This window comes from Actinacidiphila rubida (genome assembly GCF_900110255.1).
In the GTDB taxonomy this organism is placed as follows: domain Bacteria; phylum Actinomycetota; class Actinomycetes; order Streptomycetales; family Streptomycetaceae; genus Actinacidiphila; species Actinacidiphila rubida.
In genome coordinates this window covers 1-57516 of the sequence record NZ_FODD01000047.1, presented here as the reverse complement: position 1 = coordinate 57516, position 57516 = coordinate 1, and the positions used below count along the sequence as shown (strand labels likewise).

At 72.3% G+C, this 57516-nt stretch carries 53 protein-coding genes, 1 tRNA gene and 2 pseudogenes; 36 read left to right on the top strand and 20 right to left on the bottom strand.

Features of this window, described 5'->3' with window-relative positions; all coding sequences use genetic code 11:
• Complete coding sequence (locus BMW99_RS33345; RefSeq protein ID WP_069464907.1) at positions 1–2046, bottom strand: putative Ig domain-containing protein; 2046 nt, start codon at positions 2044–2046, stop codon at positions 1–3.
• A gap of 291 nt (positions 2047–2337) precedes the next feature.
• On the opposite strand from BMW99_RS33345, the gene BMW99_RS33340 reads away from it, so the two are divergent.
• Positions 2338–3153, top strand: a complete 816-nt coding sequence (locus tag BMW99_RS33340; protein WP_069464906.1) for a TrmB family transcriptional regulator — start codon at positions 2338–2340, stop codon at positions 3151–3153.
• A gap of 82 nt (positions 3154–3235) precedes the next feature.
• Positions 3236–4123, top strand: a complete 888-nt coding sequence (locus BMW99_RS33335) for a DMT family transporter (RefSeq protein WP_075018102.1) — start codon at positions 3236–3238, stop codon at positions 4121–4123.
• A 98-nt stretch (positions 4124–4221) separates the two neighbouring features.
• Here the strand turns inward: BMW99_RS33335 and BMW99_RS33330 are convergent, their stop codons facing one another.
• Positions 4222–5364, bottom strand: a complete 1143-nt coding sequence (locus tag BMW99_RS33330) for a winged helix DNA-binding domain-containing protein (protein ID WP_075018101.1) — start codon at positions 5362–5364, stop codon at positions 4222–4224.
• A 3-nt stretch (positions 5365–5367) separates the two neighbouring features.
• On the bottom strand, positions 5368–6237 hold the full coding sequence (locus tag BMW99_RS33325; RefSeq protein WP_079176266.1) for an enoyl-CoA hydratase/isomerase family protein: 870 nt from the start codon (positions 6235–6237) through the stop codon (positions 5368–5370).
• Positions 6238–6518: 281 nt separating this feature from the next.
• On the opposite strand from BMW99_RS33325, the gene BMW99_RS33320 reads away from it, so the two are divergent.
• Positions 6519–6989: an ATP-binding protein gene (locus tag BMW99_RS33320; protein WP_069462543.1), complete on the top strand. Its 471-nt coding sequence runs from the start codon at positions 6519–6521 to the stop codon at positions 6987–6989.
• 90 nt (positions 6990–7079) lie between these two features.
• Here BMW99_RS33320 and idi read toward each other — a convergent pair whose 3' ends face one another.
• Complete coding sequence (idi, locus tag BMW99_RS33315) at positions 7080–7694, bottom strand: isopentenyl-diphosphate Delta-isomerase (RefSeq protein WP_069462540.1); 615 nt, start codon at positions 7692–7694, stop codon at positions 7080–7082.
• A 588-nt stretch (positions 7695–8282) separates the two neighbouring features.
• On the opposite strand from idi, the gene BMW99_RS33310 reads away from it, so the two are divergent.
• From BMW99_RS33310 to BMW99_RS33235, 16 genes are all read left to right on the top strand, one after another.
• Positions 8283–10214, top strand: coding sequence for a DUF5941 domain-containing protein (locus tag BMW99_RS33310; protein WP_069462539.1), 1932 nt, complete (start codon positions 8283–8285; stop codon positions 10212–10214).
• Complete coding sequence (locus BMW99_RS33305) at positions 10211–10984, top strand: phosphocholine cytidylyltransferase family protein (protein WP_069462538.1); 774 nt, start codon at positions 10211–10213, stop codon at positions 10982–10984. The genes BMW99_RS33310 and BMW99_RS33305 overlap by 4 nt, the downstream gene beginning before the upstream one ends.
• Positions 10972–12033: an iron-containing alcohol dehydrogenase family protein gene (locus BMW99_RS33300; RefSeq protein ID WP_069462537.1), complete on the top strand. Its 1062-nt coding sequence runs from the start codon at positions 10972–10974 to the stop codon at positions 12031–12033. Before BMW99_RS33305 ends, BMW99_RS33300 begins: the two co-directional genes overlap by 13 nt.
• Entirely contained in the window at positions 12011–12790 is a 780-nt protein-coding gene (locus tag BMW99_RS33295) for a CDP-alcohol phosphatidyltransferase family protein (protein WP_075018100.1), read from the top strand. Before BMW99_RS33300 ends, BMW99_RS33295 begins: the two co-directional genes overlap by 23 nt.
• 44 nt (positions 12791–12834) lie before the next feature.
• Positions 12835–13689, top strand: coding sequence for a glycosyltransferase family 2 protein (locus BMW99_RS33290; protein WP_176735423.1), 855 nt, complete (start codon positions 12835–12837; stop codon positions 13687–13689).
• 82 nt (positions 13690–13771) lie between these two features.
• Positions 13772–14701 (top strand): ABC transporter permease, encoded by a 930-nt coding sequence (locus tag BMW99_RS33285; RefSeq protein WP_069462535.1) that lies wholly within the window; start codon positions 13772–13774, stop codon positions 14699–14701.
• On the top strand, positions 14688–15497 hold the full coding sequence (locus tag BMW99_RS33280; protein ID WP_069462534.1) for an ABC transporter ATP-binding protein: 810 nt from the start codon (positions 14688–14690) through the stop codon (positions 15495–15497). Before BMW99_RS33285 ends, BMW99_RS33280 begins: the two co-directional genes overlap by 14 nt.
• 341 nt (positions 15498–15838) lie before the next feature.
• Positions 15839–16729: a squalene synthase HpnC gene (gene hpnC, locus BMW99_RS33275; protein WP_176735422.1), complete on the top strand. Its 891-nt coding sequence runs from the start codon at positions 15839–15841 to the stop codon at positions 16727–16729.
• An 8-nt stretch (positions 16730–16737) separates the two neighbouring features.
• The gene (gene hpnD / locus BMW99_RS33270; RefSeq protein ID WP_069462533.1) at positions 16738–17670 is read left to right on the top strand and encodes a presqualene diphosphate synthase HpnD; all 933 of its coding nucleotides are present in this window, start codon (positions 16738–16740) and stop codon (positions 17668–17670) included.
• Between the two features lie 130 nt (positions 17671–17800).
• Complete coding sequence (gene hpnE, locus BMW99_RS33265; RefSeq protein WP_069462532.1) at positions 17801–19240, top strand: hydroxysqualene dehydroxylase HpnE; 1440 nt, start codon at positions 17801–17803, stop codon at positions 19238–19240.
• Positions 19237–20307, top strand: a complete 1071-nt coding sequence (locus BMW99_RS33260; protein ID WP_069462531.1) for a polyprenyl synthetase family protein — start codon at positions 19237–19239, stop codon at positions 20305–20307. The genes hpnE and BMW99_RS33260 overlap by 4 nt, the downstream gene beginning before the upstream one ends.
• A 99-nt stretch (positions 20308–20406) precedes the next feature.
• Positions 20407–22422 (top strand): squalene--hopene cyclase, encoded by a 2016-nt coding sequence (shc, locus tag BMW99_RS33255; RefSeq protein ID WP_069462530.1) that lies wholly within the window; start codon positions 20407–20409, stop codon positions 22420–22422.
• A gap of 3 nt (positions 22423–22425) precedes the next feature.
• A complete protein-coding gene (locus BMW99_RS33250) occupies positions 22426–23040 on the top strand; it encodes a phosphorylase family protein (protein WP_069462529.1) in 615 nt (204 codons plus the stop codon).
• A 5-nt stretch (positions 23041–23045) separates the two neighbouring features.
• Positions 23046–24074, top strand: coding sequence for an adenosyl-hopene transferase HpnH (gene hpnH / locus BMW99_RS33245; protein WP_069462528.1), 1029 nt, complete (start codon positions 23046–23048; stop codon positions 24072–24074).
• 195 nt (positions 24075–24269) lie between these two features.
• Positions 24270–26258: a 1-deoxy-D-xylulose-5-phosphate synthase gene (dxs, locus tag BMW99_RS33240; RefSeq protein WP_075018099.1), complete on the top strand. Its 1989-nt coding sequence runs from the start codon at positions 24270–24272 to the stop codon at positions 26256–26258.
• Entirely contained in the window at positions 26245–27744 is a 1500-nt protein-coding gene (locus tag BMW99_RS33235) for an aspartate aminotransferase family protein (protein WP_079138532.1), read from the top strand. Before dxs ends, BMW99_RS33235 begins: the two co-directional genes overlap by 14 nt.
• 160 nt (positions 27745–27904) lie before the next feature.
• Here the strand turns inward: BMW99_RS33235 and BMW99_RS33230 are convergent, their stop codons facing one another.
• Positions 27905–28720, bottom strand: a complete 816-nt coding sequence (locus BMW99_RS33230; protein ID WP_069464317.1) for a tyrosine-protein phosphatase — start codon at positions 28718–28720, stop codon at positions 27905–27907.
• 192 nt (positions 28721–28912) lie between these two features.
• Here BMW99_RS33230 and BMW99_RS33225 point away from each other — a divergent pair, with 192 nt between their 5' ends.
• Positions 28913–31123, top strand: a complete 2211-nt coding sequence (locus BMW99_RS33225) for an alpha-galactosidase (protein WP_069464312.1) — start codon at positions 28913–28915, stop codon at positions 31121–31123.
• 79 nt (positions 31124–31202) lie between these two features.
• Complete coding sequence (locus BMW99_RS33220; RefSeq protein ID WP_069464311.1) at positions 31203–32009, top strand: SGNH/GDSL hydrolase family protein; 807 nt, start codon at positions 31203–31205, stop codon at positions 32007–32009.
• Between the two features lie 40 nt (positions 32010–32049).
• On the opposite strand, the gene BMW99_RS33215 is transcribed toward BMW99_RS33220, so the two are convergent.
• Positions 32050–32565, bottom strand: a complete 516-nt coding sequence (locus BMW99_RS33215; protein WP_069464310.1) for an ATP-binding protein — start codon at positions 32563–32565, stop codon at positions 32050–32052.
• Between the two features lie 137 nt (positions 32566–32702).
• Here BMW99_RS33215 and BMW99_RS33210 point away from each other — a divergent pair, with 137 nt between their 5' ends.
• From BMW99_RS33210 to BMW99_RS33195, 4 genes are all read left to right on the top strand, one after another.
• Positions 32703–33572, top strand: a complete 870-nt coding sequence (locus BMW99_RS33210) for a helix-turn-helix domain-containing protein (RefSeq protein WP_069464309.1) — start codon at positions 32703–32705, stop codon at positions 33570–33572.
• 105 nt (positions 33573–33677) lie between these two features.
• Positions 33678–33890 (top strand): DUF397 domain-containing protein, encoded by a 213-nt coding sequence (locus BMW99_RS33205; protein ID WP_069464316.1) that lies wholly within the window; start codon positions 33678–33680, stop codon positions 33888–33890.
• A 97-nt stretch (positions 33891–33987) separates the two neighbouring features.
• Positions 33988–34800 (top strand): SAM-dependent methyltransferase, encoded by an 813-nt coding sequence (locus BMW99_RS33200; protein ID WP_069464308.1) that lies wholly within the window; start codon positions 33988–33990, stop codon positions 34798–34800.
• Positions 34797–35612, top strand: a complete 816-nt coding sequence (locus BMW99_RS33195; RefSeq protein WP_075018098.1) for an SAM-dependent methyltransferase — start codon at positions 34797–34799, stop codon at positions 35610–35612. The genes BMW99_RS33200 and BMW99_RS33195 overlap by 4 nt, the downstream gene beginning before the upstream one ends.
• A gap of 43 nt (positions 35613–35655) precedes the next feature.
• Here BMW99_RS33195 and BMW99_RS33190 read toward each other — a convergent pair whose 3' ends face one another.
• A complete protein-coding gene (locus BMW99_RS33190; RefSeq protein ID WP_245791728.1) occupies positions 35656–36183 on the bottom strand; it encodes a GNAT family N-acetyltransferase in 528 nt (175 codons plus the stop codon).
• Positions 36180–37208, bottom strand: coding sequence for a saccharopine dehydrogenase family protein (locus tag BMW99_RS33185; protein WP_069464307.1), 1029 nt, complete (start codon positions 37206–37208; stop codon positions 36180–36182). The genes BMW99_RS33190 and BMW99_RS33185 overlap by 4 nt, the downstream gene beginning before the upstream one ends.
• A 103-nt stretch (positions 37209–37311) precedes the next feature.
• Here BMW99_RS33185 and BMW99_RS33180 point away from each other — a divergent pair, with 103 nt between their 5' ends.
• From BMW99_RS33180 to BMW99_RS33160, 5 genes are all read left to right on the top strand, one after another.
• Positions 37312–37575 carry a DUF5302 domain-containing protein gene (locus BMW99_RS33180; protein ID WP_176735530.1) on the top strand — a complete coding sequence of 88 codons (264 nt, stop codon included), beginning with the start codon at positions 37312–37314 and terminating at the stop codon, positions 37573–37575.
• A 135-nt stretch (positions 37576–37710) separates the two neighbouring features.
• Positions 37711–39732 (top strand): M3 family metallopeptidase, encoded by a 2022-nt coding sequence (locus tag BMW99_RS33175; protein WP_075018097.1) that lies wholly within the window; start codon positions 37711–37713, stop codon positions 39730–39732.
• Between the two features lie 267 nt (positions 39733–39999).
• Entirely contained in the window at positions 40000–40902 is a 903-nt protein-coding gene (locus BMW99_RS33170; RefSeq protein WP_069464570.1) for a GNAT family N-acetyltransferase, read from the top strand.
• A 115-nt stretch (positions 40903–41017) separates the two neighbouring features.
• Positions 41018–42265, top strand: coding sequence for an MBL fold metallo-hydrolase (locus BMW99_RS33165; protein WP_069464571.1), 1248 nt, complete (start codon positions 41018–41020; stop codon positions 42263–42265).
• A 376-nt stretch (positions 42266–42641) separates the two neighbouring features.
• Positions 42642–43214, top strand: a complete 573-nt coding sequence (locus BMW99_RS33160) for a hypothetical protein (protein ID WP_069464572.1) — start codon at positions 42642–42644, stop codon at positions 43212–43214.
• Positions 43215–43322: 108 nt separating this feature from the next.
• Here the strand turns inward: BMW99_RS33160 and BMW99_RS33155 are convergent, their stop codons facing one another.
• Both BMW99_RS33155 and BMW99_RS42380 read right to left on the bottom strand, forming a co-directional pair.
• A complete protein-coding gene (locus BMW99_RS33155; protein WP_245791727.1) occupies positions 43323–43613 on the bottom strand; it encodes a hypothetical protein in 291 nt (96 codons plus the stop codon).
• A 77-nt stretch (positions 43614–43690) separates the two neighbouring features.
• Positions 43691–44005, bottom strand: a pseudogene (locus BMW99_RS42380) (transposase); the annotation flags it as partial.
• A gap of 295 nt (positions 44006–44300) precedes the next feature.
• On the opposite strand from BMW99_RS42380, the gene BMW99_RS33145 reads away from it, so the two are divergent.
• The 3 genes and pseudogenes from BMW99_RS33145 (at position 44301) to BMW99_RS33140 (ending at position 45313) form a co-directional block, all read left to right on the top strand.
• Positions 44301–44672, top strand: a complete 372-nt coding sequence (locus BMW99_RS33145) for a VOC family protein (RefSeq protein WP_069464574.1) — start codon at positions 44301–44303, stop codon at positions 44670–44672.
• Between the two features lie 104 nt (positions 44673–44776).
• Positions 44777–44971, top strand: a pseudogene (locus BMW99_RS43225) (IS701 family transposase); the annotation flags it as partial.
• A 6-nt stretch (positions 44972–44977) separates the two neighbouring features.
• A complete protein-coding gene (locus tag BMW99_RS33140; protein ID WP_069464575.1) occupies positions 44978–45313 on the top strand; it encodes a hypothetical protein in 336 nt (111 codons plus the stop codon).
• Between the two features lie 19 nt (positions 45314–45332).
• On the opposite strand, the gene BMW99_RS33135 is transcribed toward BMW99_RS33140, so the two are convergent.
• The 4 genes from BMW99_RS33135 to BMW99_RS33120 form a co-directional block, all read right to left on the bottom strand.
• Positions 45333–45881: a GNAT family N-acetyltransferase gene (locus BMW99_RS33135; RefSeq protein WP_069464576.1), complete on the bottom strand. Its 549-nt coding sequence runs from the start codon at positions 45879–45881 to the stop codon at positions 45333–45335.
• A gap of 61 nt (positions 45882–45942) precedes the next feature.
• On the bottom strand, positions 45943–46602 hold the full coding sequence (locus tag BMW99_RS33130; protein WP_069464577.1) for an MSMEG_1061 family FMN-dependent PPOX-type flavoprotein: 660 nt from the start codon (positions 46600–46602) through the stop codon (positions 45943–45945).
• Positions 46603–46708: 106 nt separating this feature from the next.
• Positions 46709–47347 carry a GNAT family N-acetyltransferase gene (locus BMW99_RS40430; RefSeq protein ID WP_069464578.1) on the bottom strand — a complete coding sequence of 213 codons (639 nt, stop codon included), beginning with the start codon at positions 47345–47347 and terminating at the stop codon, positions 46709–46711.
• Positions 47344–50310, bottom strand: a complete 2967-nt coding sequence (locus BMW99_RS33120) for a glycoside hydrolase family 2 TIM barrel-domain containing protein (RefSeq protein ID WP_069464579.1) — start codon at positions 50308–50310, stop codon at positions 47344–47346. The genes BMW99_RS40430 and BMW99_RS33120 overlap by 4 nt, the downstream gene beginning before the upstream one ends.
• A 442-nt stretch (positions 50311–50752) precedes the next feature.
• On the opposite strand from BMW99_RS33120, the gene BMW99_RS41595 reads away from it, so the two are divergent.
• Complete coding sequence (locus BMW99_RS41595; protein ID WP_069464580.1) at positions 50753–51598, top strand: hypothetical protein; 846 nt, start codon at positions 50753–50755, stop codon at positions 51596–51598.
• Positions 51599–51668: 70 nt separating this feature from the next.
• On the opposite strand, the gene BMW99_RS33110 is transcribed toward BMW99_RS41595, so the two are convergent.
• Together BMW99_RS33110 and BMW99_RS33105 are read right to left on the bottom strand one after the other, a co-directional pair.
• A complete protein-coding gene (locus BMW99_RS33110; protein WP_069464581.1) occupies positions 51669–52571 on the bottom strand; it encodes a transketolase family protein in 903 nt (300 codons plus the stop codon).
• 17 nt (positions 52572–52588) lie between these two features.
• Positions 52589–53365, bottom strand: coding sequence for a transketolase (locus BMW99_RS33105; protein WP_069464582.1), 777 nt, complete (start codon positions 53363–53365; stop codon positions 52589–52591).
• 55 nt (positions 53366–53420) lie between these two features.
• Between BMW99_RS33105 and soxR the strand changes: the two genes are divergently transcribed.
• Positions 53421–53885 (top strand): redox-sensitive transcriptional activator SoxR, encoded by a 465-nt coding sequence (soxR, locus tag BMW99_RS33100; RefSeq protein ID WP_069464583.1) that lies wholly within the window; start codon positions 53421–53423, stop codon positions 53883–53885.
• 24 nt (positions 53886–53909) lie between these two features.
• On the opposite strand, the gene BMW99_RS33095 is transcribed toward soxR, so the two are convergent.
• Positions 53910–54203: a YiaA/YiaB family inner membrane protein gene (locus tag BMW99_RS33095; protein ID WP_075018096.1), complete on the bottom strand. Its 294-nt coding sequence runs from the start codon at positions 54201–54203 to the stop codon at positions 53910–53912.
• Positions 54204–54378: 175 nt separating this feature from the next.
• Here BMW99_RS33095 and BMW99_RS33090 point away from each other — a divergent pair.
• Positions 54379–54452 (top strand) — tRNA-Pro (locus BMW99_RS33090).
• A 194-nt stretch (positions 54453–54646) separates the two neighbouring features.
• On the opposite strand, the gene BMW99_RS33085 is transcribed toward BMW99_RS33090, so the two are convergent.
• The 3 genes from BMW99_RS33085 to BMW99_RS33075 all read right to left on the bottom strand — a co-directional run.
• Complete coding sequence (locus BMW99_RS33085) at positions 54647–55873, bottom strand: site-specific integrase (protein WP_075018095.1); 1227 nt, start codon at positions 55871–55873, stop codon at positions 54647–54649.
• 1 nt (position 55874) lies between these two features.
• Entirely contained in the window at positions 55875–56081 is a 207-nt protein-coding gene (locus BMW99_RS33080) for a helix-turn-helix transcriptional regulator (RefSeq protein ID WP_075018103.1), read from the bottom strand.
• 1168 nt (positions 56082–57249) lie between these two features.
• A partial coding sequence (locus BMW99_RS33075) for an ATP-binding protein (protein ID WP_177226128.1) occupies positions 57250–57516 on the bottom strand: 267 nt, incomplete at its 5' end.

The following is a 57516-nucleotide window of genomic DNA, read 5'->3' as shown; positions in this document are numbered from 1 at the left end:
TCAGCTCACGTTGACCGCGGTGTCGTCGATGACGAACGAGGTCTGGAGGCTGGAGTCCTCGGTGCCGGTGAACTTCAGGGTCACCGTCTGGCCGGCGTAGGAGGACAGGTTCACCGACTTCTGGGCGTAGCCGGTGTTCTTGTTGAGGTTGGAGTAGGTGGCCAGCGTCGTCGAGCCGGCGGTCAGCGTCAGCTTGTCGTACGCGGTCGTGGTGGTGGTCTCGGCCGTGTCGATGTGCAGGTAGAAGGTGAGGGTGGCGGTGGTGCAGGACGCCGGCACGGTCACCGACTGGGACAGCGTGTCGGTGTGGGTGGTGCCGTAGCCGTTCAGCCACGCCTTCCACGAGCCGCTGTGGGCGGCCTCACCGGTGCTGTTGTCGATCACGCCGCTGGAGGCGGTCCACGGCGCGGCCGTGCCCGTCTCGAAGCCCGGGTTGCCCAGCAGCTGTGCGGCGGTGCAGCCGCCACCGCCGGAGGTCGTGACCGCCCAGGTGAAGGACGTGCTGCCGGACGCGTTCGTGCCGTCCTTGGCGGTGACCGTCACGCTGGAGGAGCCGGTGGCGGTCGGGGTGCCCGAGATCAGGCCGGTCGAGGCGCTGATCGACAGGCCGGCGGGCAGGCCGGTGGCCGAGTAGGTCAGGGTCTGGCCGGAGCCGGAGTCCGTGGCGTGGATCTGCAGGCTCACCGCGGTGTTGACCACGGTGGACTGGTTGCCCGGGTTGGTGACCGTCACGGTGTTGCCGGTGGAGGTGCCGTTGGCGAACGCGGCGGTGCCGTTCGGCGTGCCCAGGCCCGTCGGGCCGTCGTAGCCGGCCTTGGCGGTGCACAGGTAGCTGCTGCCGCAGGAGCCGTTGGCGCCGCTGGTGACGTCGTTCAGGGAGCTGGTGTGCGCGTACGGGTAGGACGCCGGGGTCGTGCCGGACGCCGGGGTGCCGGCGAGCGCGTAGACCGAGGCGATGATCGGCGACGAGGCGCTGGTGCCGCCGTAGACCTGCCAGCCGCTGGCCTGGTAGCTGTCGTACACGGCCAGACCGGTGTTCGGGTCGGCGACCGCGGAGACGTCGGCCACCGTGCGCTTCGTGCAGCCGGTGTCGGTCTGCCAGGTGGGCTTGGCGTCGTAGGCGGAGCAGCCGGAGCCCGCGCCCTCACCGCCGGCGCTGGAACCCCAGACCGACTCGCTCCAGCCGCGGGAGTTGCTGGCGCGGCTCAGCGAGGTGCCGCCGACCGCGGTCACGTACTTGGAGGCCGCCGGGTACTCCACGCCGTAGCCGCCGTCGCCGGAGCTGACGGTGATGGCGACACCGGGGTGGTTGAAGTACTGGGTGTCGGAGGTGGTGTCGGTGGAGTCCTCGCTGCCGCCGTAGCTGTTGGACACGTACTTCGCGCCCATGGTGACGGCGCGGTTCACCGCGGTGCCCAGGTCGCTCATGTTCGCCGAGGTGGCCTCGACGAGCAGGATGTGGCAGGAGGGGCAGACGGCGCTGACCATGTCGAGGTCGAGCGAGATCTCACCGGCCCAGCCGGAGTCGGCGGCCGGGTAGCTCGTGCCGCCGTTCTGGTCCACCTTCTGGAAGCAGCCGTTGGCCGTGGTGCAGGCCGGCAGTCCGTACTGGGAGCGGTAGGTGGACAGGTCGCTCGCGGCGTTGGGGTCGTCCTGGGCGTCGACGATGGCCACCGTGGCGCCCGAGCCGCCGGAGGGCAGCGCGTACGCGCTCGCCAGGTCGGTGGGGCCGTAGCCGGACGGGGTGGCGTCCGGGGTGATGCCCATGTGGTGCGCGACGTTGGTGCGCACCAGCGACAGGCAGGACATGTGGCCCTTGGCGGGGGAGGCGCACAGGTGCTGGGCGCTGCCCTGCGAGGTGCCCTGGGCGCCGGTGGCGGTGGCGGAACCGCCGTTCGACGACGGCGTGCTGGCGACGGAAGGTGCCGCCGCCGCGACCATGCCGCCGGTCACCAGGGCTCCCGCGGCGACCAGCGCGAGGGTGGCGCGGCGGACGGTCTCTCTCAACCGGCCGGGACGTGTCGACTGCAATGAACTGCCCTCCATGTGGGGGATCGATCCTGAGGGCGTCCGCGATCTGTATGTCAAGGGCATGACAACCGATCATCGTGCGGCTCGCCCGGGAGATGCGTGTGGCGCTCGTTCACTGGTGATCTGGCTGAGGACTCCAGCCCATTCCTGCGCACTGCCACCCCGTGCAGTGGTGGCCATGCTGAAGGTAATGAGACCGGATTAAAGGAACTACCGGGTAATGGCAAAGGATTGACCCCGGGTCACCTCGGGATGGCCCCCGGGTCGCTTCCGCCGGACGATCTCCGGCGTATAGCTTGTGGCGCCATGGAGACGGAGGAAGAACCGGTCAACGACCTGGTCGCCCTGGGCCTCGCCCGCTACGAGGCGCGCGTCTACCTCGCGCTCGTCCGGCGCGAGTCGTACACCGCGGCCGAGGTCGCGCGGGAGGCCGACGTCCCCAGGCAGCGGGTGTACGACGTGCTGGACGCCCTGGTCAGGCGCCGGCTCGCCACCGCGCACCCGGGACGCGTCGCCACGTTCACCGCGGTCGCGCCCGAGCTGGCGGTGGCCCGGCTGATGGCACTGCAGCGGGAGGCGCTGGAGCGGCTGGACCGGGTCTCGGCGAACCTGACCGCGGCCCTGGTGCCGATCTGGGCGGACGGCCGCTCGCAGACCGTGCCGCTGGACTACATCGAGGTCCTCCGCGACCCGAAGTCGATATCCGAGGCGTTCGCCCACATCCAGAACCATGCCCAGCACGAGCTGCTGAGTTTCTCCAAACCGCCCTTCGTCGCCCCCGGCCTGAACACCACCGGCATCCGGGCCGTGCGGCGGCTGCGCCGCAACGGCGGATCGGCCCGCGCGATCTACACCCACGAGGCGCTGTCCGATCCGGAGACCCTCGACAACGTGCGCCGCTCGAAGGCCGCGGGGGAGGAGAGCCGGTTCGCCGCGGACCTGCCGGTGAAACTGGTCGTGGCCGACGCCTCGCTGGTGCTGTGCGACATGCCCGATCCGGTGGCCGGAACCAGCTCCACCACGGCCCTCTACATCGAGCACCCGGCGCTCGCCGCGTGCCTGCGGCTGGCCTTCCTCACCGTGTGGGACGCAGCCGGGGCCGCGACCTCCGAACCCGCCTGACCAGCAGCGCAGAACGGGAGCCAACCGGACGGACCGGTGCGGATCAGGGCTGGTCGGGCACCTGCCGGGTTACAGTGACCGCGTGGCCGTGTTCCTGCTCGGAGTCGGTGCCGCGTGCTGCCTCGGCCTGGGTTTCGTGCTGCAGCAACGCGCGGCGGCCCGTGCCCCGATGGCGGACTTCCTCTCCTTCCGGCTGCTGCTCGACCTGATCAAGATGCCGGACTGGCTGCTGGGCATCGCCTTCTTCGTCGGCGGCCTCACGCTCGGCGCGGCCGCGCTGGCCTACGGCGAGGTCTCCCTCGTCGAGCCGCTCACCGCCACGAACCTGCTGTTCGCCATGGCCCTGTCCCGCTGGCTCACCAAACAGCCGCTGGGCTGGAGCGGGTGGGCCGGCGTCGTGCTGCTCGCCCTGGGGGTGACGGCCTTCATCGTCGCCGGGCAGCCCAAGGGCGGCGGCGCCCAGGCAGGACCGCTGCGGCACTGGCTGGTCCTCGGCATCGTCGCCGGCCTCGCGCTGCTCCTCACCCTCAGATCGCGGCGCCTGCCGCCCTCGGGCGAGGCGGCCCTCCTCGCCCTGGCCGCGGGCCTGCTCTACGGGCTGCAGGACGCCCTCACCCGGGTCTCCGGCCAGATCATCAGGGACAACGGGATCACCTCGCTCTTCGGGCACTGGCAGCCGTACGGGATCGTGGTGATCGGACTGACCGGGCTGCTGCTGGTGCAGAGCGCGTTCGAGACCGCGCCGCTGCGCATGTCCCTGCCGTCCCTCACCGCCGCCCAGCCACTGGCCGGCATCGCGTGCGGCGTCGGGTTCCTCGGGGACCGGCTGCGGCTCACGACCGCGGCGCTGGCCTGGGAGACCGCGGGACTGGCCGCCATCGTCGTCGGCATCATCCTGCTCGGCCGCCACCCCGCGATGCCCACCGGTGTCACCGAGCGGCAACCGGTCGGCGCCACCCGCATCGACTGAGGCGCCGCCCCGGCGATCCCGCCGTCACCGCACCGCCCCACCACACTCCCCGTCATCGCGGAGCCGGCACCTCGCCGGTCCCGGCCCCGCGGCGGCGCTTACCGCCCGGACGCCCACTCCCAGCGGGCGGGCAGGCCCAGGAAGCGGCCGAGGTCGGCCACCTCCGCGTCGATGGCGTCGGGCAGCGCGGCGTCGGGCAGGGCCCGGTCCGGCTCGGCGCCCAGCGGCTCCACCCTGACCGTCAGGCCGGAGGGCCGCCGCTCGTGCCGCCAGGTCGCCACCACCGCGCCGTCCCGCAGGACGCACGGCATCAGGAAGCCGCCGCCGGTCGCGATCCGCCCGGCGACGGCGGGCGGCAGCATCAGGTCCCGGTCGCGGTAACCGAGCAGGTACGGGTCGAAGTGGCCGGTCAGCCGGACCGCGCCCCGAGGCGGGAGGGCCGCCGTACCGGTCCGCGCCGAGGCGACCAGCAGCGGGCCGTCCGGGCCCGCCACCTCGGTCAGCCGTTCCCCGGCCGCCGCCTGCCCGCGCCGGGCGGCGCCCAGCGGGATCCCGGCCCACCGGGCCAGGTCCGCCGCGCTCACCGGGCCGTACGAGGCCGCGTGCCGCACCGCGAGTTCGGCCTGCGCGGCGTCGCCGGACAGGTCCGGGCCGGCCACCCCGTCCAGCCACTCGTCGGCCAGGACGTACGTGGCCGCGTCGCCCTCGGCCTCGGGCCCGCGGCAGACCACGCCGTGGGCCGCCGCGTACAGCAGCAGATGAGCGGGGGCCTGGCCGCCGGGATCCACGACGACGCCCTCCCCGGCGAGCCGGGCCACCAGCACGTCACGGCCCAGCGCCTGCCCGGGCAGGACGCGTTCGAGGGCGGTCAGCGCCCGCGCGCACAGGTCCTCGTCCAGTCCGAGCCGGGCCCGGCGCCCCCAGTAGGCGTCCGCGGCGCGCGGCCCGAGCAGCGCGGTCAGCCAGCGCACGTCCTCGGCGGCCACCGCGTGCAGGGTGCCCCGCATCAGCCAGGTCCGCACCACCGACGGCGGCCGGCCGGCGCACGCCGCGTCCACGTCCGGCGCGGTCAGCCCGGTGCTCCGGGCCCGCACCTGGAGACGGCACGCCTTGGCGTCCTGGGCCTGGAGACCGCCGGCCAGCAGCGCCGTGTCCGCCACGGTGCGCCCGCCGCCGTCGCCGTGCAGGCCCTGGGCCCGTGCGCGCAGCCGCCGCACCTCGTCGCCGCTGAGCGCGTCCATCGGTCAGCCTTTCGCGGGGGACCAGGTGAAGAGCGGTGCGCGGCGCTCCAGGAAGGCGGCGGCGCCTTCGGCCGCGTCGCCGCTGGCCGCGGCCTCCGCGACCCAGTGGGCCAGGCGTTCGGCACCCGGTTCGGCCGCGGTGAACTCCTTCGCCGCGGCCTGTGTGAGCTGCGAGCGCGACCGCAGCACGCCGGTGAACTCGCGGACCCGCCGGTCCAGGTCGGCGGCCGGCAGCACCTCGTCCACCAGGCCCGTCCGCAACGCGCGCTCGTGGTCGATCAACTCGGCCGAGAACAGCAGGAACTTCGCCGTCGAGGGCCCGGCCAGCGCCGCCAGCCGCCGGGTCGAGGAGGCCGGGTAGACGAGGCCGAGCCGGGCGGGGGTGACCCCGAACCGGGCGCCCTCCGCCGCGAACCGCAGGTCGCAGGCGGCCGCGAGCTGGCAGCCGCCGCCCACGCAGTAGCCGCGGATCGCGGCGATCGTCGGCTTGGGGAACGCGGCCAGCGCCTCCTCCGCGGCCACGGCCGCGGCCTGGGCGCCGCGCGGGCCCTCCGGCCCGCTCAGCTCGGCGATGTCGGCACCCGCGCAGAACGTGTCGCCGTCACCGGTCAGCACCAGGGCCCGCACGGTCGGATCGGCGGCCAGCGCGTCGAGCAGGACCGGGACCGAACGCCACATCGCGAGGGTCATGGCGTTGCGCCGGGCCGGGTTGCTGATGGTCACCGTCGCGGTGCCGTCGCCGGTGGCGACGTGCAGGCCGGGCGTTCCGGTCGTGCCGGCCGGGACGGGTCCGGAGGCCGTGCCGCCGGTTCCAGCGGCTTCGGCTGCGCCGTGACCGGAAACGGAACGTCCTGGCGCGGTCGGATCGGCCATGCGGGCTCCTCGAATCCTTCGTCAACCGTGGGGTTCACGATCGTTCGTCCGTCCGGGAGGCGGCGCCACGATCCTATCCACGCCGCTGTCGGGCGGAACCGGTCACCGGAGCGCCAGAACCCGTCACCACCGGTCGGGAATCACTGAAAGGTGCGGACTTACGGTTACTTGCACGTGCAGCTGCAACGGTCACGGACACTCGAACCGTGAGGCGGAAGCGGCCGGCGGCGCCGGCGGGCACCGCGCGGACAGGTCACGCGAAGGCGATGGTGGGTGCGGTCATGGAGGTGCGCGGGGACGTCCCGCCGGGTCAGGCTCCGGCCGCGAGAGCGTACGAGGGGGTGTGGCGCTTCACCGCCCCCGCACTGGACTCCTCCGTCCCGCAGGTGCGGCATGGCGTCCGCTCGCTGCTCACCGACCGCGGCGTGCCGCTCGACGACGACGTCGAGTACGGGCTGCTGCTGATCGTCTCCGAACTGGTCACCAACGCCGTGCGGCACGCGGCCGTGCTCTCGCCCGAGGTCACGGTGGAGGTGGCGGTCGGCGCGGAGTGGATCCGGGTGGCCGTCGAGGACAACCACCCGTACCGGCCCAAGGCCCTGGAGAACGATCACGCGAGGACCGGCGGACGCGGGCTGCTGCTGGTCAAGGCGATCACCGACGAGGCGGGCGGCTCCTGCGACGTCACCCCGACGCCGAGCGGCGGCAAGGTGATCTGGGCGGCGCTTCCGCTGCGCCCCGGCATCATCTGAACCGCCGCCCCACGCATCGCGCTCACCGCGCCGCCGGACACCCCGGCCCCGCCTCGACCTCACGTCACCGGGCGATGCGCGGACCGCCCGTCACCAGCCGCCCGAGCCGCCGGTGACCTCGCGCACCGCGGGCAGCACGGAGTCCAGCACGGTCTGGAACCACGCGGAGAACGGCCCCTCCTCGCGCTTGGCGGCCAGCTCCGCCGCCGTGACGAACGCCGTCTCGCCGATCTCGTCCGGGTCCGGGTGCAGCGCGTCGCGCACCACGCCGACGAACAGGTGGTTGTACTCCTGCTCCACCAGGCCCGACGCCGGGTCCGGGTGGTTGTAGCGGACCGTCCCGGCCTCGCGCATCAGCACCGGGGAGACGCCCAGCTCCTCGGCGGTGCGCCGGGCCGCGGCCACGAACGGCTGCTCACCGGGGTACGGGTGCCCGCAGCAGGTGTTCGACCACACGCCGGGGGAGTGGTACTTGCCCAGTGCCCTGCGCTGCAGCAGCAGCCGGCCGGCGTCGTCGAAGAGGAACACCGAGAAGGCGCGGTGCAGCCGGCCGGGGGCCATGTGCGCCGACAGCTTCTCCGCCGTGCCGATCGTGGTGCCGTCCTCGTCGACCAGTTCGAGCAGGATCTGCTCCCCGGTGCCGTTGGGGCTGGGCGGAGCGGCGGCGGACGATCCGGGTCGGCCGGTGACAGGACTGGTTGGCATATCCATCCTTCGCGTTCGACGACAAGCCCTTAGTCTGCCTCACGCACGGCCCTGACCGGCGCGCCCGCCAGCCGCGCGCACCGGCGCCCGGAGGCATGGGCACGGCGGGCGGCGGCTCCGGGAGTGCGCGCAGTGGCAGAGCCGCGCCGCGTGCCCGGCGTGTCCGGGCGGCTCCCGCCGGAACGTGCCGTGCGCGACCTCCGCGGGGGCGCCCAGGCAGCCCCGCACCGCCCGGTCCCGGTGTGCCCGGCCTCACCGGTGTGCGCCGGCGCGTCCACACTGGTCACACACTGTGGCCAAGCCGGTACCGGGGGCCGTCGTCCTGGCCGGTGAGCTGCGGCGATGGGGCCGGGGACGGCGGCCGGCGGCCGCCTCATGTGTCACCCGGACGGCGCAACGAGCAGGGACGTTGTCGCAGGTGGGTTCCATCCGGGATGATGATCACACCCGGGGCGCCACGTTCAGGCGAACACGCAGTGAACGCCTGCCGTCGTACATCCGATAGCCTCGCCGTCGTGTCCGGCCCCGCGCCCCCTTCCGGGCGCCCCGGCAGGCACGCCTCCGCACGCTTCCAGGGAGTGGGTTCCTCTGCCGACCGCAATTCTCACCGGCCCGTCCGCAGCGGGGTCGCCGTCGCCGCTGGCGGACGACCTGCGGGCGCTGGGCTTCCAGGTCGCCGAGGCCGCCGACGCGGCCGGCGCCGCGGCCCGGCTCGCCGAGGTGCCCGCCGCGGACCGCGTCGCCCTGGTCGACGCCCGCTTCGTCGGCCACCGGCACGCGCTGCGCCTGGCCCTGACCGACCCGCGCTTCGACTCCGCAGCGGTGCCCGGCGCCCTGACCGTCAAGCCGGCCGCACGCCCCGCGCTCGCCCAGGCCCTGGCCGGCCTGACCGCCGACGGGACGACCGCCGTGCCCGGCGCCGGCGCCGCCGGCCGGAACCGGCAGGCCACCGCGCTGGCCGCCGCCCCCGACGCTCCCTCCGGGACCGCCCACGGCACCCTGGCCGGCACCGCGCCGGCCGCCGGCGTGCTGCCCGACGCCGCCGCCACGCTGCTCGACGCCCAGGGCGCCCGGCCCCACCGGCCCGAGCTCGGCGTGCTGGTCGCCACCGTGCCCGCCGACGCGGACGCCCGCGCGGCCGCCGAGGCCGCCGTCAGCGCGGTCGACGAGGAGGCGGTGCGGCTGCGCAGCGCCGTCAAGTCCCGCGACGGCTTCTTCACCACGTACTGCATCAGCCCGTACTCCCGCTACGTCGCCCGCTGGTGCGCGCGCCGCGGCCTCACGCCGAACCAGGTGACCACCGCCTCACTGGTGGTCGCGCTGATCGCGGCCGGCTGCGCGGCCACCGGCACCCGCGGCGGGTTCGTCGCGGCCGGCGTGCTGCTCCTCGCCTCGTTCGTGCTCGACTGCACCGACGGCCAGCTGGCCCGCTACTCGCTGCAGTACTCCACGCTCGGCGCGTGGCTCGACGCGACGTTCGACCGGGCCAAGGAGTACGCCTTCTACGCCGGTCTCGCGATGGGCGCGGCCCGTGACGGCGACGACGTGTGGGCGCTCGCGCTGGGCGCGATGGTGCTCCAGACCTGCCGTCACGTGGTGGACTTCGCGTTCAACGAGGCCAACCACGACGCGACCGGCAACACCAGCCCCACCGCCGCCCTGTCCGACCGGCTGGACGGCGTCGGCTGGACGGTGTGGGTGCGCCGGATGATCGTGCTGCCGATCGGCGAGCGCTGGGCGCTCATCGCCGTGCTCACCGCCGTGACCACGCCGCGGATCACGTTCGTGGTGCTGCTGATCGGCTGCGCGCTGGCCGCCTGCTACACCACCGCGGGACGCGTGCTGCGGTCGCTGACGCGCAGGGCGAACCGCACCGAGCGTGCCGCGCAGGCCCTGGCCGACCTCGCCGACAGCGGTCCGCTGGCCGAGGCCGTGGCCCGTGTCACCCGCCCGTTCGCCGCCCGGCTGCCGGCCTTCGCCCCGCCCCTGGTCGCGCTGGCCAGCGGCGGGCTGATCGCCGCGACCGCGGCACTGGCACCGGCCGGGAGCTGGTGGGTGGTCGCCGCCGCGGCCGTGTACGTCGTCACCTCGGGACTGGCCGTCGCCCGCCCGCTGACCGGCCCCCTCGACTGGCTGGTGCCCCCGTTCTTCCGGGCCGCCGAATACGGAACCCTCCTGGCACTTGCCGCCGTCTGTCAGGTAAACGAGGCGTTGCCCGCTGCTTTCGGCCTGGTGGCGGCCGTCGCCTACCATCACTACGACACGGTGTACCGCATCCGCGGCGGCACCGGGGCGCCGCCTCGGGCCCTGGTGCGGGCAGCAGGCGGGCACGAGGGCCGGGCACTGCTGGTGGCCGTCCTCGCGGCCGCTCTCGCGCACCACACGGGATTCACGGTCGCGCTGACGGTCCTCGCCGTCGCCCTCGCGCTGCTGGTCCTCACCGAGAGCATCCGCTTCTGGGTGTCCGCCCATCTGGGCGGCGCCCCCGCAGTACACGACGAAACAGGAGAACCCGCATGATCGGCCTCGTGCTGGCGGCCGGCGCCGGACGGCGTCTGCGTCCCTACACCGACACCCTGCCCAAGGCGCTGGTGCCGGTGGTCGGAGGCGAGGGCCCCGACGGGCTGGACGGGTCCGCGGACACCCTCACGGTCCTGGACCTCACGCTGGCGAACTTCGCCGAGATCGGGCTCACCGAGGTCGCGGTCGTCGTCGGGTACCGCAAGGAGGCGGTGTACGCGCGCAAGGAGGCCCTGGAGGCCAAGTACGGCGTCACCCTCACCCTGATCGACAACGACAAGGCCGAGGAGTGGAACAACGCCTACTCCCTGTGGTGCGCGCGGGACGCGATCCGGCACAGCGTGATCCTCGCCAACGGCGACACCGTGCACCCGGTCTCGGTCGAGAAGACCCTGCTGGCCGCCCGCGGTGAGGGCCGGAAGATCATCCTGGCGCTGGACACCGTCAAGCAGCTCGCCGACGAGGAGATGAAGGTCGTCGTCGAGCCCGGCAAGGGCGTGCGCCGGATCACCAAGCTGATGGACCCGGCCGAGGCGACCGGCGAGTACATCGGCGTCACCCTCATCGAGGGCGACGCCGCCGCCGACCTCGCCGACGCGCTGAAGACCACCTTCGAGCGGGACCCCGACCTCTACTACGAGGACGGCTACCAGGAGCTCGTGGACCGCGGATTCACCATCGACGTCGCGCCGATCGGCGAGGTGTCGTGGGTGGAGATCGACAACCACGAGGACCTCGCCAAGGGCAGGGAGATCGCATGCCGGTACTGACCCGGCTCGTTCCGTCACCCGTCGTCGTCGACATCCGGCCCGGGGCCCTCGACGGCCTGAGCACGCTGCTCGCCGACCAGCGCATCTCCAGCTCCGGCCGGCTGGCCGTCGCGATCAGCAACGGCTCGGGCGCCGCGCTGAAGGGGCGACTTTCGGCCACCCTGCCGGGCGCCGACTGGTACGAGGTCGGCGGCGGCAGCATCGACGCGGCGGTCACGCTCGCCGACCAGATGCGCGGCAACCGATACGACGCGGTCGTCGCGCTCGGCGGCGGCAAGATCATCGACGCCTCGAAGTACGCCGCCGCGCGCGTGGGGCTGCCGCTGGTCGCGGTGGCCACCAACCTCTCGCACGACGGCATCTGCTCGCCGGTGGCCACGCTGGACAACGACAACGGCCGCGGCTCCTACGGCGTGCCGTCGCCGATAGCGCTGGTCATCGACCTCGACGTGGTGCGCGAGGCGCCGGCCAGGTTCGTCCGCTCCGGCATCGGCGACGCGGTGTCCAACATCAACGCGATCGCCGACTGGGAGCTGTCGCACCGGGAGACCGGCGAGCGGATCGACGGCCTGGCCGCGGCCATGGCGCGCACCGCCGGCGAGGCGGTGCTGCGGCACAGCGGCGGCATCGGCGACGACGACTTCCTCACCACGCTCGCCGAGGCGCTGGTGCTCTCCGGCATCGCGATGTCGGTCAGCGGTGACAGCCGCCCCGCCTCCGGCGCCTGCCACGAGATCCTGCACGCCTTCGACCTGCTGTTCCCGCAGCGGGCGCCGGCGCACGGCGAGGGCGCCGGCCTCGGCGCCGCGTTCGCCATGCACCTGCGGGGAGCGGCCGACCAGGCCGGGCTGATCGCGGAGGTGCTGCGCCGCCACGGGCTTCCGGTGCTGGCCGCCGACATCGGCTTCACCGAGGGGGAGTTCGTCGAGGTCGTGCGCTACGCGCCGCAGACGCGGCCGGGGCGCTACACGATCCTCGAACACCTGGACCTGTCCGACACCGAGATCAGGGACGCATACGCCGACTATGCCAAAGCCATCAGTAGCTGAACTGCGCCCGGTCGTTCACCCCGCCGGGGTCAAGGACCGGCGCAGCGGGGAGCACTGGGCCGGCCGGCTCTACATGCGCGAGCTGTCGCTCCGCATAGACCGGCACCTGGTGCACACCCGCGTCACGCCCAACCAGTTGACGTACGTGATGACCGTCTTCGGCGTGCTCGCCGCCCCGGCGCTGCTGGTGCCGGGGATCGCGGGCGCGGTGCTCGGCGTCGTCATGGTGCAGATGTACCTGCTGCTGGACTGCGTCGACGGTGAGATCGCCCGCTGGAAGCAGCAGTTCTCGCTCAGCGGCGTGTACCTGGACCGGGTCGGCGCGTACCTGTGCGACGCCGCCGTGCTGGTCGGCCTCGGGCTGCGGGCCGCCGACGTGTTCGGCGGCGGCCGGATCGACTGGCTGTGGGCGTTCCTGGGCACCCTGGCGGCGCTCGGCGCGGTCCTGATCAAGGCCGAGACCGACCTGGTGGGCGTGGCCCGCCACCAGGGCGGGCTGCCGCCGGTCAAGGAGGCGGCGTCCGAGCCGCGTTCGTCCGGTGTGGCGGTGGCCCGCCGGGCCGCGGCCGCGCTCAAGTTCCACCGGCTGGTGCTGGGCGTCGAGGCGTCCCTGCTGATCCTGGTGCTGGCCGTGGTGGACCACATCCGCGGCGACCTGTTCTTCACCCGGCTCGGAGTGGCGGTGCTGGCGGCGATCGCGCTGCTGCAGACGCTGCTGCACCTGGTGTCCGTCCTCGCGTCGAGCAGGCTGAAGTGAGCACGCCGGGGAAGCCGCTGAGGGTCGGCGCGGTCGTCATCACCATGGGGAACCGGCCCGTGGAGCTGCAGGACCTGCTGGACTCGGTCGCCAAGCAGCAGGGCCCGGCCATCGAGGTGGCCGTGGTCGGCAACGGCTCCCCGCTGCCCGCGCTCACTCCCGTGCCCGGCGGTCTGCGCACCGCCGAGGTCCCGGAGAACCTCGGCATCCCCGGCGGCCGCAACGTGGGCATCGAGCTGTTCGGGCCGGGCGGCCGGGACGTCGACGTGGTGCTGTTCCTGGACGACGACGGCCTGCTGCCGTGCGAGGACACCGGCGAACTGGTGCGGCGCGCCTTCGAGGCCGACCCCCGGCTGGGCATCGTCAGCTTCCGGATCGCCGACCCGGAGACCGGCGTCACCCAGCGCCGGCACGTGCCGCGGCTGCGGGCCGCGGACCCGATGCGGGACTCCCGGGTGACGACCTTCCTGGGCGGCGCGTGCGCGGTGCGCACCAGCGTCATCCAGCAGGTCGGCGCGCTCCCCGCGGAGTTCTTCTACGCCCATGAGGAGACGGATCTGGCTTGGCGTGCTCTTGACGCCGGCTGGATGATCGACTATCGCTCCGATCTGGTGCTGCACCATCCGGCCACGTCCCCGGCCCGGCACGCGGTCTACCACCGGCTGGTGGCCCGCAACCGGGTGTGGCTGGCCCGTCGCAATCTGCCGTGGCCCCTGGTCCCGGTGTACCTCGGCGTGTGGTTCGCGCTGACCCTGGTGCGACGACCTTCACGCCAGGCGCTGCGCGCGTGGATCGGCGGCTTCCGCGAGGGGTGGACCACATCCTGCGGAGAACGCCGGCCCATGCGGTGGCGTACGGTGTGGCGGTTGACCCGACTAGGCCGACCCCCGATCATCTGACAAGCTCAGACCTGAGAGCATCAGGCGCAGTCCGGGAATCCCCCTGCCCCCGGAGCGCACCTTGAGGACGAAAGTGTCAACTGTGAGCGAGACAACGCACGATGGTGCGGTCGCCGTTGGTGCCCTGGCGGCTCCCTCGGCCGACGAAGGCCTCAGCCCCGCCCAGCTGGCGGCCAAGTACGGCCTGACCGTCAGCGGTGCCCGGCCCGGGCTGGCGGAGTACACCCGGCAGCTGTGGGGCCGGCGACATTTCATCAACGAGTTCGCGAAGGCGCGTACCGCCGCCCAGTACACCCAGGCCCGCCTGGGACAGCTGTGGCAGGTCATGACGCCGCTCCTCAACGCGGCCGTGTACTACCTGATCTTCGGTCTGCTCATCGGTACCAGCAAGGGCATCGACAACTTCATCGCCTACCTGGTCACCGGCATCTTCATCTTCACGTTCACCCAGAACTCGGTGATGGCGGGTGTGCGTGCGGTCGCCGGCAACCTGGGGCTGATCCGCGCGCTGCACTTCCCGCGCGCGTCGATGCCGGTGGCGCTGACGCTCATGCAGCTCCAGCAGCTGATGATGTCGATGTTCGTGCTGATCGCGATCGTCCTGATGACCGGCGAGGTGCCGGACGCGTCGTGGATACTGATCATCCCGGCGCTGATCACCCAGTGGATCTTCAACACCGGCCTGGCGATGATCATGGCCCGGCTCGGCAGCAAGATGACGGACCTCGCGCAGCTGATGCCGTTCATACTGCGGACGTGGATGTACACGTCCGGCGTGATGTACAGCATCTCGAACCTGACCGCGCACGCCCCCCACTACGTGCGGATCCTGCTGGACGTCAACCCGGCGGCGGTCTACATCGACCTGATGCGCTTCGCGCTGATCGACAGCGTCACCTCGGCACAGCTCCCGCCGCACATCTGGGCGAGCGCCGTGGGCTGGGCGGTGCTGGTCGGTGTCGGTGGCTACATCTACTTCTGGAAGGCTGAAGAGTCCTATGGCCGTGGCTGAGCAGCAGACCGTCGCGGACGCCGTTCCCGCCACGAGCTCGCGCGTCCCCACCGTGATCGTGGACGACGTGCACATCGTGTACACCGTCTACGGCGCCGGCACCGGAAAGGGCAGCGCGACCGCGGCCCTCGCCCGGCTGATGTCCCGCAAGGCGAACCCGAACATCCGCCGGGTGCACGCGGTCAAGGGCGTCAGCTTCACCGCGTACCGCGGCGAGGCGATCGGCATCATCGGTTCCAACGGCTCGGGCAAGTCCACGATCCTGCGGGCCATCGCCGGTCTGCTGCCCACCGAGAGCGGCAAGATCTACACCGACGGCCAGCCGTCGCTGCTGGGCGTCAACGCGGCGCTGATGAACGACCTGACGGGCAGCACCAACGTCCTCCTCGGCGGCCTGGCCATGGGCATGTCGCAGCAGGAGGTGGACGAGCGCTACCAGGACATCGTCGACTTCTCCGGCATCAACGAGAAGGGCGACTTCATCTCGCTGCCGATGCGCACCTACTCCTCGGGTATGGCGGCACGTCTGCGGTTCTCCATCGCCGCGGCGAAGAACCACGACGTGCTGATGATCGACGAGGCGCTGGCCACCGGCGACCGCGCGTTCCAGAGGCGATCCGAGGCGCGCATCCGCGAGCTGCGCAAGGAGGCGGGCACCGTCTTCCTGGTGAGCCACAACAACGCCTCCATCCGCGACACCTGCGACCGGGTGGTGTGGCTGGAGAAGGGCGAGCTGCTGATGGACGGTCCGACCGACGACGTCATCAAGGCCTATGAAGAGCACACCGGCAAGTGACCGCTCCTTCATCCTTTCTTGACCGTACCGTTGCCTGAAACCACCGCCCCCGCCGGATGATCCGGCGGGGGCGGTGTGTTGAGAATGGTTGGGTGGCGCAACGGATGCCGCGACCGCCCTGTCACGCCCCCGGCGTACGCCGGGAGGTGCCCGGACGTAAGCTGTACCGGTACTCGGTGCCTGGGCCATGAGCGAGACGGGGTGTGCGCGACTCCCGGTGCGGCGTGTCCGAAATGGGAAGATTCGTCCGGGCGGTGTAGAACGGGGGATGTGGCGGCCATGAAGATCGGGACCATGCTGTGCCGGGGCACGCTCGCCGCCTGCGTACCGGGATCCGCACAGTGACCGGGGACGACACGTCCCAGGCCGTCCTGGACAAGGCCGCGCGCGAGAACTTCCCCGTGGCACCGGTGTTCCTTCCGCGCGCCTGGCGCCAGGACCTGATGGCCGTGTACGGCTTCGCCCGCCTGGTGGACGACATCGGCGACGGCGACCTGGCCGGCGGCGGCCGCGAGGACGCGGTGCGCCTGGGCCTGGACCCCGAGGCCGCCGGCGACCGCACCGCGATGCTCGACGCGTTCGAGGCCGACCTGCGCCGCGTCTTCGACGGCGGCACCCCCGGACACCCCCTGCTGCTCGCGCTGCGCCCCACCGTGCGGCGCCACCGGCTCACCCCCGAACCGTTCCTGGGCCTGGTCGCCGCCAACCGCCAGGACCAGAGCGTCACGCGCTACCCCACCTACGGCGATCTGCTCGCCTACTGCGAGCTGTCCGCCAACCCCGTCGGCCGGCTGGTGCTGTCCCTCACCGGTACCTCCACGCCCGAACGGATCCGCCGCTCCGACGCGGTGTGCACCGCGCTGCAGATCGTCGAGCACCTGCAGGACGTCGCCGAGGACCTCGGCCGGGACCGGATCTACCTGCCGGCGGAGGACATGAAACGTTTCGCGGTGGAGGAGGCGGATCTCGCCGCCCCCACCGCGAGCAAGCGGGTACGCGACCTGATCGCCTTCGAGGCGGCGCGCGCCCGGGACCTGTTGGATGAAGGCACTCCCCTGGTGGGCAGCGTCCGTGGCAGGCTTCGGCTACTGCTCGCCGGCTTCGTCGGCGGCGGGCGGGCCGCGCTGAAGGCGGTCGAGGCGGCGGGCTACGACGTCCTGGCCGGTGCGCCCAAGGCCACCAAGCCCGGGCTGCTGCGCGAGGTGGGGTCGACATTGCGAAGAGAGGGGTGAGCCGGACCATGAACGGTTCCGCCCACACGTCCGGTCTGGTAAGTGCCGCGTACCGGTACTGCGAGGTCGTGACCGGACACGAGGCCCGCAACTTCGCCTACGGCATCCGCCTGCTGCCGACACCCAAGCGGCAGGCCATGTCCGCGCTCTACGCCTTCTCCCGTCGCGTCGACGACATCGGCGACGGCGACCTGGACCCGGCGGAGAAGGTCCGCCGGCTGGACGCCACCCGCGAGGTGCTGGTGCGCGTCCGCGCGGGCGACGTGGCCGAGGACGACGTCGACCCGGTCGCCGTGGCGCTGGCCGACGTCAACGCCCGGTTCCCGGTGCCGCTCGACGGCCTCGACGAACTCATCGACGGCGTCCAGATGGACGTTCGGGGTGAAACGTACGAGACCTGGGACGATCTGGCCGTGTACTGCCGATGTGTGGCAGGTGCGATCGGAAGGCTCTCCCTGGGCGTTTTCGGCACCGCGAATGGGCACGATCATGAACGTGCCGCCGAATACGCCGACACGCTCGGCCTCGCCCTGCAACTCACCAACATCCTGCGGGACGTCCGCGAGGACGCCGGTAACGGGCGCACGTACCTGCCCGCGCAGGACCTGGCCAAGTTCGGGTGCGCGGACGGATTCCACGGCGACACGCCGCCGCCGGGCTCGGACTTCACCGGTCTGGTCGAGTTCGAGGTCCGCCGGGCCCGTCAGCTGTTCGCCACCGGCTACCAGTTGCTGCCCATGCTGGACCGCAGGAGCGGCGCCTGTGTGGCGGCCATGGCCGGCATCTACCGCCGCCTGCTGGAGCGGATCGCCGCCGACCCGATGGCGATACTGCGCGGGCGGGTGTCGCTGCCCGGACGCGAGAAGGCGTACGTCGCAGTCCGCGGCCTCGCCGGGCTCGACGCCCGCCGCATCGCCCGCGGCCCCCGGAGCGACGTGTGACACCGATCCGCGAGGGCGCGGACACCGCAACACGGCACCTCCACGACCAGGCAACCCAGGCGACGCGCACCGCGTCACTTTCCGCGACGGACCGCCGCACCCCCAGGGGCGCGGCCCGACGGGAGGGCGCATGACCACCACGCAGAGCAGCACCAGCGACGAGTCACCGGCCGGCCGCGCGCCGGCCGGCGACCGCGGCCGCCGGCGCGCCGTGGTGATCGGCGGCGGCCTGGCCGGCACCACGGCCGCCCTCGCGCTGGCCGACGCGGGTGTGCGGGTGACGCTCACCGAGGCCCGGCCGCGGCTCGGCGGGCTCGCGTTCTCCTTCCGGCGCGGCGACCTGGCCGTCGACAACGGCCAGCACGTCTTCCTGCGCTGCTGCACCGCCTACCAGTGGTTCCTGGACCGCATCGCGGCCCGCGACCTGGTCACCCTTCAGGAGCGGCTGGACGTACCGGTGGTGGACGCCGCCACCGGGCGGGCCGGCCGGCTCAGCCGGGCCGCGCTGCCGGTGCCGCTGCACCTGGCCGCGAGCCTGGCCCGCTACCCGCACCTGTCGCTGCGCGAGCGCGCCTCGGTGGGGCGGGCCGCGCTGGCCCTGCGCGGACTCGACCCGGCCGACCCGGCCCTGGACGGCATCGACTTCGGCAGCTGGCTCGCCGAGCACGGCCAGTCGGCACGCACCGTCGAGGCGCTGTGGGACCTGGTCGGCGTCGCCACCCTCAACGCCACCGCCGGCGACGCGTCGCTCGGCCTGGCCGCGATGGTCTTCAAGACCGGCCTGCTGTCCGACCCCGGCGCCGCCGACATCGGCTGGGCGTCGGCGCCGCTCGGCGACCTGCACCACGGCCGGGCCGGCGCGGCGCTCGAGGCCGCCGGCGTCCGGGTCCTGCTGCGCTCGCGCGCGGCCGCGATCACGTCCGACGGCGCGCTGCGCCGGGTGACCGTGGAGACCGGCCCCGGGCGCACGGAACAACTCGAGGCCGACACCGTCGTGCTGGCGGTCCCTCAACGTGAGGCGCACGCCCTGCTGCCCGACGGAGCCGTCGAGGACCCGGAAAAGCTGTTGCGGATCGGCACCGCGCCGATCCTCAATGTCCATGTGATCTACGACAGACAGGTGCTCGACCAGCCGTTCGTCGCGGCTCTCGGCAGCCCTGTCCAATGGGTCTTCGACCGCACCGCAAGCTCGGGACTGACCGGCGGCGGCCAGTATCTGGCGCTGTCCCAGTCCGCCGCCCAGGACGAGATCGATCTGCCGGTCGCCGAACTGCGCGACCGCTACCTGCCCGAACTCGCGCGGCTGCTTCCCGCCGTCCGTGGCGCGGAGGTCCGCGACTTCTTCGTCACGCGCGAGCGGACGGCCACCTTCGCGCCCACGCCGGGCGTCGGCGCACTGCGGCCGGGCCCGGTCACCCGGGACCCCGGCGTCCTCCTGGCCGGGGCGTGGACCGCCACCGGCTGGCCCGCGACGATGGAGAGCGCGGTGCGCAGCGGACTGCAGGCATCCCGGGAAGCCCTGTCCGCACTGGGTCTGCCCGGCAACAACGGCGTCCTGGAGGCGGCATGAGTGCAATTGGTGCAACAAGAGGAGACATCGTGACCGCTGACAGCGTCATCGAGCTGCTGGAAAACGGCCGCATCCTGACCACCCCCGTCCTCCGCGCCGCCGCGGCCCGCCTCGTCCCCCCGATGGACACCGTTGCCGCGTACCACTTCGGCTGGATCGACCAGACCGGCCGCCCGGCCGACGGCGACGGCGGCAAGGCCGTCCGTCCCGCGCTGGCGCTGCTGTCCGCGCAGGCCGCCGGGGCCCCGCCCGAGACCGGCGTGCCCGGCGCCGTGGCCGTCGAGCTGGTGCACAACTTCTCGCTGCTGCACGACGACCTGATGGACGGTGACGAGCAGCGCAGGCACCGCGACACGGTCTGGAAGGTGCACGGCCCCGCCCAGGCGATCCTGGTCGGCGACGCCCTGATGGCGCTGGCCAACGAGATCCTGCTGGAGCAGGGCACGGTCGACGCCGGCCGGGCGACCCGCCGACTGACCACCGCCACCCGGAAACTGATCGACGGCCAGGCGCAGGACATCTCCTTCGAGCACCGCGAGCGGGTCACCGTCCAGGAGTGCCTGGAGATGGAGGGCAACAAGACCGGCGCGCTGCTGGCCTGCGCGTCCTCCATCGGCGCGGTGCTCGGCGGGGCCTCGGAGGCCGACGCCGACGCGCTCGAGGACTACGGCTACCACCTGGGCCTTTCGTTCCAGGCGATCGACGACCTGCTCGGCATCTGGGGCGACCCGGCGACCACCGGCAAGCAGACCTGGAGCGACCTGCGGCAGCGCAAGAAGTCCCTCCCGGTCGTCGCGGCACTGGCCGCGGGCGGCTCGGCGTCCGAGCGGTTGGGTGAACTGCTGGCGGCAGACGCGAAGAATCCGGAAAACGATGCCTTCAGCGAGGAAGAGTTCGCCATGCGCGCGGCGTTGATCGAAGAGGCAGGTGGTCGCGAGTGGACTTCGCAGGAAGCCCGCAGGCAGTACGCGACCGCCATCGCCGCGCTGGACACCGTGGACATGCCCGAAGATGTACACGACAAGCTTGTAGGTCTTGCGGATTTTGTGGTGGTCCGCGAGAAGTAACAACAGCAACGTGGAGCGCACGACGTCGCCCGACCCTCTCATGTGACGGCCGACGGCCGCCCCCGGCACCGCAGAAGTCTCAACTGCAAAGGGGAAGCCATGACAGCGACGACCGATGGCAGTCCAGGTACGCCAACCCACCGGACACCTTCGGCCAGCAGCACCTCGGCGCCGGACCCTGTTCCCACCGGCGGACCCGAGGCGGCGGCGCAGCGTGCCGTGCAGCGCGCCGCAGACCACCTCCTGGCACGGCAGCACCCTGACGGCTGGTGGAAGGGCGACCTCGAAACCAACGTGACGATGGACGCCGAGGACCTGATGCTCCGGCAGTTCCTCAACATCAGCGACGCGAAGGTGACCGCCGCCTCGGCCCGCTGGATCCGCTCGCAGCAGCGCGAGGACGGCGCCTGGCCCACGTTCCACGGCGGCCCGGGCGACCTGTCGGCCACCGTCGAGGCGTACGTCGCGCTGCGGCTGGCCGGGGACACCCCCGACGAGGCGCACATGCAGCTGGCCGCCAAATGGGCCAGGGCCGAGGGCGGCGTCGCGTCCAGCCGGGTGTTCACCCGGATCTGGCTGGCCCTGTTCGGCTGGTGGAGCTGGGACGACCTGCCGGAACTGCCGCCGGAGATCATCTACCTGCCCAAGTGGATGCCGCTGAACATCTACTCGTTCGGCTGCTGGGCCCGGCAGACGATCGTGCCGCTGACCGTCGTCGGCGCCCACCGCCCGGTCCGCCCGGCGCCCTTCGGGATCGACGAGCTGCACGTGAACGCGGCGGACCCCAACCCCCGGCGCCGCAAGGCCCCCATCACCAGCTGGGACGGTGTCTTCCAGCGCCTGGACCAGGCGCTGCACCTCTACCGCCGGTTCAGCGTCCGGCCGCTGCGCCGGACCGCGATGAACGCCTGTGCCCGCTGGATCATCGAGCGGCAGGAGGCGGACGGCTGCTGGGGCGGCATCCAGCCGCCCGCCGTGTACTCGGTGATCGCCCTCCACCTGCTCGGCTACGACCTCGACCACCCGGTGCTGAAAGCCGGCCTGGACTCGCTGGATCGTTTCGCCGTGTGGCCCGAGGACGGCATGCGGATGATCGAGGCGTGCCAGTCGCCGGTCTGGGACACCTGCCTGGCCGTCATCGCGCTCGCCGACGCCGGTGTCGACGCGGACCACCCGGCGCTGGTCAAGGCGACCGACTGGATGCTCGAGGAGCAGATCACGCGGCCCGGTGACTGGTCCGTGCAGCGCCCGCAACTGGCACCCGGCGGATGGGCGTTCGAATTCCACAACGACAACTACCCGGACATCGACGACACCGCGGAAGTGGTGCTGGCACTGCGCCGGGTGGCCCACCCCGACCAGGCCCGGGTGGACTCCGCGATCGACCGTGCGGTCCGCTGGAACGTCGGCATGCAGTCCAGGAACGGCGCCTGGGGCGCCTTCGACGCCGACAACACCAGCCCGTACCCCAACCGGCTGCCGTTCTGCGACTTCGGCGAGGTCATCGACCCGCCGTCGGCGGACGTGACCGCGCACGTCGTGGAGATGATGGCCGCGCTCGGGTTGGAGCACGACCACCACACCCGGCGCGGCATCGACTGGCTGCTGTCGGAGCAGGAGGACAACGGCGCCTGGTTCGGCCGTTGGGGGGTCAACTACATCTACGGCACCGGTTCGGCCGTCCCGGCGCTGGCCTCGGCCGGACTGCCCGCCTCCCACCCGGCGATCCGCCGGGCCGTCGACTGGCTGGAGTCGGTGCAGAACGCGGACGGGGGCTGGGGCGAGGACCTGCGGTCCTACTCCGACACCGAATGGATCGGCCGCGGCCACTCCACGCCGTCCCAGACGGCCTGGGCGCTGCTCGCGCTGCTGTCGGCAGGGGAGCGGGACAACGACGCCGTGGCCCGCGGCGTCCGCTGGCTGGTGGACACCCAGTTGGCGGACGGTTCCTGGGACGAGCCGTACTTCACGGGTACGGGATTCCCGCGGGACTTCTCGATCAACTACCACCTCTACCGGATGGTGTTCCCGCTGACCGCGCTCGGCCGCTACGTGCGGTCCGAGCCTTTCGGAACCGCCGGCGTCGGCCATGCCGCCGCCGAGAAGGGAGCCTAGTTCGTGGGTCGTACCCAGCCACCGTTGCTGGTGGTGTGCGCCCTGCGCATCGAGCGCTTCGCGCTGCGCAGGGGAGCGGCCAGGAGTTCCGCGGACGAGGTCACCGTGCTGCGTACCGGCATGGGACCGAAGGCCGCGGACCGGGCCGTCCGTACCGCCCTGCATGATCCGCGCAACACCGACGCCGCCGTCCTGACCACCGGCTTCTGTGCCGGGCTCGCGCCCGGCATGCGGCCGGGGGACGTCGTCGTCGCCGATGACGGGCACGAGAGCCAGGCGCTGGCCGCCGCGCTCAAGGAGGCCCTCGCGGACACCGGGCACACCGTGCACACCGGCACCCTGGCCGAGTCCGACCATGTCGTGCGGGGCGCCGAGCGCACCGCTCTCGCGGCGACGGGTGCCATCGCCGTGGACATGGAATCGGCCGCGATGCGCCGTGCCGCCCTGGCCGAAGGGGCGCACCGCATCGCGGCGGCCCGCGTGGTCGTCGACACGCCCGAGTACGAACTCGTCCGCGTCGGCACGCTTCGCACCGGAATCCTTGCGTTCCGGGTGCTCAGAGATCTCGTTCCCGCCTTTCTCGAATGGCACCGCACTACCGCGCTCCCCTGGAGGTGAGCTAGATGGCTATGCCGCTCCGTCAGACCGTCCGTGTCGCGTCGTACCTCTTCGAACAGAAAATGGTCAGGCGACGCGAAAAGTTCCCGCTCATCGTCGAACTCGAACCGCTCTTCGCCTGCAACCTCAAATGCGAGGGCTGTGGCAAGATCCAGCACCCGGCCGGGGTGCTGAAGCAGCGCATGCCGGTGGCACAGGCCGTCGGCGCGGTGCTGGAATCGGGTGCGCCGATGGTGTCGATCGCGGGCGGCGAGCCGCTGATGCACCCCCAGATCGACGAGATCGTGCGTCAGCTCGTGGCGAAGAAGAAGTACGTCTTCCTCTGCACCAACGCCCTGCTGCTCCGCAAGAAGATCGACAAATTCACGCCGTCTCCTTACTTCGCCTTTACCGTGCATATCGACGGCATGCGAGAGCGGCACGACGAGTCGGTGGCCAAGGAAGGCACTTTCGACGAGGCCGTGGAGGCGATCAAGGAGGCCAAGCGGCGCGGCTTCCGGGTCACCACGAACTCGACCTTCTTCAACACCGACACCCCGCAGACGATCATCGAGGTGCTCAACTTCCTCAATGACGACCTGCAGGTCGACGAGATGATGCTGTCGCCCGCCTACGCCTACGAGAAGGCCCCCGACCAGGACCACTTCCTGGGCGTGGAGCAGACCCGCGAGCTGTTCAAGAAGGCGTTCGGCGACGGCAACCGGCGCAAGTGGCGGCTGAACCACAGCCCGCTCTTCCTGGACTTCCTGGAGGGCAAGGCCGACTTCCCGTGCACCGCGTGGGCCATCCCGAACTACTCCCTGTTCGGCTGGCAGCGTCCCTGCTACCTGATGGCGGACGGCTACGTGCCGACGTACAAGGAGCTGATCGAGAAGACCGACTGGGACAAGTACGGGCGCGGCAAGGACGAGCGGTGCGACAACTGCATGGCGCACTGCGGCTACGAGCCGACGGCCGTGCTGGCCACCATGGGCTCCCTCAAGGAGTCCCTGCGCGCCGCCCGGGAGACCGTCGCGTCCAACCGCGCGAAGTGACGGCCCGGGTGAGCGGCTGACCGGCTGGACGCGTACGGGTCACCGGCGGCGGCGACGCCGCACCGGTGGCCCGCACGCGTACCCGCCGCCGGCCGCTCACCCGCGTCACGGGGGCAGCACGCGGTACGGGACACCACGGGGACGTTCACAGGACACACCGCATCACCGGCAGGGAACAGGGAACGAGGTCTGCACATGTCGATGCTGGAGAACATCCACAGCCCGCGCGACCTGAAGGCGCTGCCCGACGGCCGGCTCGACGAACTGGCCGCCGACATCCGGCAGTTCCTCGTCCAGGCAGTGGCCAGAACCGGTGGCCATCTGGGCCCCAACCTCGGCGTGGTCGAGCTGACCATCGCGCTGCACCGGGTCTTCGACTCGCCCGCCGACCGCATCCTGTGGGACACCGGCCACCAGTCGTACGTCCACAAGATCCTCACCGGTCGCCAGGACTTCTCCAAGCTGCGCAGCAAGGGCGGGCTGTCCGGCTACCCCTCGCGGGCCGAGTCCGAGCACGACGTCATCGAGAACAGCCACGCCTCGACCGTGCTGGGCTGGGCCGACGGCCTGGCCAAGGCCAACGAGGTGCGGCACTGCAGTGACCGCGTCGTCGCGGTCATCGGTGACGGCGCGCTGACCGGCGGCATGGCCTGGGAGGCGCTGAACAACATCGCCGCCGCCAGGGACCGCCCGCTGGTCATCGTCGTCAACGACAACGAGCGCTCCTACGCGCCCACCATCGGCGGCCTCGCGAACCACCTGGCCACGCTGCGCACCACCGACGGCTACGAGCGCTTCCTGGACTGGGGCAAGCAGGTCCTGCAGCAGACCCCGGTGATCGGCCGGCCGTTGTACGAGTCGCTGCACGGCGCGAAGAAGGGCTTCAAGGACACCTTCGCCCCGCAGGGCATGTTCGAGGACCTGGGGCTGAAGTACGTCGGCCCGATCGACGGCCACGACATCGCCGCGATGGAGACCGCGCTGCGCCGGGCCCGCCGCTTCCACGGCCCGGTGCTCGTGCACTGCATCACCGAGAAGGGCCGCGGCTACCCGGCCGCCGAGCAGGACGAGGCGGACCGCTTCCACACCGTGGGTGCGATGGACCCGCTGACCTGCATGCCGCTGGCGCCGTCCCAAGGGCCGTCCTGGACCTCGGTGTTCAGCGACGAGATGGTCCGCATCGGCCGGGAGCGGCCGGACGTCGTCGCGATCACCGCCGCGATGCTCCAGCCCGTCGGCCTGGAGGCGTTCGCGACGGCCTACCCGAAGCGGGTGTTCGACGTCGGCATCGCCGAGCAGCACGCCGCCACGTCGGCGGCCGGCCTGGCCACCGGCGGCCTGCACCCGGTCGTCGCGGTCTACGCGACGTTCCTCAACCGGGCGTTCGACCAGGTGCTGATGGACGTCGCCCTGCACAGGTGCGGTGTGACGTTCGTGCTGGACCGCGCGGGCGTGACCGGAGTGGACGGCGCCTCGCACAACGGCATGTGGGACATGTCGATCCTCCAGGTCGTGCCCGGCCTGCGGATCGCCGCGCCGCGCGACGCCGACCAGTTGCGCGCCCAGCTGCGGGAGGCCGTCACCGTCGAGGACGCGCCCACCGTGGTGCGCTTCCCCAAGGAGACGGCGGGCGAGCCGCTGCCGGCGATCGACCGGGTCGGCGGCGTGGACGTGCTGCACCGTCCCACCGGCGACCAGCGGCCCGACGTGCTGCTCGTCGCGGTCGGCGCCCTCGCCGCGACCTGCCTGACCGCGGCCGACCTGCTCGCCGGGCGCGGTATCGGTGTCACCGTCGTCGACCCGCGCTGGGTCAAGCCGGTGGACCCGGCGCTGCCCGAACTGGCCGCCGGGCACCGCATGGTGGCGGTCGTGGAGGACAACGGCCGTGCGGGCGGAGTCGGTTCGGCCGTCGCGCAGGCGCTGCGGGACGCCGGGGTGGACGTGCCGCTGCGCGACTTCGGCATCCCGCAGCAGTTCCTCGCGCACGCCAAGCGCGGCGAGGTGCTCGCCGACATCGGCCTCACGCCGGCCGAGATCGCCGGCGGCATCGGCGCGGCCCTGACCCGCCTGACCGCGCGCAGCACACCGGCCGGCGACCCCGTCGCCCCGCCGCACGCCCGGCCCGCGCATACTTCGGAACGGATCCACGCACGCAAGGAGCAGGTGAGCGATGACATCGTCTGACGCGGCGGCCGGTCAGGACGCGGGCGGACCGGACGCGGGCGGAACGGGCGGCGGCGGGCGCGAGGCCGGCGGTCCGGACGCCGCAGGAGCGGACGCGGGCGGGCAGCCCAAGGGCTTCGACCTCGCGACGCTGCTCGCCGAGCGCGGCGGCGAGCGCTACGACCTGCACACGCGGTACCTCAACCACCAACTGCCGCGCATGCTGCACACGATCGGCTTCGACAAGGTCTACGAGCGGGCGGAGGGCGCCCACTTCTGGGACGTCGACGGCAACGACTACCTCGACATGCTCGCCGGGTTCGGCGTGCAGGGCCTGGGCCGCCACCACCCGGTGGTCCGCAAGGCACTGCACGACGTGCTCGATGCCGGGCTGCCCGACCTCACCCGGTTCGACTGCCAGCCGCTGCCCGGCCTGCTCGCCGAGAAGCTGCTGGCCCACACCCCGCACCTGGACCGGGTCTTCTTCGGCAACAGCGGCACCGAAGCCGTCGAGACCGCGCTGAAGTTCGCCCGCTACGCCACCGGGAAGCCCCGGGTGCTGTACTGCACCCACTCCTTCCACGGCCTGACCACGGGCTCGCTGTCGGTCAACGGCGAGCCCGGCTTCCAGGAGGGTTTCGCGCCGCTGCTGCCCGACACCGAGATCGCACTCGGCGATCTCGACGCACTGGCCCGCGAGTTGAAGCGCGGCGACGTGGCGGCGCTGATCGTCGAACCCATTCAGGGCCACGGCGTGCACATGATGCCGCCGGGCTTCCTGCGCGAGGCCCAGGAACTGCTGCGCAAGCACAAGGCGTTGCTGATCTGCGACGAGGTGCAGACCGGCCTCGGCCGCACCGGCACCTTCTGGGCGTACGAGCAGGAGGGCGTGGAGCCGGACCTGGTGACGGTGGCCAAGGCGCTGTCCGGCGGGTACGTGCCGGTCGGCGCGACGCTCGGCCGGGACTGGATCTTCAAGAAGGTCTACTCCTCGATGGACCGCGTGCTGGTCCACTCGGCGAGCTTCGGCTCCAACGCCCAGGCGATGGCGGCCGGTCTGGCCAGCCTGTCGGTCATCGAGGACGAGCAGCTGGTGGAGAACTCCCGCCGGACCGGCGAGCTGCTGCGCACCCGGCTGGCCGCGCTCACCGACCGGTACGAGATGCTCAAGGACGTCCGTGGCCGCGGCCTGATGGTCGCCATCGAGTTCGGCCGTCCCAAGTCGCTGGGCCTGCGCAGCCGCTGGACGATGCTGCAGGCCGCCCGCAAGGGCCTGTTCGCGCAGATGGTCGTCGTGCCGCTGCTGCAGCGGCACCGCATCCTCACGCAGGTGTCCGGCGACCACATCGAGGTCATCAAGCTGATCCCGCCGCTCGTCGTCGACGAGGCGGACATCGACCGCTTCGTGACCGCGTTCACCGACGTCATGGACGACGCGCACGACGGCGGCGGCCTGATGTGGGACTTCGGCAAGACGCTCGTCAAACAGGCGGTCGCCAACCGGTGACGCGACCCCGGCGCCCCCGCGGCGCCGGGGCCCTGGGGCGCGGCACGACAACAGCACGCGGGGGACGGGATGCCGGCCCGGGCGGTTCGACCGGTGGGCCTGAGGCCCGGGTGCTGCGGGTGGCCCGTCGCGGGGATGGCGGGCCGCCCGCAGGCCGCGCTCAGTCCGTGAGCAGCCGCTCCTGGAGCCGTGCGCGGCGCTCGGGGGTGAGGCCCAGGCCCTCCTCCAGGTAGCGGTCGACCGAGCCCCACTCCTCCTCGATCGTGTCGAAGGCGATCCGCAGGTACTCCACGCGGGCCTCGAACAGCGGGCTGAGCAGCTCGGTGATCGCCGGGTCGATGGCGGTGCCCGAGCTGCCGTCGCCGCGGACCACCTTGTAGCGGCGGTGCCGGGCGTTGCTCTGCAGGTAGTCCTCCTCGATGGCGGAGCGCTCCACGCCCAGCGCCAGCAGGATGATCGCGATCGAGGTGCCCGCGCGGTCCTTGCCGGCCGCGCAGTGCAGCAGCGCCGGGACCGCCGGGTCCTCGGGGTCGGTGAGCTCGGCCAGCATCCGGGAGTGCTCGGCGGTGCGCTCCAGGACGAGCTTGCGGTAGGCCGCGGCCATCCGGCGGGCGGCCCTGCCGTCGCCGAGGAGCTCGCGCAGGGCCGCCAGGTCGCCGTCGCGCACGATGTGCCAGAAGCCCGCACCCTCGGCCGGATCGCTCAGCGGCATGTTGAGGTTGCGGGTGCCGGGCAGCTCGGCGTCCGGGCCCTCCAGGGCCATGTCGTCGCGGTTGCGGAAGTCGAAGACGGTGTGCAGGCCCAGGGACTCGAGGAAGGCGACGTCGTCACCGGTGGCCTGGGCGAGGTGACCGCTGCGGAACAGCACGCCGTGCCGCACGCGCCGGCCGTCGACCGTGGGCAGGCCCCCGACGTCGCGGAAATTGCGCACCCCGGTCAGTTCGGACTCGTCCCCGGTCGGGACGGACTGCCGCACTTCCTGCGTCACGTGCACTCCTTCGTCGTCGGTCACCGCTCATGCTCGGCCACAGACGACGATACGGCAGCACGGGAACGACATACCGAACGGTATGTGTCCGGCGGGCCATTGCTCCGTGCCGTGCCCGGGCCCATGATGTCCGGATCTGACCGGGGCGACGGGCGGTCTGACCGGAGCAAGGGGCGGGACATGATCGACACGGGGGGATCCGGCCGGCTCTGGCTGCTGTCCGGACCGGGCAGCGCCTACGCGCTCCAGGTCACCGACCGCGACGAGCTGCTCCACCTGCACTGGGGCGCTCCGATCGCCCTGCCCGACGCCGAGGCGCTGGCCGCCGAGCCGCCACCGGCCGAGCGGCCCTTCGAATCCGCGCTCGACGGCCGCGAGGAGTACCCCGTCGAGGGAGGCCCCCGGTTCGTCCGGCCCGCCCTGTCGGTCCGTTCGGAGCACGGCGGCGAAGGGCCGGGCGGTGACGGCCCGGTCCGCGGCACGGAGTGGTGCTTCGAGGAGGACGAGATCGCCGCCGGGCCCGACGGCGAGGAGCTGCGACTGCACTTCCACGACTCCCTGCACCACCTCGACCTCACCCTCCACTACCGGCTGCGTCCCGCCTGCGACGTCGTCGAACGGTGGATCACCGCCGGCCACGTGGGACACGCCGGCACGCCCGCCCTGGAGCTGCTGCGGGCCGACGCGGCGACCTGGACACTGCCGCACCGCCCGGCCTGGCGGATGTCCCAGCTGCACGGCCGCTGGGGCGCGGAGACCCAGCTCGCGCGGGCCCCGCTGGCCCCCGGCGAGCACGTCATCGGCAGCCGCCGCGGCCACACCTCCCACCAGCACCTGCCGTGGTTCGCCCTCGACGAGGGCGAGGCCGGCGAGGAGCACGGCCAGGTCTGGTCCGGTGCGCTGGCCTGGTCCGGCTCGTGGCGGATCGCGATCGCCGCGCTGCCCGGCGGCCGCGTGCAGGTGACCGGGGGCGCGGGCCACGACGACGCCGGGCTGGTCCGCCTCACGCCCGGCGGCGGCTACACCAGCCCGGTCTTCGCGGGCCTCTACAGCGCGGGCGGCTTCGGCGCCGCCAGCCGGGCCTGGCACGCCTACCAGCGCGACCACGTGCTCCCCGGCGGCCCGCCGCACACCGCCCCGCTGCGTCCCGTGGCCTACCGTCCCGGGCCGCCCGCCGGCCCGTCGGCCCCGGCGGCCGCCACGGCGCACGGTGCGGGCGCCGCGGCCGCGCCCGGCCCCGACCTGGCCCAGCACCGCGAGCTGGCCCGCAGAGCCGCGCAGATGGGCGTGGAGCTGTACGTCGTGGACGCGTGCCGGGGCTCGCTGTTCGGCGCGCAGGAGGGGTCCGCACGCGGCGGCGGCCGTCCGGGCGGGAGTCTCCCGGGCGGCGGCCCGCTGAAGGAGTTCGCCGACGAGGTGCACGGCCTGGGCATGCGGCTGGGTGTGCGGGTCGAACCGGAGACCGTCGAACCGGGTGGCGACCTGCACCGCGCCCACCCGGACTGGGTGCAGCGCCAGCCGGGGCGGCGCGGCGCCGAGCAGGCCGGGCGGCTGGTCCTCAACCTCGCCCGCCCTGACGTGCTCGCGCACGTCGCCGGCGAGCTGGACGCGCTGCTGCACGGCGCGCCCGTCGACCATCTCGCCTGGGACGTCAGCCGGTCGTTCACCGAGGCCGGCTGGCCCGGCGACCGCTACCCGCAGCGACTGTGGACCGGCCATGTGCACGGCCTGTACGCCCTGTTCGACCGGCTGCGCGCGGCCCACCCCGACCTCACCGTGGAGAGCGGCGCGGGCGGCGGCGGGCGGACCGACCTCGGCGTTCTCGCCCGCGTCGGCCAGGTCGAGACCTCCGCCACCACCGACCCGCTCGACCGGCTGGCCGTCCAGCACGGTTTCAGCCAGCTGCACCCGGCGTCCGCGATGTCCGCGCCCGTCACCGCGGGCCGCGCCCCCGGCCCCAACCACCGCGGCGCCTCGATGCGGTTCCGCTTCGTGACGGCGATGGCCGGCGTGCTGGGCCTGGACGGCGACCTGCTGGAGTGGGGCGCGCACAAACGCGCGGAGGCAGCCTCGTGGATCGCCCTCTACAAGTCGGTGCGCCCGGTGGTGCACGACGGCGACCTGTACCGGCTGCGGCCGCCCGGGGACGGCGGGGTCAGCGCCGTGCAGTACGTCCTCGGCGACGACACGGTGGTGCTGGCCTGGCTCCAGGCGCAGCGGTTCGGTGAACCGGCCGCGCCGCTGCGGCTGCGCGGGCTCCAACCGGGCGCCGCCTACCGGGACGTGGCGACCGGCGTGGTGCGGCGCGGGGCGGTGCTGGCCGAGCACGGACTGCGCACCACGCTGGGCGGCGACCTGGACGCCGCCGTATTCCATCTACGCCGGGGTTGACCCCGTGGGATGAATCACGCCGCGTCAACGCCTCCCTACGGTCGCGTAGGTCACATCCGCAGGAGAAAGATGTCCGGACGTGGCTGACGATTCGCGCAACATCACCCAAAGCACCATCGGGTCGTACACCGCGGTGGGGGACAGCTTCACCGAAGGCGTCGGGGACCCGGGTCCGGACGGCACCGTGGTCGGCTGGGCGGACCGCCTGGCCGTCCTGCTCGCCGAGCGGCACGCCGCCGGGCAGCCGCCGGGCGACTTCCGCTACGCCAACCTCGCCGTGCGCGGCCGGCTGCTGGACCAGATCGTCGCCGAGCAGGTGCCGCGGGCCGTCGAACTCGCCCCCGACCTGGTGACGTTCTGCGCCGGCGGCAACGACATCCTGCGGCCGGGCACCGACCCCGACGCGATCGCCGAGCGCTTCGAGGCCGCGGTCGCCGACCTCACCTCCGCGGTCGGCACCGTCCTGGTGTGCACCGGGTTCGACACCCGCGGCGTGCCCGTGCTGCGCCATCTGCGCGGCAAGATCGCCACCTACACCGCGCATGTGCGGGCCATCGCCGACCGCTACGACTGCCCGGTGCTGGACCTGTGGTCGCTGCGCGCGGTGCAGGACCGGCGGGCGTGGAGCGAGGACCGGCTGCACCTGTCGCCCGAGGGGCACACGCGGATCGCGCTGCGCGCCGCGCAGGTGCTCGGTCTCGAACCGCCGGCCGACCCCGACGAGCCGTGGCCGCCGCAGTCGCGGCGGCTGCCGTCGGAGGTCCGGCGGGAGAACATCCAGTGGGCCCGCCAGCACCTGGTGCCGTGGATCGGGCGCAGGCTGCGCGGCGAGTCCTCGGGCGACGAACGGGCGCCGAAGCGTCCCGACCTGCTGCCGTTGCGGTAGCCGGGAGGGCCCGGGTGCCCGCTGGCGGGGGAGCCGCCGATCAGCCGTGGACCGGCGGGAGCCCGGAGGGCGGATCGCCGCCCAGCGGCCTGGGCGGGTCGCGGTGCGCCCGGTGTGCGGCGAGTTCGGCCCACACCATGCGGCCCGGGCCGCTCTCCGCGGGGTCCGAGCCCCAGGCCACCGACAGCAGGCTCACCAGCAGCAGCCCGCGGCCGCCCTCCTCGTCCTCCTGGGCGTCGCAGGGGAGCGGCACGCTGGTGCCGCGGCCCTGGTCGGTGACCTCCAGCCGGATCACGGAGCCCGTGTCCTGCACCGTGCAGGTGATCTTCTCGCTGCGGGTGTGCCGCACCGCGTTGGTGAACAGCTCGGTCACCACCAGGCCCGCGTCGTCGCGCAGTTCGGCGTCCAGACCCCACTCGGCGAGGCGAGCGCGAACCCGCCCGCGGGCGTCCGCCACGGACGCGCTCAGCGCGGGCAGCCGGAAGACGTCACGGCGGCAGGGGTCGCCGACACCGTGCCGGCCGTCGTGCCGGAGGGTGTCAGGTGAGGTGACCACCCTGACACTATGAGGCTGCCTCCTCACACATGGCAAGGTCCGTTCTGTAATTTGCAGAATCATGGCGAACACGCTGTCGTGATTGCTGACGTCGTGCCACACTGCTTGTCAGTTACGGCAGTTGGAGGTTGAGGCACGTGACGGACCCGCGGCAGGGAGGCGCTCCCACGGTGCTGCGGATGGTCCTCGGCAAACGCCTCCAGGACCTCCGTGAGAAGGCGGGGCTCGGCTACGAGGAGGCCGGCCGGGCGCTCGACGTCACCCACGCCACCATCCGCCGCATGGAGAAGGCGGAAGTCGGCCTGAAACTCCCCTATGTGGAGAAGCTGCTCACCACCTACGGCATCACCGCGCCCGAGGAGATCGGCGGGTTCCTCGCCCTGGCCCGCGAAGCCAACCGGCCCGGCTGGTGGCACAGCTTCCGCGACGTACTTCCCGACTGGTTCAGCGCATTCGTCAGCCTTGAGGGCGAGGCCGCGGTCATCCGCGCCTACGAACCGCACTACGTGCCCGGCCTGTTGCAGACTCCCGACTACGCCGGAGCGGTGCTGCGCGCGGGCCTGCCGCACGCCGCCTCGGCCGAGATCGAGCGGCTGGTGGCCCTGCGGATCGAGCGGCAGAGCCTGCTCACCCGCGCCGAGGCCGCACCGCTGCTGTGGGTGGTGATGGACGAGACGGTGCTGCGCCGCCCCATCGGCGGCCGCGCCGTCATGCGCGACCAACTCGGCGCGCTCATCGAGACCACCGAACTGTCCAACGTACGACTGCAGGTGATCCCCTTCACCGCCGGGCCGCATCCCGCGATGTACGGGCCCTTCCACATCTTCCGGTTCCAGGTCCAGGAACTCCCCGACATCGCCTACTCCGAAAGCCTGGTCGGCGGCGTCTACTTCGACGAGCGCGATGACGTCTCCACGTTCCTGGAAGCGCTGGACCGGATGTGCGCGCAGGCAGCGCCCGCACACAGCACCAAAGCCATCCTCGATGGCATGCGCAAGGAGATCTGAACCATGGATCGCTTCAACGACGGAAGCGCCGGCATATTCGCCGCCGCCACCCACGACGACCTCCACGACAGCGGCCGCGGCAGCGCGGACGCGATCTACAACGGCATGCCGGCCGCCGACCTCGGCGCGGACGGCTGGCGCAAGCCCTGGAGCGGCGGCAACGGCGGCTCGTGCGTCGAGGCCAAGAAGCTCAACGACGGGCGGGTGGCGCTGCGCCAGTCCACCGACCCGGACGGTCCGGCACTGATCTACACCAACCTCGAGATCACCACGTTCATCCAGGGCGCCAAAGCCGGCCAGGCCGACTTCCTCCTGTGACGACCGCGACCCACCACGACAGCGCCCGGCTCCGGTACGCCCGGAGCCGGCCGCGGCACCAGCCGCACGACACCGACGACCGGACCCGGAGGACGGCGTGACCGACCAGGGCTTCTCCGCCGAGGAGATCGACACCAGCCGCCCCCACCCGGCGCGGATGTACGACTACTACCTCGGCGGCCGCGACAACTACGAGGTCGACCGCGAGGCCGCGGAACGCGTCCTGGACGTCGCCCCCGACGTGGTCCTGGGTGCCCGCGCCAACCGCGACTTCATGCGGCGGGCCGTGCGCCACCTGGTCGAGAGCGGCATCCGGCAGATCATCGACATCGGCACCGGCATCCCCACCTCGCCCAACACCCACGAGATCGCGCACTCCGTCGACCCGTCGGTGCGCGTCGCCTACATCGACAACGACCCGATCGTCGCCACGCACGCCGGCGCGCGGCTGCTCGGCACCGGCAACACCGGGTTCTTCCTCGGCGACATGCGCAAGCCGCAGAGCATCCTGGAACACCCCACGATCGGCGAACTGATCGACGTCCGGCAGCCGGTCGCCCTGATGCTGGTGTCCGTCCTGCACTTCGTGGCCGACAAGGAGGACCCGGCCGGCCTCGTCGCCGCCTACCGGGCGACCCTGCCGGCCGGCAGCCACCTGGTGCTCTCGCACGCCACCGGCGACTTCCACGGCGAGCGCGCCGACAACGTGGCGGAGGTCTACAAGAGGGCCACCGCCTCCCTCACCCCCCGTACGCACGCCGAGGTGCTCGCCCTCTTCGACGGCTTCGACCTCGTCGAACCCGGACTCGTCCAGGTCCACGAGTGGCGGCCCGACGACAGCACCGACGTCCCCGACCGCCCGGTCGGCGTGTACGGCGCGATAGGCCGGCTCCAGGAGCGCGCGTCGTGACCGACCGGACCGACCAGGGCTTCACCGCCGAGGAGATCGACACCAGCCGGCCGCACCCGGCGCGGATGTACGACTTCTACCTCGGCGGGCGCGACAACTACGAGGTCGACCGCGAGGCGGCGCAGCGCGTCATCGACTTCCTGCCCGACATCATCCCCGCCGCCCGCGCCAACCGGGACTTCCTGCAACGCGCGGTGCGGTACCTGACCGGGACCGGCATCCGGCAGATCATCGACATCGGCACCGGCATCCCGACCTCGCCCAACACCCACGAGATCGCGCAGGCCGAGGCGCCCGACGTCCGGGTCGCCTACGTCGACAACGACCCGATCGTGGCCACCCACGCCGGCGCACGGCTCACCGGCAGCGGTGGCAACACCGGCTTCTTCCTCGCCGACGTCCGCAAGCCCGAGAGCATCCTCGAACACCCCACCATCGGCCGGCTGATCGACTTCGACCAGCCCGTCGCCCTGATGCTCGTCGCGGTCCTGCACTTCATCAAGGACGAGGAGGATCCCGCGGGCATCGTCGCCGCACTGCGCGACGCCCTGCCGGCGGGCAGCCACCTGGTGCTGTCGCACGCCACCGCGGACTTCCACGCGGCAAGCCTGCCCGAGGTGTTCAAGGTCTACAACAAGGCGACCGCCACCCTCAACACCCGGCCCTACGACGAAGTCGTGGCCCTGTTCGACGGGTTCGAACTGCTCGACCCCGGACTGGTCCAGGTGCCGCTGTGGCGCCCGGCCACCCCGCCCGACCCCGACGAGGTCAAGCGGATCGGCTTCTACGGGGCGGTCGCCCGCAAGAAGTGACCGCCCCGCGGCCGGCACCGGCCGCCGCGGGTGGGGGCGCCCCTCAGACGGGGGCGCCCCCACCCGTGCCGACCCGCACCTCCATCAGCGGCAGCGTCCGGCCCGGCACGGAACCGGACGGCGTACGGCCCACGGTGACCGCGCCCATCGCCCGGTAGAAGCCCTCGGCGTTCGGGTCGGCGTCGATGGAGAGCCCGCTGAAACCCCGGTCCCCGGCCACGCGCAGCGCGTGGGCGTACAGCAGCCGGCCCACACCGCGGCCCATCGCGTCCGGGTCGACGAACATCATCCCGATCGCGCCGCGCGGCGGCTCGCCCTCCACGGTGACCACGCCCACCACGCGGAACGCGCCGAACACGCCGTCCGGGTCGGGTACTTCGGCGACGGCGGTGCGCCGCCCCGCGATCTCGCCCGCCGTCAAGGTCAGTTCGTCGCGGCACGCGGCCATGAAGGCCTCGTCGTAGCCCCAGTGTGCCTTGGACCGCAGCACCAGCGCGGTCAGCGCCGCCGCCTCGTCCGGGCGGGCCGGGCGCACCCGCGGGCCGCCGGCGGACGTCCGGCCGTCGCTCACCGCAGCGCCTCCATCGTCACCGTCACACCCTCCAGCGTGCCCGCGAAGTCCGCGCCCAGCGCCATCGACGGCGTCCGGAATCCGGCCGGCAGCGAGGGCAGCCGCTCCACGATCCGCAGCACCGCGTCCGCGGTCATGCTGTACGGGTTCGGGCCGGTGAGCGTCGCGGTGACGGTGTTGCCCGCCGCATCCCTCGCGCGGCCCCACACCTCGCTGCGGGTGCCCGCCAGTGCCCGCTCGCCGGGTCCGCGCACCACCCGGCCCGCGAGACCGGCCAGGGCCCCGCGCAGCGGCCCCACCCGCAGCACCCGGCTGGCGGCCAGCGCGGGCGCGGGCACGGCCGTGTACGTGGTGATGTCCGGGATGCCCGTCGAGTGGTACGCGGTGCTGACATCGCCCCACGGCACCGACACCACCGTCCTGGCGCCCGACGGGAACACCGCCCGCACCTGCCGGGAGCCCACCGGTACCGCGCGGATCTCCCCGCCCGCCCGGATCCTGCCGCCCTCCGCGGCACCGGCCAGCGCCGTGCGCGCCGTGCCCGGGCTGGCCCCGCCGCCGACCAGGAACGCCAGGTCCAACTGCGTGGCGTCCGGCAGCCGGTCCGCGAGCAGCGCGGCCACGCAGTCGGTGGGCACCACGTCGAAACCCGCCCCCGGCAGCAGCACCACGCCGGCCGCCGCCGCGCGCGGCCCCAGCGCGTGCAGCGACTCGAACACGTCGATCTCGCCGGTGATGTCCAGGTACGGCGTCCCGGTGTCGACGCACGCCTGCGCCATCGGCAGCGCGGTCCGCACGAACGGCCCCGCGCAGTGCGCCACCGCGTCGACACCCTCCAGCCCGCGGCGTATCGCGGCCGCGTCGTCCAGCCCGAACACCCGGTGTTCCAGGCCGAGTTCCGCGGCGAGCGGCAACAACTTGGCGGCACTGCGGCCGGCCAGCACCGGACGCATGCCACGAGCGGCGGAGCGGCGTGCGATCAGGCGTCCGGTGTACCCGGTGGCGCCGTACAACAGCCAGGTCATGGATCGTGAACCTCCTCGGCGGTGGTGACCGGAACCGTACACGCGCCGTCCGTCCAGGCGATATCGGGTGGGCTGCCGGGCCCCGGCGTGCGAGGCTGGTGCCATGACCGACCGAGAGCAGCAGGCCGCCGTGGCCGCCGAAGGCGCCGCACAGGACATCACCGCGGCCGACCAGCCCGAGACCGACCCCGAGGGCGCAGAACCGGACGAGGACGACGTCAAGCGGAAGTTCCGCGAGGCGCTGGCCCGCAAGCAGGGCGCCCAGCGCGGCGGCGCGGCCGGCGGCGCCGGCCCCGACCAGTCCAAGATCCACGGCGCGCACGGCCGCGCCGGCGGTGCCCGCGAATTCCGCCGCAAGAGTGGATGAGAGTGATGTCCCCCCGCACCCTTTGACGGTGCCCAGCCGTCGTCCTGCCCCCGGACGGCTCCCGGCTCCCGCCGGGAGGCGCCCGCTGTCCGGGGGCGGGCGCGGCGCGCCCTCGCGGGCGTTAGGGTCGGGACGGTGACGACGAACCCGTTCCTGAACGCCAGCACCCTGCCGTACGAGCTGCCGCCGTTCGCGGACATCCGCGACGAGCACTACCTTCCGGCTCTCGAACGCGGCATCGCCGAGCACCTCGCGGAGATCGAGGCGATCGCGGGGGACCCGAACCCGCCGACGTTCGAGAACACGCTGGTCGCCCTGGAGCGCGCCGGCGCCCTCCTCGGCCGCGTCCACGCCGCGTTCTCCAACCAGGCGTCCGCGCACGTCACCCCGGCCGTCCGGGAGATCGAGCCGAAGGTGAGCGCGCTGCTGGCCGAGCACAGCGACGCCCTCCACCTCAACTCCGCGCTGTACCAGCGGATCTCCACGCTCTACGAGGCCCGCGACACCCTGGGCCTGGACCCGGAGTCCCTGCGCCTGCTGGAGCGCTACCACACGGTGTTCGTGCGGGCCGGCGCCCGGCTGTCGCCCGCCGACCGCGACCGGTTGCGCGACCTCAACGCCCGGATCGCCGCCGCCTGCACGGCGTTCGGGCAGAACACGCTCGCCGCCGGCCGCGACGGCGCCCTCGTCCTCGACGACGCCGCGCAACTGGCCGGCCTGCCCGCCGACGCCGTCGCGGCCGCCGCCGAGAACGGCCGCGCCACCGGCCACGACGGCCACTGGGTGCTGAGCCTGAAGAACTTCTCCAACCAGCCGGAACTCGCGCAGCTCGACGACCCTGAGGTGCGCCGCCGGCTGCTGGCCGCGTCCCTGGACCGCGCCCAGGACACCAACGGCCCGCTCGCCGTCACCATCGCCACCCTGCGCGCCGAGCGCGCCGCCCTGCTCGGCTACGAGACCCACGCGGCGTACGTGGTCGCCGACCGCACCGCCGGCAGCACCCATGCCGTCACCGACCTGCTGGCCCGCCTGGTGCCGCCGGCCGTCGCCAACGCCGAGAAGGAGGCCGCGGCCCTCGCCGAGCTGGCCGGCGGCCCGATCGAGGCGTGGGACTGGGCGTACTGGTCCGAGAAGGTGCGCAAGACCCGCTACGAGGTCGACGCGGCCGCCCTGCGGCCGTACTTCGAGCTGGAACGGGTGCTGCACGACGGCGTCTTCCGGGCCGCCCGCCAGGTCTACGGCATCACCCTCGAGGAGCGCCACGACCTGCCCGGCTACCACCCCGACGTCCGGGTCTTCGAGGTGTTCGACGCCGACGGGTCCGGCATGGGCCTGTTCCTCGCCGACTTCCACGCCCGCGAGTCCAAGCGCGGCGGCGCCTGGATGAACTCCCTGGTCGAGCAGTCGGACCTGCTGGGCCGGCGGCCGGTCGTGGTCAACAACCACAACATCGAACGGCCCGCGCCGGGCGAGCCGACCCTTCTGACGTTCAGTCAGGTCGACACGCTCTTCCACGAGTTCGGGCACGCCCTGCACGGCCTGTTCTCGGCCGTCCGCTACCCGTTCTTCTCCGGCACCAGCGTGCCGAGCGACTTCGTGGAGTTCCCCTCCCAGGTCAACGAGATGTGGTCGCTGTGGCCGGAGGTCCTCGGCCGGTACGCGGTCCACCACGAGACCGGGGAGCCGATGCCGGCCGACGTCGTGCGCCGGATGAAGGACGCCGCGCAGTTCGGGCAGGGCTTCGCGACCGTCGAGTACCTGGCCGCGACGCTCCTCGACTGGGCGTGGCACACCCTGCCGGCCGGCACCGACCCCGGCGACGCGCTGGCGTTCGAGGCCCGGGCCCTCCAGGACGCGGGCCTGGCCCTGCCCGCGATCCCGCCCCGCTACCGCACCACGTACTTCGCGCACATCTTCAGCAGCCAGTACAGCGCGGGCTACTACTCCTACATCTGGAGCGAGGTGCTGGACGCGGACACCGTCGACTGGTTCTCCTTGCACGGCGGGATGACCCGCGGCAACGGCGACACGTTCCGCCGCGAACTGCTGTCCCGCGGCGGCAGCGTCGACCCGATGGCGGCCGTCGAGGCCGTCCTCGGCCGCCCGCCGCGCGTGGAGCCGCTGCTGGCGCGACGCGGGCTGACCGCGACGAGCTGACGGGCACGGGCCGCGGGCGCTGACGGCGGGCGGCGGGCGGCTGGCGCCCGCGGGCCGACCGCGAGGAGTTGACGCCCGCGGGCCGCCCGCGACGAGCTGACCCGCGAGCCCGCGGGGGCATCCCGCCGTGGGAGCGCCCGCTCGGAGCCGGAGCCGGAGCCGGAGCCGGAGCCGGAGCCGGAGCCGGAGCCGGAGCCGGAGCCGGCCGTCCGTCCGGGCGCGGAAAACCGTGTGCGGCCGCCCGTGGGCGTGGGACACGATGGACCGATGGGATGGAACCTGGACCTCGATCTCGACGGCTTCGCCGCCGGCGCCGACACCTTCCTGCGCTCCCGCGCCGTGGAGCACTCCGTCCAGCTCACCATCCTCGACACGCTCCGCCGCCGCGGCGCGGGAGCGTACGGGGCCGCCCGGCCGGTCTTCGGACTCTGGCGCCCGGACGCCGGGGGAGAGGTGGCGGCGGCGGTCCTGCAGACCCCGCCGCACCCACCGCTGATCACCGGCGCCCCGCCGGAGGCGGCCGCCACGCTGCCCGCCGCCTGGGCGGCCGCCGTCGCCTCGGGGACGGTGGGCCCGCCGGCCGGCGTGCGCGGTGAGGCCGCGGCGGCCCGCGCGTTCGCCGACGGCTGGGCTGCCGGCACCGGCCAGAGCGTCGTGGTGCGCCGCGACACCCGCTTCCACCGGCTCGCCGCCCTGACCCCGCGTGAACCCGTACCGCCCGGCAACGCCCGCGTCGCCGACGCCCGCGACCGCGATCTGGTGTGGGGCTGGCACCAGCAGTACGCGGTCGATGTCGGCGGGGCCCTCCCCGGCGGCGAGCAGGCGGTGTACGACGCCATCGCGCACGGCGGCCGCACCCTGTGGGAACTGCCCGACGGCACGCCCGTCGCCATGGCCGGCTCCACCGTGCCCGCCGCCGGGGCCGTGCGGGTCGTCGCCGTCTACACCCCGCGGGCCCTGCGCGGCCGCGGCTACGCCGGTGCCGTCGTCACGGCCGTCACCCGCGCGGCGCTGGACGCCGGAGCCCAGGAGGTGCTGCTGGTCACCGACCTCTCCAACCCCGTCAGCAACGGGCTCTACCAGAAGCTGGGTTACGTGCCGGTGCGTGACGCGGTGGAGCTCGAGTTCGCACCTGGCGGCACCGCCGGCACCGGGCCCGCCGCGGTGTGAGGAACCGGTGGAGGCCACCCGGCTTCCCACGGCGGCGCCCGGGCGGCGTCACAGCACCCCCGCATAATGGAGGGCGGCGGACACCCCGCCGCCCGACGATCTGCCTGGAGGACCCGTGACCGGCGTCAGCCGACCGCCGTCCCGCCTCGTGAAGCTGCGCCCCGCACCGTTCGGCGCGGACCCGACGGGGGCGCGGCTGGAGCGCATCCTGAAGTCCCCGAACTACGCCGACGGCGCGTTCGTGAACCCGGTGGGCGCCCGCAGCGTGCCCAGCGGCGGCCTGATCAAGTCCCTCCCGGCGAACATGCGCAAGGAGGCCCGGCTCTCCCGCAAGCCGGCCCGCCCGATCCCGGTCCACTCCACCACCCTCGCCGACCTCGCGCGGCCGTCCGTCTCGGGCCTGCGCCTCACGTGGATGGGCCACTCGTCGGTGCTCGCCGAGATCGGCGGCCGGCGGGTGCTCTTCGACCCGGTGTGGGGCCGCCGCTGCTCACCCTTCGCCTTCGCCGGGCCGCGCCGCATCCACCCCACCCCCGTGCCGCTGGAGGCCCTCACCGGCCTGGACGTGGTGGTGATCTCGCACGACCACTACGACCACCTGGACATGCCCACGATCATGGCGCTGGTGGCGAGCGACGTGCTCTTCGCGGTGCCACTGGGCGTCGGCAGCCACCTGGAGCACTGGGGCGTGCCGCCGGAGCGGCTGCGCGAGCTGGACTGGAACGAGTCCACCGAGGTCGGCGGCCTCACGCTTACCGCGACCCCGGCCCGCCACTTCTGCGGCCGCGGGCTGCGCGGCCGCCAGCAGACGCTGTGGGCGTCCTGGGTGGTCACGGACGGCACCCACCGGATCTACCACTCCGGCGACACCGGCTACTTCCCCGGCTTCGCCGACATCGGCGCCGAACACGGCCCGTTCGACGCGACGATGATCCAGATCGGCGCGTACTCCGAGTTCTGGCCGAAGAACCACACTGACTGTATGCCGGGAGAGCCCTGCGACTGCAAGCCCGATCCGGGCCAGTGGCCGGACATCCACATGACACCGGACGAAGGCTTGCGCGCCCACCTTGACCTGCAAGGGGGCCAGCCGGGCGGGGTCTTGCTCCCCATCCACTGGGGAACCTTCAACTTGGCGTTCCACACTTGGGCTGAGCCTGCCGAGCGCACGATGCTTGCGTCGCACAGGGCCGGACAGTTGTCCGCGACGCCCCGCGTCGGCCAACCCTTCGAGCCCACCGCTTGCCCCGAGCCTGACCCGTGGTGGCGAGGTGTTGCGGTCACTCCCGACAACGGCTGGGCAGTCTGGCCGCCGGTCAAGGCTGATTCCTCGCAGGTGTCTGAGCTTGCGTCGGAGGCGTGATGACGGACCAAGACAGCGACCTGGCGCGGCTCACGGATGCCTTTTCGCGGCTGGGGGCCAGCGACAGGCAGCGGCTCGTGCTGGCGCTGGACGGCCTACCTCGTCAAGTGCGAGAAGCGCCGAGCCGTAGTTTCACTCCGCTGCCTAACGTCGGTGCTGCCTCCCGAATCACAGTGCGCGTGGTCCGGCTCGGAGGGGACTCGTAGCGAAGTCGCACTAGGGGGTGCGGCCTGGCTGGCGGCGCCGTGGACGCTGTGCTCTGCCGAGTTTGCATCAACCGCATCAACTTCAAGGGCGTCCTCACTGTCGAGAGGCAACGCTGACCGAGCTCGGTGACCCACTCGAATTGCGTTGTGCGAGAACAAAAATGGGAGTTGTGGTCGACTTGATTCGTTTTGTTCCGCCAGAGTTCGATCTCTTCCAGTTCGACGACGGTCAGCCCACGATGGGCCGCGGTCCGGCGTCGAGGCGATGGTTCATCCACTGGGACGGACTGATCGGCGCGCCTGCTGAAGAGGTCATGCTCGGGTGGTCGGCAGGCGATTCCCTCGTCATCGTGTGCACTTCGGGACGACGCTACGACAGGAGCGAAGCGAGGTTCCGGGCGTCCCACGTGGCTCTTGGCGGTGATGTGCTCCCGATTCCCGGCCGGCCGCAAGGACCGCTGGCCACAAACCAGACCATGGAGGAGCTCAGGAACTCAGAACTGTGGACGGGGACCGGAGATGCACCGAATCCGGAGGATACCGGGGAGACTGCGGCAGCAGAGGGGTACTCCATTGGCTACCAACGACTCAGAGACGGCATTGTCTTCATCGCCGCGGTGAACGTCGAGCCGGCCCAGTTTCGTATCCGCAAGGTTCAAGACTGGTCACCCTACGACGTCGACCCACGGACCAGCTTCCCCCTCAGCGCGCTGAGCCCCGAATCGGCCCGAGGCGATTTGTAGGGGAGCCTTGGTGCTGGACGCCCATGGCGACGCGGGTTTGCGTGCGCGCCGGGGATGCGAAACCCGGCGGCGCGTAGTGACCCCCAGGCGGCAGTCACGCTCTCCCGTTCAGGACGAGCGCTTGCGCTTCTCGATGTCGTCCCGCGTGAGCGACAGGTTCGGCTCGTCAGGGTTCCACAGGTACTGCAAGTCCTCGTTCTTCAGCAGCACGCCTGCCTCGACCATCCGGTCGAGGACGTCGACGAGCATCTCACCGAGCGGGTAACCGTCCATCCAGAACATCCGCTTGACCCCGCCGAACGACTGGTCCCGCGGAAACACCCCCAAGATCTTTCCGAGCTCGAAGCCTGCCACGTCGTAGTCGGTCCAGCCAGCCAGTACGTCCCGTAGTCCGCCCATCGCCATGGCACCTCTGCTTTCTTGGGATCTTCATCGTGTCGGGGCCGGCCGATCGTAGCGCCCCTGCTGGAGGTCGTCAGGCGTCGCCAGCAGATGATCGCGCAGCCGAGGGTGAGGAAGGCTTGGTGGATGTCGGCGCGGATCTCCCAGCGGATGCGCAGGCGGCGGAACCAATGCAGGAGCGCGAAGGCGGCTTCCACGACCCAGCGGCGGGTGCCCAGTCCGGTGCCGTGCTCGGTGCCGCGGCGAGCGATCATGGGGCGAATGCCAAGGTTGTGGACCTGGCGGCGGTAGATGTCGTGGTCGTAGCCGCGGTCGGCGTACACCTCCTCCGGGCGTCGGCGGGGCCGTCCGCGCTTGCCCCGTATCGGCGGCACCGCCTGGATCAAGGGCGGTTCGATCCGCTCCCACAGCCCGTCCTCGATCTCCCACGGCTTCCGCCTGTCCAACCCAGTAGCCGCCGCACACCCCCTCGTCACGCATCCCGACGTGCACGCAAACGCCACCTGACGGTAAGTCATTCCAGCCGACTCATTCTGTTAATCTCCAGCCGTAGATCGTGATGTGACGGACGAGTGGCGGAAGACGCGGCTAAGGTCTACGCGCTCGGCGGTCCTACGCAGCGCCTTCCTGCGCGGAGGGCCGTGGCTCACCAGAGCCAGGGGCCCGTGCTGTTGGAGGTCATCGGTGATCGGCAAGCTGCAGTGCGTGGTTTTGGACTGTCCGGATGTCCTTGAACTCGCTCGGTTCTACCAAGCGCTCCTCGGCGGTACGGTCAACAAGCCCGATCGCAGGTGGGCAGTCAGTGACGACTTCTCGACCCTTCACACGGGCTCTGGCCTGGTATTTGCGTTCCAGCGCGTCAAGGATCACCGGGCGCCGCGGTGGCCGGACAGCACGTACCCGCAGCAGTTCCATCTGGACTTCGATGTCCCCGACCTTGACCGGGCCCAGGAGCAGGTCCTCGGCTTTGGTGCGACGCTGCTCCACATCGACACCCGCGGTTGGAGGATCTTCGCAGATCCGGCCGGCCATCCCTTCTGCCTCCTACGGGGCTGACGAGAAGGGATGGACAACCGTTTTCGCCCAGCGATGCTGGCTTCCCGGCGGAGATGGCTGCGGCCACTGTTGATCATCGGTGTGTGAAGACAAACGATCATGCGGTGGCCGCAGCTCACAGCGTAGACCCTGCCCGTTGGCAGGATGCGTTCGATGGCCTGATGGGCCGGATAGCGGGGCGCTTCGCGCGGGTCGAACCCCGGTGCCGAGCTGGGCGATTGGTGCTCGGACTGCTGTCGGACCTGCCGCGCAAGAGCGCCCCATGTTCTGGCGTCTTCCTAGGGTGGTTCTGGCCGGACATCCACATGACGCCCGCCGAGGGCATGCAGGCGCACACCGACCTGTCGGGCGGCACCCCGGCCGGCGTGATGATGCCGATCCACTGGGCGACGTTCAACCTGGCCCAGCACCCGTGGGCCGAGCCGGGCGAGGGCACCGTCGCCGCGGCCCGGGAGCACGGCGCGAAGATCGCCACGCCGCGCGTCGGCGCCCCCTTCGAGCCGGCCGACCCGCAGCCCGACGACTGGTGGTGGCGCGAGTGCGCCGTCGTCCCCGCGGGCGGCTGGCCCGCACACCCGCCGCGGGCCGCGGCGTCGAAGGACGACGGCGCGACCGATCTGGAGACCGCCAGCCCCGCGTAGGGGCTGTCGGCGCGGACCCTCAGACCGCGGGAAGGGACGCGTCGGGGGTCCAGGGGCTCGGCGCGGTGACGGCCCACCGCTCGTGATCGCGCCAGGCCCCGTCGATGTACAGGTAGGCGGGCGAGACGCCTTCGTACGTGAAGCCCAGGCGCTTGACCAGCGCCAGGGACGCCTTGTTCGCCGGCTGGATGCTCGCCTCCAGCCGGTGGAGCCGCAGCTCGCCGAAGGCGTGCGCCATGGTGGCGGCGACCCCCTCGGCCATGTAGCCGTGTCCGGCCGACGGCGCGAAGGCCGCGTAGCCGAGGGACGCGCCCTGGTAGCGGCCCCGGATGATCGAGTTGATGTTGACGGTGCCGGCGGCCTCGCCGGTCTCCTTGACACGGATCAGGAACCCGCGGTTGGTGCCGTCGTCGAAGCGATGCATCCACGTCCGGAACGCCTCCGCCGTGGACGGCAGTTGCATCCACGGGGTGTGCAGTTCGACGCTGGCCCGCACGAGCGAGCAGAACTCGTCCTGGTCGGCGAGGGTCAACGGGTGCAGTTCGACTCGTGTCGGGTTCGTCGGCATGGCGCAACGGTAGGGCCTGACCTCGCCTCCTCCGCGCGCGCCCCCGGGGCGAGGGCTCCCGCTACTCGTAGCGGTACTTCAGCGATTCCGCCTCCGCCTGCTCGATGTCGGCGATCGTCAGCTCGGGCATCCGCAGCTGGGCCAGCGTCACCTCGGCCGAGGTCGGCTGGGCGTCCGTCGGCAGCCACTGCTCCGGCTTCCACGCCCCGCTGCGCAGCAGCGACTTGGGGCAGTGCGGGTAGACCTCCTCGATCCCCAGCACCAGCGCACTGGCCGGCGGCTTGCCCACGGCGGTCAGCTGCGACAGCAGCTCCGGGCGAGTGGAGACGCAGGCCCGGCCGTTCACCCTGAGGGTCGTCGTGCGCCCCGGGATGACGAACAGCAGGCCCGCCCGTCCGGTGGCGATGACGTTCCGCAGGGTGTCCAGACGCTTGTTGCCGGTCGCGTCCGGTATCGCCACCGTCCGTGCGTCCAGGACGGAGACGAACCCCGCGGGACCGCCGCGCGGGGAAACGTCACAGTTGCCCTCCGCGTCCGCGCTCGCGATCAGGACCAGCGAGGAGCATCCGATCAACCGCCGCGTCTGATCGGTGAGTTCGCTCATCTGCTTACGGAGGGCCGCGTCCTTGGGGACGTCGTAGACCCGGCGCAGCTCCTCCTGGTCCTGCACGGCGTCGAGGCTCAGCAGATCGAAGGCGCTGGTGGCGAGGGATGTCGTCATGTCCCCGACCTTAACGGTCCGACCTGCGAAAAGTCCTGCCTGGTGAGCGCGGGGCCCAGGGCCAAGGGCCGGGTCGGGGCGTACCGCGGGGCAGGGCGCCCCGGGATCACTCGCGGGTCCGCCCGTGGGCCGTCGCCTTTCCCAGGTAGGTGAGGACGCCCGGGTCCGTCACGGGGATCTCGTGGAAGCCGAGGCGGTCGTAGAAGGCGCGTGCCGGGGTGTTGACGGTGAGCATCCCCAGGTGGACGGCAGGGACGCCCTGCCGCGCCAGCGCGGCGAGGTACGCCGCCATCAACGCCCGCCCGTGGCCGCCGCGCTGGAAGTCCGGGAGCACGTCGATGTGCAAGTGGGCGGGATAGGCCGCGAGTTCGGGCAGCACCATGCGCTCAGGCGTATGGAGGAGCGCGGCCATCGCCTCCGTGGGCGTAACGGGCTCCCCGGCCGGGGCGGGCCAGCGGTCCGCGACGCCCGGCAGCCACTCGTCCCTGAAGCGCTTGACGAACGCGGCGGTGTCGCCGGTGCCGAGCACGTAGCCGACCGCGTCGCCGTGCCCGTCGTCGAGCACGAACGTCAGGTCGGGCTCCAGCACCGCGTACGGCGCCGCGAAGATCGCGCCCAGCAACTCCCGGCCCTGCGGCGGGTACTGGCCGGTGGCGTCCTGGCCCGCGTCGGCGGTGCGCAGGCAGATGTCGTACAGGGCGGGCAGGTCCGCCGGTCGGTAGGGGCGCACGGTGGGACTGGTCACGACGGCTCCGGAAGGGTGTGCAGGGGCGCGCCGGGGTCGCCGAGCGCGGTGAAGGTGAAGGCGAACGTGGCGGGCGCGGCGGCCAGCCGGAATTCCGGCAGGACCTCGGGCCCGCAGGCGTGACTGCCCACGCCGTGCAGCGCGTGGTCCAGGTGCACCCACAGCGTGCCGCTCGGGACGAGGTCGTGGGTGTGTTCGGCCGCGTCCAGCTCCTCGGTACTCCACGGCCGGAGGGTCATCCAGAACGGGGGAGTGCCGTCGATCCGCAGGCCCGAACCGTCGACGCGGCGCAGCTCCGCCCAGCGCACGTCCGCCCGCGCGCCGTTCTCCTGCGGCCGCACGTACGGCGTCTGCAGGGCGTCCACGTCCGAGCGGTAGCGGCCGATGCGGGACGCGGCCCGGGTGTCGGGATACGCCTCGCCGGGACCGCCGCCGAACCAGTCGACCTGGTCCATCGTCGGGCACACGCCCATGCGCAGGCCCAGCCGGGGAAGCGGCAGCGTCCATTCGCCCTCGGGCGTGACGTCGACCGCCACCGTCAGCCGGTCACCGGTCGACGACCACGTGGAGACCGTGCGCAGCCCCAGGTCCGAGGCCGCGGGCGCGACCCGCGTCACCACCGTCAGCGTGTCCCCGCCGACGGTCACCCGCACCACCCGGTGCCGCATCCGGTGCAGCCCCGACGCCCGCCACTGACGGTCGAGTTGACCTTGCGGATACCAGTCCATACCGCGGTCGTTGTCGATCGGCGCCCGCCACACGTCCAGCGCGGGACCCGTCACCTGGATGCCGTTGAAGTAGCGCAGCACCCCGGTCGACGCGTCGAAGACGCCCGGTCCGAGCACCACCATGCCGCCCTCGGCGCGCCGCGGCGCGTGCGGCTTCCCCGGGCGCGCCACGGACCTGGCGCCGCGCACGACCGGATCCACTGCGAACTGGCTCCACGCCACCTCGTGCCCGGCCGGCGCCCACGCGGTGTCCTCGGCCAGCACCGCCCGCACCGTCCACAGCGCCTCACCACGCCCCGTGGCCCTGGGCATCAGCGGCAGTTCCACCACCGCGCTCTCGCCCGGCGCCAGTGCGGGCACCTTCAGCCGCCCCTCGTCGGAGACCTCGCCGCCCTCCTCGTACACCCAGCCGAACGACAGCCCCGAAAGGTCCGCGAAGTCATGGAGGTTGGTGACGGTGACGGTGCCGCGCCGGGCGTCGGCCTCGATGCGTACCGGTTCCACGACCTTCTTCAGCTCCACCAGGCCCGGCGACGGGGTGCGGTCGGGGAACAGCAGCCCGTCGCACACGAAGTTGCCGTCGTGCAGTTCCTCCCCGAAGTCCCCGCCGTACGCGAAGTACGACCTGCCGTCCGCGGTCCTGCGGCGCAGCCCGTGGTCGATCCACTCCCACACGAAGCCGCCCTGGCACCGCTCGTGCGCGTGGAAGATCGCCTGGTACTCGCCCAGCCCGCCGGGGCCGTTGCCCATCGCGTGCCCGTACTCGCAGAGCACGAATGGCATCGCGCGCCGCCGCGCGTCCAACGCGGCGTCCTCCAGCGGGTGTTCCTCGCGCCGGCCGATCCGTTCGCACTCGGCGTGGTCGGCGTACATCCGTGAGTACACGTCGACGTCCGCGCTCGACAGGTCGCCCTCGTAGTGGATCGGGCGCACCGCGTCCCGCTCCCGGATCCAGGCGGCCATCGCCGACAGGCCGCGGCCGGTGCCGCACTCGTTGCCCAGCGACCACATGATCACCGACGGATGGTTCTTGTCCCGCTCCACCATCCGCGCCGCCCGGTCCAGCAGGGCCGGCGTCCACCGCTCGTCGTCCACCGGGTTGCCGCGCCAGCCGACCTCCTCGAAACCGTGCGTCTCCAGGTCGCACTCGTCGAGCACCCACAGCCCCAACTCGTCGCAGAGTTCCAGGAACGCCGGCTGCGGCGGGTAGTGGCTCGTACGGACCGCGTTGATGTTGTGCCGCTTCATCAGCAGCACGTCCCGGCGCATCGTCTCCGGGTCCACGGTCCTGCCGTGGTCCGGGTCGAACTCGTGGCGGTTGACGCCCCGCAGCAGGATCCGCCGCCCGTTGACCTTCAGCACGCCGTCCTCGACGGCGACCGTGCGGAACCCGATCCGCAGCGGGATGCGCTCGCCCTCGGTGGCCAACTCCGCGTCGTACAGCCGCGGCACCTCCGCCGACCACGGCTCCACCGGCACGATCACCGGCTCGCCCGTCGGGATGTCCAGGCCCAGCTCCGGCACGGTGACGGTGCCCCGCGGCTCGCAGTCCACCCGCAGCGTGCCCAGGCCGTTGGTGTGGTCGTAGCCGCAGTGCACGAAGAAGTCGGTGACCGAGCCCTCCGGCCGCTCGATCAGCGTGACGTCCCGGAAGATCCCGGGCAGCCACCACATGTCCTGGTCCTCCAGGTAACTGCCGGACGACCACTGGTGGACCCGCACCGCCAGCACGTTGCCGCGCGGCCGCAGCAGCTCCCCGACCTCGAACTCCGCCGGCAGCCTGCTGCCCTTGAACACGCCCAGCTCCGCGCCGTTGAGCCACACCCGCGCGCACGACTCGACGCCGTCGAAGCGCAGCACCGCCGCACCGCCCGGCCAGTCGTCCGGCAGGTCGAAGTGCCGCAGGTGGTCGCCCGTCGGGTTCTCCGTGGGAACGTGCGGCGGATCGACGGGGAACGGGTAGCGCACGTTGGTGTACGCGGGCATCCCGTGGCCCTGCAACGGCCAGTGGCAGGGCACCGGCAGGACGTCCCACCGGGACGCGTCGAACCCGGGACGCGCGAACGACTCGTCCTCCGCGCCCGCGCTCGCCGACAGCCGGAACCGCCACGCGCCGCCCAGGTTCACCCGGCGGGCGTCCGAATGCGCCCACCAGGCCCGCGGGGGGAGCGCTCCCGTGCCGGGCGACGGGTCCTCGTAGTAGGGGAGCGGCCCGGCGGGCGGCGCCTCGTGCATCGTGGTGCTCCTCGGGTCCTCAGGTCTCGGTCCTCGGGGCCCGGTCACGCCGCCGGCCGCGGTGCGCGGTGACCGGTCCGGCGGTGGCGGTCCGCCGTTCTCGGTGCGTGCTTCGCGACGCGTCGGGCCGTGGTGGCCGAGCCGGTGAGGTGATGTGTGCGTCCAATGATCCGGCGTGACCGATTCTGCTCACGAGGGAGGCCCCGCCGCTAGATGCATCGGACCCGCGGATCGGACCCACTGCCCCCTCCGCGCGTTCCCGCCGCCTCACCACCCCCTTCCCGTCGCGTCGCGACCCCCTTGCGGCCGCCTCGTCACCTCCTTCCCGTCGCCTGCTCCTTTCCCTTCCTCTCGCCGAACGGGCCTTCCTGGCAGCCGACTTGACCGTCCCGGTCGCGCGCTGGGATCCTGCCCGCCCCTTGAGACAACGGGAGACCGTGCGATGGCCCACCTCCTCACCCACGGCGCCGCCTTGCCGCGGGCCGCCGACCTGGCCGCCCAGACCCAGCCCATATCCGGCCTCAGCGGGCGCACCGCGTTCGTGCTGATCGCCGCGGTCGTGGTCGTCATCGCCGCCATCGCGGTGATCCCGCTCGTCATGGACGTCCGGCGGGCCACCGCATGGCGGCAGCAGCTCACCGACCACCTCATCGACCGCGCCGCCACCGACCACGAGGTCCGCGACTTCCTCCGCGACCTGCGCGAGCCCCGCGGCGTCCGCGGCCTCACCCGCAGCATCATCGCCGTCCTCATCCTCGCGCTGGTCGGCTTCGCCCTCGCCTTCGCGATGCTCTCCGCGGGCGCCGACTCCGGCGACCTGCGCAAGACCATCGTCACCGCGCTGATGACGGTGCTCGCCACCGTCGCGGGCTTCTACTTCGGCTCCCTGGGCGCGCAGAACAGCGCGGAGGACGCGCGCCGGCACGTGATGGCGGCGCGCGGCACGCCGAAGAAGGCGATCGCGATGACGACCACGGGGACGGGCGAGGCGGGCGCCGGCACCGGCGGCGCGGTCGCCGTGGCCGGCGACGACGACGCGGCGGTGACGAGCGTGCCGGGTGCGGGCGCGGGTGGCGCTGGCGCTGGCGCTGGTGCGGGTTCGGGTGCACCTGGCGGTGCGGCGGGGTCCGTCAGCGCCGCATCCCCGTCGGGTGCCGCGTCCGATGCGCAGACCGATCCGGCGTCCGGCTCAGCGCCGGCGTCCGGCTCAGGGTCGGCGTCCGGCGGGTCCACCGCGCCGCCCGCGTCGGCCGGTCCCGACGTGGGGCCCGAACCCGCCGGCGCCTGACGTTCGTGCCGCGGGGCTTCCGACGCCACCCTCCCGTTGGAGGGCCAGGCACCGCGGACCCGTCACGTCCTCACGCGTCGAGGAACGCGTCGATCCGCCCGCGCAGCCCCGGCGCGTCGAGGCCGTGGCCTGCCACGTGCTCCTGCCAGGTGCCGTAGTGCCGGAACTCCTCGCGGCGCGTGCCGAGCGCCAGCACGCGGTGCGGGAACGCGGCCAGCGCCTCGGCCGCGAACGGCGCCGACGTGCCGGCCAGATACGGCTCGACGACGACCAGGTCCGGCCGCACCGAGCGGTTCACCGCCGCCCGCACCGTGGCCGCGTCGAACGGCCGGACCGTCGACGCGTACAGGACCGTCACATCCCGGTCCGCGGTCGCCCGCAGCACCGCGTCGAGCATGGGTCCGACGGCGAGCACCACCGCGCCGCGTCCGTCCCGCACGACCTGGAAGCGCCCGGGGGAGCCCGGCAGCGGCTCGGCGTTGGCGTGGTTGCTGAGCCGCACGTACACCCGCCGGTCGCCGTCCGCCGCCGCGTGCCGCAGCAGGGCCTCCGCCTCGTCCGGATGGCCGGGCACGTGGACCGTCCAGCCGTCGAGGGTGTCCAGCAGGGCGACGTCACCCGGCGCCTGATGGGTGCGGCCGCCGGCCGCGTTGTCGTACGAGCCGGCGGCGCTCACGAGGACCGCGCCCACGCCCTGGTGCCCCAGGTCCAGCTTGACCTGCTCGAACGGCCTCTCCACGAGGAAGCTCGCGAAGGTGTGCGCGATGGGGCGCAGGCCGGTCAGGGCGAGCCCGCCGGTCGCGCCGACCAGCAGCTGCTCGCGGATGCCGACGTCGATCACCCGGTCCGGATGGGCGCGGGCCGCGTCCTTGAAAAGGTCCGCGGAGATCGCCGCGAGGACGAGGGCGAGCCGGGGGTCGTCCTCCAGCAGCTCGGTGGTGACGGTCGCGAATCGCTCACGCATGGTGTCCATCGAAGTTCCCCCGTGTCCTAGTGGGTGCCGGTACCGGTGCTGGCGGCGGTGCCGGAGCCGGTGGCGATGCGCGTGGCCCTGGCCGCCTGCGCGGCGTCCTTGGACTCGACGCGGGCCACGACCGCGTGCGGGCGCCCCGGATGCGGCGCCGTGAACGCCTCGTGGAGTGCCTGGTGATCGCGCCCGTCGACGGTCACCGCCGACCAGCCCTCGGCCTCGAACCGCGAGGCCAGGCCACCGCGCCACGGGTACGTCGCCGACCCGTTGTCGACGGCGACGACGTGCAGCTGCTCCAGGCCCACCGCGCCCGCGTACTGGACCGCCTCGTGGTTGCTGCCCTCGTCCATCTCCGCGTCGCCGACCAGCACCCACACGCGCGAGCCGGTCAGTCCCTGGGCCCGTAGCCCCAGCGCGCTGCCCACGCCGAGGCCCAGGCCGTGCCCGAGCGAGCCCGAGCCGATCTCCGCGCCCGGGACCAGCGTCCGGTCCGGGTGGTGCCCGAGCGGCGAGTCGTACGCGCCGAAGCCGGTCAGCCACTCCTCGGGGAGGAAGCCGTGGGCGGCCAGCACCGCGTAGTAGGCCATCGGGCCGTGTCCCTTGGAGAGCAGGAAGCGGTCGCGCGCCGGATCGTCCACGGTCTCCGGGGAGACCCGGAGGATCCGGTCGTACAGCACCCACAGCACGTCGAGCGTCGACGTGGCCGCGGGCCCGTGCTTCTCGTCGCCGGTCATGCGCGACATCAGCGCGCGCAGCTCGTCGTACCCGTATCGGCGGGTCCCCGTCATCGTTGCCATGGCTCCGACTGTGCAACTTCAAGCCCGCTTGAGGTCAAGCGCTACGCTCGGGAGCATGACGATCACCTCGCGCGACCTGCTGCCCATCGGCGAGCTGGCCGCCCGCAGCGGCCACGCCCCCTCCGCGCTGCGCTACTACGAGGAGCTCGGCCTGATCGACGCCGAGCGCACCGCGGGCGGCCAGCGCCGCTACCGGCGCGCGACGCTGCGGCGGCTCGCCTTCATCCGGGCCGCCCAGACCATCGGCCTGTCCCTGGACGAGGTCAGCGAGGCGCTCGCCCAGCTCCCGCACGACCACGTGCCGACCACGGCCGAGTGGAACCGCATCGCCACCGCTTGGCAGCAGCGCATCGACGACCAGATCGCGGAACTGCGGAAGCTGCGGTCCCGCCTCACCGAATGCGTCGGCTGCGGCTGCCTCTCCGTGAGCCGCTGCGGCCTGTCCAACCCCGGCGACACGGCCGCGCGCCGCGGGCCCGGCGCCCGCTTCCTGCTGGGCGACGACCCCGCGGCGCGGTGACCGGCGTTCGCCGGCCCGGGCCCGTCACATCCCCTCGACCTTGAACGGGTCGTGCTCCGCGAGGAGCTTGTCCAGCCGCGCCTGGTCGACACGGCTCACCACCTGGCCGACCTCCTGCCGGTCCCTGATCACCTTGGCCAGCGTGAACGCGGAGGTCACCACATAGAGCAGCCCCACCGCGAGGAAGGCCCGCACCCAGGCCCCCACCGGCAGATACGCCACCCCCACCACCATCGCGCCCAGCGACAGCGCGAACGAGATCGCAGCCTGGACGGCGAACGCCGCCGTCGTCTGCTGCTGAGGAATCACCTTCGTCATACCCCGAGGATCCGCCTCCGTGACCCACCCCACATGAGTACCCCTACTCATCCCCGCCGAGCCATTTCCCCCACCCCCGCCCCCACCCCCGGGGTGCGAGCGAACACCCCCCGAGGTGCGGTATTGTTCTCGTGCACGGTCACCCGGGGGCGAAACCCCCGAGCCGACCAGGCACCGGGACGTGGCGCAGCTTGGTAGCGCACTTGACTGGGGGTCAAGGGGTCGCAGGTTCAAATCCTGTCGTCCCGACGGTGCAGAAGGGCCCGCGAGCTGGCATTTTGCCAGGTCAGCGGGCCCTTCGTCTTTTTCGGAAACGATGGTCATCTGATGACGCGTCAGTACCTGGGGACCACGCAGGGACGGTTACTCAAGAAAACCCGCAGGTCAGGGCGTGTTTTCCTGGGGACCAAGATCACGACGTCCGAGTCCCAATTGTGTACTCCCTACAACCGCCTGAGTGTTGCGGACAGGCCAGGGGTGGGCGGAGGAGGGGTTTTGACTCCGGTGAGGTGGCCGCTGAGGTTCTGGCCGGCGCGCACGACGGACTGCAGGTCGGGGTGGAGGTAGCGCTGGGTGGTCTGCAGGTTGCCGTGGCCGGCGATCAACCGCAGGACGTGCAGGGGGACTCCGGCGTCGGCCATCCATGTCAGTCCGGTGTGGCGCAGGTCGTGGCGGCGTAGGTGTTCGTAGCCGAGGGAGCGGACGACGTCGTCCCAGTGGGTGGCGTCGCGCAGGATGGCAGTGGTGATGCGTCCGCCTCGGGGGCCGGTGAACAGGCGCGCGTCGGGGTTGTCGCCGACGGCGAGCAGGCGCCGGGCGATCATCGGGCGGATTTCTTCGATGAGGGGGACGCGGCGGGCGACTTTGCCCTTGGTGTTCTTGTCGGCCAGGCCTCCGGGGGAGGGTGTGGTCTGCCGGCGTAGGCTCCAGATCCAGTGGTGCCGATCGATGTCCTTCACGCGCACTCCGGAGACTTCGCCGATGCGCGCTGCGGTGCAGGCGGCGAAGACCACGGCCTCTCCCCACCCGGTGTACTGCTGGTAGGAGCGGGCGACCAGGGCTGAGGCGAGCTGTGTGAGGGCGTTCCAGTCGCGCAGGGCGAGCGAGCGGGGGTCGTCGAGTTCGTCTTCGGCCAACTGGTACTGGCGCTGCCATCCCTTGACTCGGGCGGGGTTGACGGTGATCAGCCCGTCGCGTACAGCCTGTTCCATGACCCGGACGAGGATTGCCAGGCTGTTCTTGACCGTCGAGCGGCCCTCGCCGTCGGCGATCCAGGCGTAGACGGTGCGGTCGACGGCGCCGTTGGTGACCGCGGTGAGCGGCAGGTGCCCGAGTGCCGGCACCACGCGCAGCCGCCACCCGGCCAGGTAGGGGTCGGTGGTCTTGGGCTCCAGGCCGCGCAGCGCCAACTGCATCTGGGCGTTGCCGTACTCGGCCAGTGTCTGATTCGAGGTCGCCGGATCGATGCCACGAGCAGCCGATGTCTTCAGCTCATTGATCCACTCCTGCGCGGCTTCCGCTGTCGGTTGCATCTGCGACAGGGAACGCCTGCGCTTGGTCGCCGGATCGATCCAGCGCACCCGGGCACGGTAGGGGAGGTAGCGTCCGGGGCGGTATTCGATGTCGTCGGACAGCGGTACTGCTATGGGAAGTTGGTGCTGGTAGGGCAAATCAGGCCCCCTTTCGCTGGGGAGCCTGAGTGCTGTGGTGCTTGTTCAGCCACTGCCGGACCTCCGCGGCGTCGTACAGGACGACGCGTTGGGACAGTCGGATGAACGGCGGACCCTGCGGTGGGCGTTCGGCCCGCCACCTGCGCACCGACGAGGGGTCGACACGAAGCAGGCGGGCCACCTCTCGAGTGTTGAGCAGGGCCGGCATCTGTAGGCCGATCGGCGGGGGACCGGTGGAGGGACGGGCGGTGTCAGCGGGGGCTGGAGATCCGGAGAGCTTCTGCGGCATGCACTTCCTTGACGTCGGCTACAGGGGCGGGACACGACGATGGACGGAGAACGCGCGAAGTCCAGCCAGCCGGTGGCGCTTCTCCATGGGAGAAGTGCCACCGGCTGGCTTGCGGTTCACGATCCATCGTCGTGAGAAAACGCGTTTTGCCTGACGGTATTTTCCGTGCTATCTGCTGTCGCTCCGTCTTGCTCATGCGACGGCTACCGCTCGTTGAAGCAAGCGGTCCGCCTGCCAGGAACGCTGCGACTGCACGGCCCTGAACTGGAAGCTTCGAGGATCTTCGTGACCGTGACGTCCACGAAGGCGGTCCACCTGCGTCCACGAGGAACGAGTGGGTGGCGAAGAACTCTCGCCAGTCCAGCAGATTCTTGGTCTGCTGGTGGTAGGGCAGGTGCACCTACCCTGACCTGGGAGGTTGGCTGAGTGCGGGGTTCGTTGGCGAGGGCTGGTCCGGAGTGGGTCCGGATCTTGTGTCGGCGGTGGTCGGCGAGGAGGGCTCGATGGACGCGGGTAAGTCTCAGAATGATCGGCGCCAGGCGGGCCTGCGGTCGGTAGCGCCGCGATTCGAGTTGGCCCCTGCGGCATCATCAGCCCCTCCTTGCTCAGCGGATCATGATGGGGCGGACCGCGCGCCGTGCTTGGCGGGCGTAGAGACGCCGTCGATGGCATTGCCTGGAACAACGGGATCGGACCATCCCCGCTCGCGCGCGGGAACCCGATCGATGCCGGACCTTGCCACGAGTTCGCCGGATAGCCCTGCCTGCGCGCTGAGAACTTCGTCTGCACGGCCTGGAGGATGCTCCTCGGACCACCCCGCCCGAGCGGAGGTGGGCCGCCATCCGGCTGCCCATCGGCCTGTCAGAAACCGCTGGAGGCAGGAGGGACGATGACCGCCGTACTTCGCGACCCTGCCCCCGTTAGCCCGAGGCCCTTCTACCCATGGGGACGAAGAACGTGCCAAGGAAGGCGAGACCCAGCCCTCAAACCACCCGCGAGAGCGCACTAACCCCGGGTGTCGGCGACGCTTGAATCGTGACCCACTTCCGGCAGGTGAAAGTGAACCCCTTGCGTCAGTTGATGTTGGTCATTCCCCGGTGTTGGCGGCGGGAACCCGTCCGAGGTCGCGGCCGCGCATGCGGTAGCTGTCGCCCTTGAGGGAGATCACTTCTGCGTGGTGGACGAGACGGTCGATCATGGCTGCGGCGACGGTGTCGTCGCCGAAGACCTCGCCCCAGCGCCCGAAGGGCTTGTTGCTGGTCACAATCACGGACGCACGTTCGTAGCGGCCCGAGATGAACTGGAAGAACAGGTTCGCGGCCTCGGGCTCGAAAGGGATGTAGCCGACCTCGTC

Bases quoted from the DNA above. Each gene is read 5' to 3' on its own strand.
- BMW99_RS33345 (WP_069464907.1), bottom strand. From the start codon at position 2,046: ATGGAGGGCAGTTCATTGCAGTCGACACGTCCCGGCCGGTTGAGAGAG.
- BMW99_RS33340 (WP_069464906.1), top strand. From the start codon at position 2,338: ATGGAGACGGAGGAAGAACCGGTCAACGACCTGGTCGCCCTGGGCCTC.
- BMW99_RS33330 (WP_075018101.1), bottom strand. From the start codon at position 5,364: ATGGACGCGCTCAGCGGCGACGAGGTGCGGCGGCTGCGCGCACGGGCC.
- BMW99_RS33325 (WP_079176266.1), bottom strand. From the start codon at position 6,237: ATGGCCGATCCGACCGCGCCAGGACGTTCCGTTTCCGGTCACGGCGCA.
- BMW99_RS33320 (WP_069462543.1), top strand. From the start codon at position 6,519: ATGGAGGTGCGCGGGGACGTCCCGCCGGGTCAGGCTCCGGCCGCGAGA.
- idi (WP_069462540.1), bottom strand. From the start codon at position 7,694: ATGCCAACCAGTCCTGTCACCGGCCGACCCGGATCGTCCGCCGCCGCT.
- BMW99_RS33305 (WP_069462538.1), top strand. From the start codon at position 10,211: ATGATCGGCCTCGTGCTGGCGGCCGGCGCCGGACGGCGTCTGCGTCCC.
- BMW99_RS33300 (WP_069462537.1), top strand. From the start codon at position 10,972: ATGCCGGTACTGACCCGGCTCGTTCCGTCACCCGTCGTCGTCGACATC.
- BMW99_RS33295 (WP_075018100.1), top strand. From the start codon at position 12,011: ATGCCAAAGCCATCAGTAGCTGAACTGCGCCCGGTCGTTCACCCCGCC.
- BMW99_RS33290 (WP_176735423.1), top strand. From the start codon at position 12,835: ATGGGGAACCGGCCCGTGGAGCTGCAGGACCTGCTGGACTCGGTCGCC.
- BMW99_RS33280 (WP_069462534.1), top strand. From the start codon at position 14,688: ATGGCCGTGGCTGAGCAGCAGACCGTCGCGGACGCCGTTCCCGCCACG.
- hpnD (WP_069462533.1), top strand. From the start codon at position 16,738: ATGAACGGTTCCGCCCACACGTCCGGTCTGGTAAGTGCCGCGTACCGG.
- hpnE (WP_069462532.1), top strand. From the start codon at position 17,801: ATGACCACCACGCAGAGCAGCACCAGCGACGAGTCACCGGCCGGCCGC.
- BMW99_RS33260 (WP_069462531.1), top strand. From the start codon at position 19,237: ATGAGTGCAATTGGTGCAACAAGAGGAGACATCGTGACCGCTGACAGC.
- shc (WP_069462530.1), top strand. From the start codon at position 20,407: ATGACAGCGACGACCGATGGCAGTCCAGGTACGCCAACCCACCGGACA.
- hpnH (WP_069462528.1), top strand. From the start codon at position 23,046: ATGGCTATGCCGCTCCGTCAGACCGTCCGTGTCGCGTCGTACCTCTTC.
- dxs (WP_075018099.1), top strand. From the start codon at position 24,270: ATGTCGATGCTGGAGAACATCCACAGCCCGCGCGACCTGAAGGCGCTG.
- BMW99_RS33235 (WP_079138532.1), top strand. From the start codon at position 26,245: ATGACATCGTCTGACGCGGCGGCCGGTCAGGACGCGGGCGGACCGGAC.
- BMW99_RS33225 (WP_069464312.1), top strand. From the start codon at position 28,913: ATGATCGACACGGGGGGATCCGGCCGGCTCTGGCTGCTGTCCGGACCG.
- BMW99_RS33205 (WP_069464316.1), top strand. From the start codon at position 33,678: ATGCCGGCCGCCGACCTCGGCGCGGACGGCTGGCGCAAGCCCTGGAGC.
- BMW99_RS33185 (WP_069464307.1), bottom strand. From the start codon at position 37,208: ATGACCTGGCTGTTGTACGGCGCCACCGGGTACACCGGACGCCTGATC.
- BMW99_RS33180 (WP_176735530.1), top strand. From the start codon at position 37,312: ATGACCGACCGAGAGCAGCAGGCCGCCGTGGCCGCCGAAGGCGCCGCA.
- BMW99_RS33170 (WP_069464570.1), top strand. From the start codon at position 40,000: ATGGGATGGAACCTGGACCTCGATCTCGACGGCTTCGCCGCCGGCGCC.
- BMW99_RS33155 (WP_245791727.1), bottom strand. From the start codon at position 43,613: ATGGGCGGACTACGGGACGTACTGGCTGGCTGGACCGACTACGACGTG.
- BMW99_RS33140 (WP_069464575.1), top strand. From the start codon at position 44,978: ATGACGCCCGCCGAGGGCATGCAGGCGCACACCGACCTGTCGGGCGGC.
- BMW99_RS33135 (WP_069464576.1), bottom strand. From the start codon at position 45,881: ATGCCGACGAACCCGACACGAGTCGAACTGCACCCGTTGACCCTCGCC.
- BMW99_RS33130 (WP_069464577.1), bottom strand. From the start codon at position 46,602: ATGACGACATCCCTCGCCACCAGCGCCTTCGATCTGCTGAGCCTCGAC.
- BMW99_RS33120 (WP_069464579.1), bottom strand. From the start codon at position 50,310: ATGCACGAGGCGCCGCCCGCCGGGCCGCTCCCCTACTACGAGGACCCG.
- BMW99_RS41595 (WP_069464580.1), top strand. From the start codon at position 50,753: ATGGCCCACCTCCTCACCCACGGCGCCGCCTTGCCGCGGGCCGCCGAC.
- BMW99_RS33110 (WP_069464581.1), bottom strand. From the start codon at position 52,571: ATGGACACCATGCGTGAGCGATTCGCGACCGTCACCACCGAGCTGCTG.
- BMW99_RS33105 (WP_069464582.1), bottom strand. From the start codon at position 53,365: ATGGCAACGATGACGGGGACCCGCCGATACGGGTACGACGAGCTGCGC.
- soxR (WP_069464583.1), top strand. From the start codon at position 53,421: ATGACGATCACCTCGCGCGACCTGCTGCCCATCGGCGAGCTGGCCGCC.
- BMW99_RS33095 (WP_075018096.1), bottom strand. From the start codon at position 54,203: ATGACGAAGGTGATTCCTCAGCAGCAGACGACGGCGGCGTTCGCCGTC.
- BMW99_RS33080 (WP_075018103.1), bottom strand. From the start codon at position 56,081: ATGCCGGCCCTGCTCAACACTCGAGAGGTGGCCCGCCTGCTTCGTGTC.